56 protein-coding genes and 1 pseudogene (1 of these 57 only partly in view) are annotated in these 55,938 nt (G+C 59.9%); 25 read left to right on the top strand and 32 right to left on the bottom strand.

Annotated features, from left to right (window positions below; translation table 11 throughout):
- The 3 genes from bamC to ACRC0P_RS00560 all read left to right on the top strand — a co-directional run.
- Positions 1–1,041, top strand: the 3' portion of a protein-coding gene (gene bamC / locus ACRC0P_RS00570; protein ID WP_438627463.1) for an outer membrane protein assembly factor BamC. The gene continues 135 nt to the left of window position 1, outside the view; only the last 1,041 of its 1,176 coding nucleotides appear in the window; its start codon lies beyond the left edge, outside the window; its stop codon occupies positions 1,039–1,041.
- Entirely contained in the window at positions 1,041–1,808 is a 768-nt protein-coding gene (locus ACRC0P_RS00565; RefSeq protein WP_438627461.1) for an MBL fold metallo-hydrolase, read from the top strand. The genes bamC and ACRC0P_RS00565 overlap by 1 nt, the downstream gene beginning before the upstream one ends.
- A 277-nt stretch (positions 1,809–2,085) precedes the next feature.
- Positions 2,086–2,910 carry a sulfite exporter TauE/SafE family protein gene (locus ACRC0P_RS00560; protein WP_438627459.1) on the top strand — a complete coding sequence of 275 codons (825 nt, stop codon included), beginning with the start codon at positions 2,086–2,088 and terminating at the stop codon, positions 2,908–2,910.
- 195 nt (positions 2,911–3,105) lie between these two features.
- Here ACRC0P_RS00560 and ACRC0P_RS00555 read toward each other — a convergent pair whose 3' ends face one another.
- Entirely contained in the window at positions 3,106–4,638 is a 1,533-nt protein-coding gene (locus ACRC0P_RS00555) for a peptide MFS transporter (protein ID WP_438627457.1), read from the bottom strand.
- Positions 4,639–5,006: 368 nt separating this feature from the next.
- Between ACRC0P_RS00555 and ACRC0P_RS00550 the strand changes: the two genes are divergently transcribed.
- Positions 5,007–6,083, top strand: coding sequence for a tetratricopeptide repeat protein (locus ACRC0P_RS00550; protein WP_438627455.1), 1,077 nt, complete (start codon positions 5,007–5,009; stop codon positions 6,081–6,083).
- A 127-nt stretch (positions 6,084–6,210) separates the two neighbouring features.
- Here ACRC0P_RS00550 and ACRC0P_RS00545 read toward each other — a convergent pair whose 3' ends face one another.
- Together ACRC0P_RS00545 and ACRC0P_RS00540 are read right to left on the bottom strand one after the other, a co-directional pair.
- The gene (locus ACRC0P_RS00545) at positions 6,211–8,883 is read right to left on the bottom strand and encodes a TonB-dependent receptor domain-containing protein (RefSeq protein ID WP_438627453.1); all 2,673 of its coding nucleotides are present in this window, start codon (positions 8,881–8,883) and stop codon (positions 6,211–6,213) included.
- Between the two features lie 522 nt (positions 8,884–9,405).
- Positions 9,406–9,699: a ComEA family DNA-binding protein gene (locus ACRC0P_RS00540; RefSeq protein ID WP_438627451.1), complete on the bottom strand. Its 294-nt coding sequence runs from the start codon at positions 9,697–9,699 to the stop codon at positions 9,406–9,408.
- A 592-nt stretch (positions 9,700–10,291) separates the two neighbouring features.
- Between ACRC0P_RS00540 and ACRC0P_RS00535 the strand changes: the two genes are divergently transcribed.
- On the top strand, positions 10,292–10,846 hold the full coding sequence (locus ACRC0P_RS00535) for a hypothetical protein (RefSeq protein ID WP_438627449.1): 555 nt from the start codon (positions 10,292–10,294) through the stop codon (positions 10,844–10,846).
- A gap of 297 nt (positions 10,847–11,143) precedes the next feature.
- Here the strand turns inward: ACRC0P_RS00535 and ACRC0P_RS00530 are convergent, their stop codons facing one another.
- The 4 genes from ACRC0P_RS00530 to ACRC0P_RS00515 all read right to left on the bottom strand — a co-directional run bounded on the left by ACRC0P_RS00530 (position 11,144) and on the right by ACRC0P_RS00515 (position 12,500).
- Positions 11,144–11,431, bottom strand: a complete 288-nt coding sequence (locus tag ACRC0P_RS00530; protein ID WP_438627447.1) for a hypothetical protein — start codon at positions 11,429–11,431, stop codon at positions 11,144–11,146.
- A gap of 267 nt (positions 11,432–11,698) precedes the next feature.
- A complete protein-coding gene (locus ACRC0P_RS00525; protein ID WP_438627445.1) occupies positions 11,699–12,016 on the bottom strand; it encodes a HigA family addiction module antitoxin in 318 nt (105 codons plus the stop codon).
- Positions 12,017–12,025: 9 nt separating this feature from the next.
- A complete protein-coding gene (locus tag ACRC0P_RS00520) occupies positions 12,026–12,202 on the bottom strand; it encodes a type II toxin-antitoxin system RelE/ParE family toxin (protein ID WP_438627487.1) in 177 nt (58 codons plus the stop codon).
- Between the two features lie 16 nt (positions 12,203–12,218).
- Positions 12,219–12,500 (bottom strand): type II toxin-antitoxin system ParD family antitoxin, encoded by a 282-nt coding sequence (locus tag ACRC0P_RS00515; protein WP_438627443.1) that lies wholly within the window; start codon positions 12,498–12,500, stop codon positions 12,219–12,221.
- A 1,077-nt stretch (positions 12,501–13,577) separates the two neighbouring features.
- Between ACRC0P_RS00515 and ACRC0P_RS00510 the strand changes: the two genes are divergently transcribed.
- Together ACRC0P_RS00510 and ACRC0P_RS00505 are read left to right on the top strand one after the other, a co-directional pair.
- Positions 13,578–13,745, top strand: coding sequence for a hypothetical protein (locus ACRC0P_RS00510; protein WP_438627441.1), 168 nt, complete (start codon positions 13,578–13,580; stop codon positions 13,743–13,745).
- A gap of 12 nt (positions 13,746–13,757) precedes the next feature.
- Entirely contained in the window at positions 13,758–14,177 is a 420-nt protein-coding gene (locus tag ACRC0P_RS00505) for a type II toxin-antitoxin system death-on-curing family toxin (protein ID WP_438627439.1), read from the top strand.
- Between the two features lie 89 nt (positions 14,178–14,266).
- Here the strand turns inward: ACRC0P_RS00505 and ACRC0P_RS00500 are convergent, their stop codons facing one another.
- A complete protein-coding gene (locus ACRC0P_RS00500) occupies positions 14,267–14,743 on the bottom strand; it encodes an RAQPRD family integrative conjugative element protein (RefSeq protein ID WP_438627437.1) in 477 nt (158 codons plus the stop codon).
- Positions 14,744–14,943: 200 nt separating this feature from the next.
- On the opposite strand from ACRC0P_RS00500, the gene ACRC0P_RS00495 reads away from it, so the two are divergent.
- Positions 14,944–15,933: a transposase gene (locus tag ACRC0P_RS00495; protein ID WP_438627485.1), complete on the top strand. Its 990-nt coding sequence runs from the start codon at positions 14,944–14,946 to the stop codon at positions 15,931–15,933.
- 286 nt (positions 15,934–16,219) lie between these two features.
- On the opposite strand, the gene ACRC0P_RS00490 is transcribed toward ACRC0P_RS00495, so the two are convergent.
- The 21 genes and pseudogenes from ACRC0P_RS00490 to ACRC0P_RS00390 all read right to left on the bottom strand — a co-directional run bounded on the left by ACRC0P_RS00490 (position 16,220) and on the right by ACRC0P_RS00390 (position 33,956).
- Positions 16,220–17,806, bottom strand: a complete 1,587-nt coding sequence (locus ACRC0P_RS00490) for a tetratricopeptide repeat-containing sulfotransferase family protein (protein ID WP_438627435.1) — start codon at positions 17,804–17,806, stop codon at positions 16,220–16,222.
- Positions 17,807–17,928: 122 nt separating this feature from the next.
- The gene (locus ACRC0P_RS00485; protein WP_438627433.1) at positions 17,929–20,784 is read right to left on the bottom strand and encodes a TonB-dependent receptor; all 2,856 of its coding nucleotides are present in this window, start codon (positions 20,782–20,784) and stop codon (positions 17,929–17,931) included.
- Positions 20,785–21,307: 523 nt separating this feature from the next.
- A complete protein-coding gene (locus tag ACRC0P_RS00480; protein ID WP_438627431.1) occupies positions 21,308–21,514 on the bottom strand; it encodes a HigA family addiction module antitoxin in 207 nt (68 codons plus the stop codon).
- A 258-nt stretch (positions 21,515–21,772) separates the two neighbouring features.
- Positions 21,773–21,991 (bottom strand): ERCC4 domain-containing protein, encoded by a 219-nt coding sequence (locus tag ACRC0P_RS00475; protein ID WP_438627429.1) that lies wholly within the window; start codon positions 21,989–21,991, stop codon positions 21,773–21,775.
- A gap of 141 nt (positions 21,992–22,132) precedes the next feature.
- Entirely contained in the window at positions 22,133–22,486 is a 354-nt protein-coding gene (locus ACRC0P_RS00470; protein ID WP_438627427.1) for a type II toxin-antitoxin system HicB family antitoxin, read from the bottom strand.
- The gene (locus ACRC0P_RS00465) at positions 22,486–22,668 is read right to left on the bottom strand and encodes a type II toxin-antitoxin system HicA family toxin (RefSeq protein ID WP_438627483.1); all 183 of its coding nucleotides are present in this window, start codon (positions 22,666–22,668) and stop codon (positions 22,486–22,488) included. Before ACRC0P_RS00465 ends, ACRC0P_RS00470 begins: the two co-directional genes overlap by 1 nt.
- Positions 22,669–22,868: 200 nt before the next feature.
- On the bottom strand, positions 22,869–23,024 hold the full coding sequence (locus ACRC0P_RS00460; RefSeq protein ID WP_438627425.1) for a hypothetical protein: 156 nt from the start codon (positions 23,022–23,024) through the stop codon (positions 22,869–22,871).
- Positions 23,025–23,424: 400 nt separating this feature from the next.
- On the bottom strand, positions 23,425–23,919 hold the full coding sequence (locus tag ACRC0P_RS00455) for a GNAT family N-acetyltransferase (RefSeq protein ID WP_438627423.1): 495 nt from the start codon (positions 23,917–23,919) through the stop codon (positions 23,425–23,427).
- The gene (locus ACRC0P_RS00450) at positions 23,916–24,188 is read right to left on the bottom strand and encodes a DUF1778 domain-containing protein (protein ID WP_438627421.1); all 273 of its coding nucleotides are present in this window, start codon (positions 24,186–24,188) and stop codon (positions 23,916–23,918) included. The genes ACRC0P_RS00455 and ACRC0P_RS00450 overlap by 4 nt, the downstream gene beginning before the upstream one ends.
- Positions 24,189–25,159: 971 nt before the next feature.
- Positions 25,160–25,561, bottom strand: coding sequence for a type II toxin-antitoxin system VapC family toxin (locus tag ACRC0P_RS00445; RefSeq protein WP_438627419.1), 402 nt, complete (start codon positions 25,559–25,561; stop codon positions 25,160–25,162).
- Complete coding sequence (locus ACRC0P_RS00440; protein ID WP_438627417.1) at positions 25,558–25,794, bottom strand: type II toxin-antitoxin system Phd/YefM family antitoxin; 237 nt, start codon at positions 25,792–25,794, stop codon at positions 25,558–25,560. The genes ACRC0P_RS00445 and ACRC0P_RS00440 overlap by 4 nt, the downstream gene beginning before the upstream one ends.
- A gap of 118 nt (positions 25,795–25,912) precedes the next feature.
- Positions 25,913–26,311 carry a type II toxin-antitoxin system VapC family toxin gene (locus ACRC0P_RS00435; protein WP_438627415.1) on the bottom strand — a complete coding sequence of 133 codons (399 nt, stop codon included), beginning with the start codon at positions 26,309–26,311 and terminating at the stop codon, positions 25,913–25,915.
- Between the two features lie 3 nt (positions 26,312–26,314).
- Positions 26,315–26,590, bottom strand: a complete 276-nt coding sequence (locus ACRC0P_RS00430; RefSeq protein WP_438627413.1) for an antitoxin — start codon at positions 26,588–26,590, stop codon at positions 26,315–26,317.
- 277 nt (positions 26,591–26,867) lie between these two features.
- A pseudogene (locus ACRC0P_RS00425) lies at positions 26,868–27,017 on the bottom strand (DUF1778 domain-containing protein); the annotation flags it as partial.
- A gap of 33 nt (positions 27,018–27,050) precedes the next feature.
- Complete coding sequence (locus ACRC0P_RS00420; RefSeq protein WP_438627411.1) at positions 27,051–27,581, bottom strand: ERCC4 domain-containing protein; 531 nt, start codon at positions 27,579–27,581, stop codon at positions 27,051–27,053.
- A gap of 366 nt (positions 27,582–27,947) precedes the next feature.
- On the bottom strand, positions 27,948–28,124 hold the full coding sequence (locus ACRC0P_RS00415; protein WP_438627409.1) for an AbrB/MazE/SpoVT family DNA-binding domain-containing protein: 177 nt from the start codon (positions 28,122–28,124) through the stop codon (positions 27,948–27,950).
- A 247-nt stretch (positions 28,125–28,371) separates the two neighbouring features.
- Positions 28,372–28,632 carry a DUF2442 domain-containing protein gene (locus ACRC0P_RS00410; protein WP_438627407.1) on the bottom strand — a complete coding sequence of 87 codons (261 nt, stop codon included), beginning with the start codon at positions 28,630–28,632 and terminating at the stop codon, positions 28,372–28,374.
- Positions 28,616–28,858, bottom strand: a complete 243-nt coding sequence (locus ACRC0P_RS00405) for a DUF4160 domain-containing protein (protein WP_438627405.1) — start codon at positions 28,856–28,858, stop codon at positions 28,616–28,618. The genes ACRC0P_RS00410 and ACRC0P_RS00405 overlap by 17 nt, the downstream gene beginning before the upstream one ends.
- Before the next feature lie 103 nt (positions 28,859–28,961).
- Positions 28,962–31,868, bottom strand: coding sequence for a TonB-dependent receptor (locus ACRC0P_RS00400; RefSeq protein ID WP_438627403.1), 2,907 nt, complete (start codon positions 31,866–31,868; stop codon positions 28,962–28,964).
- Between the two features lie 119 nt (positions 31,869–31,987).
- Entirely contained in the window at positions 31,988–33,007 is a 1,020-nt protein-coding gene (locus ACRC0P_RS00395) for a FecR family protein (RefSeq protein WP_438627401.1), read from the bottom strand.
- A 421-nt stretch (positions 33,008–33,428) separates the two neighbouring features.
- A complete protein-coding gene (locus ACRC0P_RS00390; RefSeq protein ID WP_438627400.1) occupies positions 33,429–33,956 on the bottom strand; it encodes an RNA polymerase sigma factor in 528 nt (175 codons plus the stop codon).
- A gap of 251 nt (positions 33,957–34,207) precedes the next feature.
- Between ACRC0P_RS00390 and dnaX the strand changes: the two genes are divergently transcribed.
- The 10 genes from dnaX to ACRC0P_RS00340 all read left to right on the top strand — a co-directional run bounded on the left by dnaX (position 34,208) and on the right by ACRC0P_RS00340 (position 42,912).
- On the top strand, positions 34,208–36,304 hold the full coding sequence (gene dnaX / locus ACRC0P_RS00385; protein WP_438627398.1) for a DNA polymerase III subunit gamma/tau: 2,097 nt from the start codon (positions 34,208–34,210) through the stop codon (positions 36,302–36,304).
- Between the two features lie 112 nt (positions 36,305–36,416).
- Entirely contained in the window at positions 36,417–36,761 is a 345-nt protein-coding gene (locus ACRC0P_RS00380; protein WP_308368430.1) for a YbaB/EbfC family nucleoid-associated protein, read from the top strand.
- A gap of 13 nt (positions 36,762–36,774) precedes the next feature.
- Positions 36,775–37,380, top strand: a complete 606-nt coding sequence (recR, locus tag ACRC0P_RS00375; RefSeq protein WP_438627395.1) for a recombination mediator RecR — start codon at positions 36,775–36,777, stop codon at positions 37,378–37,380.
- Between the two features lie 8 nt (positions 37,381–37,388).
- The gene (rnd, locus tag ACRC0P_RS00370; RefSeq protein ID WP_438627393.1) at positions 37,389–38,516 is read left to right on the top strand and encodes a ribonuclease D; all 1,128 of its coding nucleotides are present in this window, start codon (positions 37,389–37,391) and stop codon (positions 38,514–38,516) included.
- The gene (locus ACRC0P_RS00365) at positions 38,513–38,800 is read left to right on the top strand and encodes a YcgL domain-containing protein (protein ID WP_438627391.1); all 288 of its coding nucleotides are present in this window, start codon (positions 38,513–38,515) and stop codon (positions 38,798–38,800) included. Before rnd ends, ACRC0P_RS00365 begins: the two co-directional genes overlap by 4 nt.
- 34 nt (positions 38,801–38,834) lie before the next feature.
- The gene (locus ACRC0P_RS00360) at positions 38,835–39,302 is read left to right on the top strand and encodes a YcgN family cysteine cluster protein (protein ID WP_438627389.1); all 468 of its coding nucleotides are present in this window, start codon (positions 38,835–38,837) and stop codon (positions 39,300–39,302) included.
- A 23-nt stretch (positions 39,303–39,325) separates the two neighbouring features.
- On the top strand, positions 39,326–39,706 hold the full coding sequence (locus ACRC0P_RS00355; protein ID WP_438627387.1) for a hypothetical protein: 381 nt from the start codon (positions 39,326–39,328) through the stop codon (positions 39,704–39,706).
- A 216-nt stretch (positions 39,707–39,922) separates the two neighbouring features.
- The gene (locus ACRC0P_RS00350) at positions 39,923–40,603 is read left to right on the top strand and encodes a YEATS-associated helix-containing protein (RefSeq protein ID WP_438627385.1); all 681 of its coding nucleotides are present in this window, start codon (positions 39,923–39,925) and stop codon (positions 40,601–40,603) included.
- A 161-nt stretch (positions 40,604–40,764) separates the two neighbouring features.
- On the top strand, positions 40,765–41,610 hold the full coding sequence (locus ACRC0P_RS00345) for an AAA family ATPase (protein ID WP_438627383.1): 846 nt from the start codon (positions 40,765–40,767) through the stop codon (positions 41,608–41,610).
- A 120-nt stretch (positions 41,611–41,730) separates the two neighbouring features.
- Entirely contained in the window at positions 41,731–42,912 is a 1,182-nt protein-coding gene (locus ACRC0P_RS00340; protein ID WP_438627381.1) for a vWA domain-containing protein, read from the top strand.
- A gap of 187 nt (positions 42,913–43,099) precedes the next feature.
- Here ACRC0P_RS00340 and ACRC0P_RS00335 read toward each other — a convergent pair whose 3' ends face one another.
- On the bottom strand, positions 43,100–44,575 hold the full coding sequence (locus ACRC0P_RS00335; protein ID WP_438627379.1) for a peptide MFS transporter: 1,476 nt from the start codon (positions 44,573–44,575) through the stop codon (positions 43,100–43,102).
- Between the two features lie 322 nt (positions 44,576–44,897).
- Here ACRC0P_RS00335 and hrpA point away from each other — a divergent pair, with 322 nt between their 5' ends.
- The 7 genes from hrpA (at position 44,898) to ACRC0P_RS00300 (ending at position 54,184) form a co-directional block, all read left to right on the top strand.
- Positions 44,898–48,806, top strand: coding sequence for an ATP-dependent RNA helicase HrpA (gene hrpA, locus ACRC0P_RS00330; protein WP_438627377.1), 3,909 nt, complete (start codon positions 44,898–44,900; stop codon positions 48,804–48,806).
- Positions 48,807–49,019: 213 nt separating this feature from the next.
- Positions 49,020–49,334, top strand: a complete 315-nt coding sequence (locus ACRC0P_RS00325) for an HvfA family oxazolone/thioamide-modified RiPP metallophore (protein ID WP_438627375.1) — start codon at positions 49,020–49,022, stop codon at positions 49,332–49,334.
- 65 nt (positions 49,335–49,399) lie between these two features.
- Positions 49,400–50,254, top strand: coding sequence for an HvfB family MNIO-type RiPP peptide maturase (locus ACRC0P_RS00320; RefSeq protein ID WP_438627482.1), 855 nt, complete (start codon positions 49,400–49,402; stop codon positions 50,252–50,254).
- Positions 50,241–51,014, top strand: coding sequence for an HvfC family RiPP maturation protein (locus ACRC0P_RS00315; RefSeq protein ID WP_438627373.1), 774 nt, complete (start codon positions 50,241–50,243; stop codon positions 51,012–51,014). The genes ACRC0P_RS00320 and ACRC0P_RS00315 overlap by 14 nt, the downstream gene beginning before the upstream one ends.
- A 133-nt stretch (positions 51,015–51,147) precedes the next feature.
- On the top strand, positions 51,148–52,077 hold the full coding sequence (locus ACRC0P_RS00310) for an MlaA family lipoprotein (RefSeq protein WP_438627371.1): 930 nt from the start codon (positions 51,148–51,150) through the stop codon (positions 52,075–52,077).
- 192 nt (positions 52,078–52,269) lie between these two features.
- Positions 52,270–53,481: a PP2C family protein-serine/threonine phosphatase gene (locus tag ACRC0P_RS00305; RefSeq protein WP_438627369.1), complete on the top strand. Its 1,212-nt coding sequence runs from the start codon at positions 52,270–52,272 to the stop codon at positions 53,479–53,481.
- 187 nt (positions 53,482–53,668) lie between these two features.
- A complete protein-coding gene (locus ACRC0P_RS00300; RefSeq protein ID WP_438627367.1) occupies positions 53,669–54,184 on the top strand; it encodes an STAS domain-containing protein in 516 nt (171 codons plus the stop codon).
- A 242-nt stretch (positions 54,185–54,426) separates the two neighbouring features.
- Here ACRC0P_RS00300 and ACRC0P_RS00295 read toward each other — a convergent pair whose 3' ends face one another.
- Together ACRC0P_RS00295 and tal are read right to left on the bottom strand one after the other, a co-directional pair.
- Positions 54,427–54,891, bottom strand: a complete 465-nt coding sequence (locus tag ACRC0P_RS00295; protein ID WP_438627365.1) for a TerB family tellurite resistance protein — start codon at positions 54,889–54,891, stop codon at positions 54,427–54,429.
- Entirely contained in the window at positions 54,863–55,852 is a 990-nt protein-coding gene (gene tal, locus ACRC0P_RS00290) for a transaldolase (RefSeq protein WP_438627363.1), read from the bottom strand. The genes ACRC0P_RS00295 and tal overlap by 29 nt, the downstream gene beginning before the upstream one ends.
- Positions 55,853–55,938 lie beyond the last annotated feature (86 nt).

The following is a 55,938-nucleotide window of genomic DNA, read 5'->3' as shown; positions in this document are numbered from 1 at the left end:
CTGCAGTTGCCGCCCGGTGTCACCGCCAAGCACCAGGAAGAGCTGTACGAGATTCCCCAGGTCGGCGGCGGTGAACTGGAGCGCGGCGAGTTCGAAGTGCCGCGGCCCCAGCCTCTTTCCACCAATGTGGGCTTGGACCGGGTGAAGATCCAGAAGCTGGGCAACCGCCGCTGGGTGCTGGTGTCCCAGCCGCCGGACGAGGTGTGGCCACAACTGCACTATTTCCTGCGCAGTTCCGGGCTGCAGCTGGCCATGTCCGACGCCAGTTCCGGGATTATGGAAACCGTCTGGCTGACTTTTGGCGAAGATCCCAACACCAAAGACAAGTACCAGTTACGGGTGGAGTCCGGCGTGCAGCCGGATACCACGGAAGTTCATGTGCGCCACCTGTCGGTACCTCTCGACGCGCCGGTGGCCGGCCAGGTCAACTGGCCGGAGCGGTCCACCAGTCCGGAGCGCGAGGGCTGGATGATCGACGAGATGTCCACCTCACTGGCCGCTGAGTCCACCGGCGCGACTGCGTCGCTGGTGGCCCAGGCGATCGGCGGCGGCTCGGTGAAGGTGCAACTGGTGGAGCCGGCGGGCAAGGAACCCTATATCGCCATGGACCTGGCCATGGACCGCGCCCGGGCCACCGTGGCTCACGCGATCAACGTCGGTGCCTATCGGCTGCACCAGGAAGATGCGGACGTCGGCCTCTTCTATGTCACTTACGACGAAGACCGCGAGCTCTCCGAAGAGGATGACGACAGTTGGTTTTCCTGGAGATTGGGCAAGGGCGAGGACGAGCAGGTAAAGGCCGCGGATAAAGTGACTTTGCAACAGCTGCTGGCCAACATCGATCCCTCTGCCGACCCGGCGCTGTTCAGCGGTATCGAGGGCCTGGGCGGCGCTGCGGACCAGCAGATTCCCGGATACCTGGTGCTGGTGCGCGGCACCGGGGAGGCAGTCCAGGTTCGCATTCGCGACACCCGCGGGAAGCCCCTACCCCGCAACCGGGCGACGCAACTGTTGATGGCTGTTCGTCAGAATCTCATTTAATGTTGCGCTTTGCCTCGCTGGGAAGCGGCAGCAAGGGCAACGGCACCCTGGTGGCCAGCGGCGGCCACTGCCTCTTGGTGGACTGTGGCTTTACCATCAGGGAGACCGAGCGGCGCATGGCGCGGCTCGGTGTGTCGCCGGCGGACCTGTCCGCGATACTGGTGACCCATGAGCACAGTGACCACCTCTCCGGTGTGGCGCCGTTGGCCCGCAAGTACGGACTGCCTGTCTACCTGACCCCCGGAACCCTTCGTGCGCGCGATATCGGCAAGCTGCCGCGGGTCCACCTGATCGAGGGCCACCAGCCGTTTGCGGTGGCGGACATCGATGTGACGCCGGTGGCTGTCCCCCACGATGCGCGGGAGGCGGCGCAATTCGTATTCCGCAGCCGCGGCAGCAGCCTCGGCCTGCTCACCGACCTGGGTACCGTGACTCCCCATGTGGAGGCACATTTTGGCGATTGCGATGCCCTGGTACTCGAGGCCAACCACGATCCGCAGATGCTCGCCCAAGGCCCTTATCCGCCGTCGCTGAAGCGGCGCGTGGGGGGTGCCTACGGCCACCTGAGCAACCAGCAGGCGGCCGGCTTCCTGCAGCGGGTCGGCTGCGAGCGGTTGCAGCATTTGGTGGTGGCGCATATCAGCGAAAAGAACAATACCGTCGAACGGGCCCGCGAAGCCCTCGAGGATGCCGCCGGGCAGGTGGCCAACTGCATTTTTGCCTGCCAGCAGCAGGGATTCGACTGGCTCCATATCGACAAGGCTTGAAATAACGTAACTACTCTCCCCTCCCCCGCTTGCGGGGGAGGGGCCGGGGGAGGGGGCTTTGATCAGCGCCCCCTCTCCCTAACCCAGTGACTCGCGCCATCCATGGCGCTCGGCCTTCGGCCAGCTAAAGCTGCCCAAATCCGCTCCCGGCGGATTTGTCCCCAAAGGGGGAGAGGGGACTGTTGGGGTGAGTAGTTACGAAATAACTTTGTGGGAGCCTGCCCTGCAGGCGCCAGCAGACTGGCTCCCACGAAAAGGGCGTTGCAGGGGGAGGGGGATGGAAACACTGCTGATCTATCTGCTGCTCGGTGCCGCCGCCGGCACCATCGCCGGCCTGTTCGGCGTTGGCGGCGGCCTGATCATAGTGCCGGCGCTGGTGCTGGTGTTCACCGCCCGGGGCCTGGCACCGGAAATCCTTACCCATATGGCAGTGGCTACTTCCCTGGCCACCATTGTTATCACCTCCCTCAGTTCCATCCGCGCGCACCATCTGAAAGGCGCCGTGGACTGGTCGGTTTTTCTCGCCATGACGCCGGGCATCCTGCTCGGTTCCTGGCTCGGCGGAGTGACCGCCCACCTGCTCCCGGGTGCCTGGTTGCAGCTGTTGATCGGCGTTTTCGCCCTGGTGATCGCCGTCAAGATGTGGCTCGATGGCCTGCGCAGCGCGCAACTGCCCACTGACGGCAGCCGTCTGCCCGGAGCCGCGGCGCTGTCTGCCGGTGGGGGTGTTATCGGCTGGGCCTCCGCGATCTTCGGCATTGGTGGGGGCTCGCTCACCGTGCCCTTCCTGTCCCACTGCCGGGTGCAGATGCAGCGCGCCGTGGCCACCTCCGCCGCCTGCGGCCTGCCCATTGCGGTAGCCGGGGCGATCAGTTTTGCGGTACAGGGATGGGGAGAGGAGCAACTGCCGCCCTGGAGCAGCGGTTATATCTACTGGCCGGCGTTTCTCGGCATAGTGCTCGCCAGCACGCCCTTCGCCCGGCTCGGCGCCAACTTGGCCCACCGGCTCTCGCCGCAGGTGCTCAAGAACTGCTTTGCCGGCCTGCTGTGCGTGATCGGGTTGCGGTTTATCTGGCTGAATGCGGGGTTGGTACTCGGATAATTGGTCGGGACTCGGGACTCGGGACTCGGGACTCGGGAAGGCCGCGGAAGATGGGCACGTCGCCGCGCTCCTTTGCCCATCCTACAAGGTGAGCCGACTTATCTTAGTGCCATTCGGTTGGCTACTGCCGCAAACAAAAAAGGCCGCTGCTCACGCAGCGGCCCGCTAATGCGTACTTCAGGCACTGCCCATACCTCAGGCAGTGTTGGCTTCCGCCTCAGTCCCCGCTGGGGAGTTTCCCGGCTGCCCCTGCCCTTCCCAATACTTGGACTTCAGTCCAACCAGGATAAGGATGATGCCGATGCCGATGCTGAACAGGCTGATCTGCAGGTACAGATTCGGCAGCTCTTCAACGTTGTTCGGATCGAAGTTTCCTGCCAGTAAGCCAGAGATGATGTTACCGATTGAGTAGGTCAAAACGAACACACCCATCATCTGGCCTGCAAAGCGGCGTGGTGAAAGTTTGCTGACCGCACTTAATGCAACGGGGCTCAGGCAGAGTTCGCCCACAGTGTGCAAGAAGTAAGTTGTGATCAACCAGTAGGGAGCGACTTTTAAACCATCTGCAGCATACTGTGCGGCGAAAAACATCACGATAAAGCCGGAGGCCATAATGATCAGACCTATGGCACATTTGAGGCTATAGGACGGGGTGATCATGCGCTTGCCCAAGTTGATCCACAACGCGGCAAAGAAGGGCGACAAGATGATAATGAACATCGGGTTGGCGTTCTGGAACCAAGAGGCCGGAATCACAAATGACCCGATCAGGCGATCGGTGTAGTCGCGGCCAAACAGGTTCAGGGAGGAGCCCGCCTGTTCGAAACCGGCCCAGAAGCAGGCAGAGGCTATGCAAACCAGGAACAATGCCCATAGCCTTTTCTTCTCTACCTCGCTCAGATTACCGCCGAAGTATATGAATCCGTAATATGCGAAGAAGATCGAGGTGAACGCCACCGCTACATACTGGGCAAGCAGCACTGGATTGATGGTAATGATTTTTGCCAGTGCAAGGCCGGTGATGATGGCTACGGCGATAACAACCGCACCGATAACGCGCCACGCCATTTTCGAGCCCTTTGGTGTCAGCGGGCTTTCCGGCAGGAGGCTGGCGTCTCCCAAGTTGTGAATTGTCTTGCGATATTGGATCAGGCCAATGGCCATACCCACTGCCGCGGCGCCGAACCCCCAGTGCCAACCGATATCCTCGCCAAAGTAACCGCAGATGGTATAGCCGAGGACTGAGCCCATATTAATGCCCATATAATAGAGCGCGTAGCCACTGTCACGGCGGACGTCGTCGGAGGAATACAGGTGGCCTACCAGTGCGCTGATGTTCGGCTTGAGCAGGCCGGTGCCTGAGGCGACCAGAATAAGGCCAATAAAGAAGGTGTTGTCATTGGGAATGGCCAGGACAATGTGGCCACACATAATGATGATGCCACCGTACCAGACAGCCCGTTGACCACCCAGCAGGCGGTCCGCAATCCAGCCGCCGGGCAGGCCTAAAAAGTAAACTGCCCCGGTGTAAAGGCCGTAGATTGCTGTTGCGGCTGCCACGGTGAAGGCAAGCCCCTCTTCCTGCAAGCTCGCAGTCATAAACAGTACGAGCAGGGCCCGCATACCGTAATAACTCATGCGTTCCCACATTTCAGTGAAGAACAGGGTTGAGAGCCCTTTGGGATGGCCGAAAAAGCCATCACTGTTCTGATGTGTATTCGACGACATAATCTGAATTTCCAGTTGTTATAGCTTTAACCTGAATCCGTGACTTCAGGTCTAATTGAGGCTGGATACGGCAACGGTAAAAGCCGTAGTGGTGTCCGCGACATTAGAAGACATAGAAGTGCCTCTGCCTGTAGATAGTAAGGGAAACCTCTGGCGTACAGAGCTTCCAGTAAAAACCTGCGAAGTGTAACAGTTGGTTGTTATCTAGGCTAATGGTTACAGGTGAAACGAGCGTGAGGGGTTTACAGGCAGCCCGGTTAGTGGTAAAGCTCATAAGAGCCTGCCGCCAGGGAACTATAACGATGAAAATCTCCCTCACAGTGACCGGAATTCTCTTTGTTGTCGTATTTTTAGGTGCTTGCACCACTATGCCGCCGACAGCCACGGAGGTGAACACCGGTCATCTGCTCAGTGGCGAGCCGCTGCTGGGCTACCGGGTGACGCCACAGCAACTGCCGGAGGTCGATATCCTCGGCCTCAGCGACGAGATGCGTGAACTCCTCGACAGCACTGCCCCGGATGCCAGTTCTTCGCAGAGGCTGGTGGTTCTGCTAAAGGCCTTCGGTGAGCAGTTTCATGTGGAATACGACGCGGACAGCACCCTCACTGCCGCGGAGACCTTCCGCAAGCAGCGCGGCAACTGCATGGCCTTTACGGTAATGATGGTGGCCATGACGCGGGCCCTGGGGGCCGAGGCCTATTTCAACCAGGTGGAAGTGCCGCAGACCTGGGACTATGCGGACGCGGACACCTTCGTCGTTTACCGCCACATCAACATGGTCTCCAGTACCCCGCGCGGTCGCCGCATTGTGGATTTCAACCTCGAAGCCTACGACCCGGTGTACGATCAGTTCCGCCTGTCCGACTCCGCCGCTTTCGCCCAGTTCTACAGCAACCGCGCGGTGGAGCTGCTGAAGGAAGGGGACTCTCGCGCCGCCTTCCTGTACATGCGCAAGGCTCTGGAACTGCAGCCGCAGGGCAGCGAACTCTGGGCAAATCTCGGGGTGATCTACGGGCGCGCGGGATTTGCCACCGAGGCAGAGCAGAGCTACCTACAGGCCATCCGCTTGAAACCGGCCAACCTGACCGCCATCAGCAACCTGGAACGCCTCTACCGCAACAGCGGCCGCGAGGTACTGGCGGAACACTACGAACGCCAGGCCCGCTACTACCGCGAGCGCAATCCCTACTACCTCTATTTCCAGGCTCGCAATGCCTACGAACACGGCGAATTCGAACTGGCACACAAGCGGCTCCGCCGCGCGCTGTGGAAGTACAGCGACGATCACCGTTTTCACTTTTTGATGGGGCTGACCAATTACCGCCTGGGGGATATGAAGGAGTCGCGGGAACATTTTACCGAGGCGTTTTCCCTGGCGGAAAACCCGGGTACCAAGAACGCCTATATGCGCAAGCTGGAATATTTGCAGCAGGGGCAGGAGTAATTCGCCTGCAGGGCAGGCTCCCACGGGAATATGGAGCCAATTCTGTGGGAGCCTGCCCTGCAGGCGAAAATCGAAAAAAAGGGGCGCCGATCGGCGCCCCTTCTCTTGTTTGCTTGCCAGGTCCTTTTTAGAACTGATAGCTGACTCCGGCCCAGGCGTAGCGACCTTTATAGTCCAGGGTGCTGTTCCAGTCGCCGGAACCTGAGCCATCAGTGGGCTCGCGGTCGGCCAGGTTGTCGACACCGGCGGTCAGCCGCAGTGCGTCGCTTACGTCCCAGCCCGCGTGCAGGTCCAGGTAGGTGTGCGAGGGCACTTCGCGATAGGAGGTCTCGCCGTCGCTCAGATGGCGAACATCCAGGCCCAGGCTCCAGCTGTCCGCGAACCAAGTGGCACCAGCGAGGCCGCGCCATTTCACGTACATTTCACTGGAGGTACCCACATAGCCCAGCTTGTCCCAGGTCTGGTCAGTCTGCTCGTTGTATTCGTCATACTCCAGCAGGCGGGACGCCTGCAGGCGCAAGGCCAGCTGTCCGGCATTGAAATGCAGGTTGTTGACGATATCGAGGTCCACACCGCGGGTGCTGATTTCACCGATATTCATCCGGGGGCCTTCCAGGTTGGTGACCTCGCCTCCGGCACCGCGGGTGATCGCGGCGCAAGCAGTCTCGATGCCATCGCGGTAGCAGTCGTCCAGCATACGCTGCAGGTCCGGAGAGGTGATGGCGTTCTCCACCTGAATATCGAAGTAGTCCAGGGTGATGGACAGGTCTTCGACGAAAGCCGGGGTCCAGACGATGCCGAAGGTGTAGGACTCGGCCTCTTCCGCATCCAGGTTCGGGTTGCCGCCGATATTGGTGGGAACCTGGCTGCCGCCCTGGGTAAAGCCCGGACCTACCATGGCGCAGTTTGCGCCCTGGCCTTCCTCGTTGCTCTCACTGGTGTCACAGGGATCGATCAGGTACTCGTAGCTCTGAGCGGTGCCGCTGTAAAGTTCGTAAATACCCGGAGCCCGGAAGGAGGTGGAAGCACTGGCGCGGAAACGAAGGTCTTCGATTGGCGCGTAGACAAAGCCCACTTTACCGGTGGTTTCGCCGCCGAAGGTGTCGAAGTCGGAATAGCGAACCGCGAGGTCAGCGGACAATTCTTCCGCATACTTGGCGCCGGCCAGAATGGGCAGGTTGAATTCGGCAAACACTTCAGTTACCGAGTAGTCCCCTTCGGTGGCTTCCTGCTGGTTGCCGAAGGTGTCGCCACTTTGGGTTTCCACGCTGGGATTGAACTCACCGGACTCCTTGCGGTATTCCACGCCCGCGGCAAAACCCAGGGCGCCGCCCTGGAACTGGACAGCATCTAGGTCTCCGGTAAGAGAGAGGCCGTAGTTTTCCAGTTCGTACTCGTTGTCTTCCCTGTCGGTGTAACGCATGTAGTCGATCACTTCGGAACTCATGCCGCCGGCAAATACCGGCTCGATGCCCGCTGTGCCGTTCAGGATTTCCTGCAGCTTGCTCTTGCTGTAGGAATTGGCGATCACGTTTTCGCCTTCGTTCTTGCCGTAGCTGGCGAATGCGTCCCAACTCCAGCCGTTGGCCAAGTCGCCGCGAAGGCCGGCCAGGAAGCGGTAGGTGTCGGTTTCCTGCTCGTAGTCGCGGGTACCGCCGACCACCGGGCGGATGCGCATATCGTTAAAGCCCTTCTGCCAGCTTTCGCCGGGGAAGGGGAACTCTTCGTCTTCCGGATCGCGGCCATTGGCGACCCAGGCGTCGTGGGCTTCCTGCCAGGCACTCTGCAGTTGTGCCTGAATTTCGGCGGGCAGATGCTCTTCTGGGTCTATTGTCTCTTCCGGGTCTCTTGCAAAACCGTTGGCGGAGTACATCGGCTGTGCGGCCAACTGTTGGTTGGTGGTTTTGTTGGTATAGCTGGCCTCTCCGTAGAGTTCTACGCTGTTGCTCAGCGAGTAGTTGCCGGACAGGTTGACGCTGGTGCGCTCCATGCTGCCCGCAAGCCACATGTGTTGGCCGATATCGTAGGAGGTGGCACCGTCGGTCAGGTTTTGGCCGTCCTCGCCAACGGTAAAGTTGCCATAGTCGGTGTAGAGGTTGCCGTTGGGGGTCAGTGAGCTGTTCAGCCCTGCCCAGTCGCGATCGTTGTAGGCAATTTCGTCGCGCTGGGTGTGGGAGATATTGCCCACAAAACTGCCGCGCTCGCCTTCATTGCCGAAGGTGAAGGACAGCTCGCCGTTTTCACCGCCGCCGTCTTCGGTGGCACCGCCGCGGACACTGATCTTTACGCCGTCAAAGGAATCTTTCATTACTACGTTGATAACACCGGCGACGGCATCGGAACCGTATACGGCCGAGGCGCCATCGGTCAGCACCTCGATGCGGTCGATCATATCGACGGGGATATTATTCATATCCACCGCGGAACTCACCCCGGAGCTGGAAGATACAAAACGGCGACCGTTTACCAGAACCAGGGTGCGGGAGGAGCCCAGATTGCGCAGGTCGACAAAAGCCAGACCGCCGCCCCCGTTGTTGTCGTTGGCGTTGATGCCCGCGGTGCCCATAGACGGCAGTTCGCGCAACAGTTCGTCGATGGTGCCCACCCCGGAGCGCTCGATGGCTTCTGAGCCAACCAGAGTGATGGGGCCGGTAGTTGACAGCGGATCGCGGGCAATACGCGAACCGGTAACGATCACTTCTTCGACTTGCGGGCCGGGTACCGCGTCCTGAGCCACTACGCCGGTTGTAGCGAGAGTACTCAATGTCGCGATAGCAGCGCTCAATTTAGTCTTGATCATAGGTAGTGCATCCTTACTTATGTACTTATGGTACTTACAGTGCGGTTAGAAACTTGTAGCATTTAATGCGTAAACTGACTTTAATGTATTAAATCTAAATATGGAACTATCGTGACTAAGCGAAGTATTTCTGAAATCAATACATAGTGCATGAAATATAATCGATAAGGTTGTTTTTTGATCTGCAAATGGCAGAACTATTCGCGTAGATAAGGTTTCATAGTGATAATTTTTCTTATTGGAAATAAATGTGAGCAGGCATGCTTTAAGTGTAAAGATGACAGGAAGGCATAAGGTTTGATCGAAAATTAATCAAATCAACCTGGCTGGTGGTTCAGTGAGAGGTGCTATTCAATAGATGATCGGTTTTCTTTTGTTGCTGAGTAAGCCGGCTGTGGAGAGAGAGGAGCATTGAGCCTGGGGGTGGCCGAGGGAGTCGGCTGGGCGAAGTGAGGTTGGGGTGTGGATTACAGCGACTCGGGCGGACGAGCGCCGTAGCGCTCTTCCGTCCGAGTTTGGCTGCTAGAGCTGGATCTTTTCTCGATTCTTCTCCAGCGTAGCTGTGCCCACCCCCTTGACTTCCAGCAACTGCTCCACCGAAGTGAAGGGTCCCTGCTCCTCGCGGAATTTGACGATCAACTCCGCACGGGCTTCGCCCACGCCATCCAACACTGTTGCCAGCTCCTCGGCCGAGGCAGTGTTAATATTGACCACGGCCAATTCCGCATCCGCCTCTGCGGCGATGGTGGAAACAGAAGCGCACACCAGAAACAGTGCGGCAAATGCAGCAGATAACCACTTTTGTGCTTCCTTCATAAAAAGTTCTCCTTGTGGGCTTGTCATGCGTGCGCTGGAACTGTCCAATTTCTCCAGCCCGATTACTTTACCAACTTATTTAGTGTTTGTGTGTGGGATTTTATTACACGCCATTACAGGTTTGGGCGCCTTCTGATCAAATATGGACGGGAGTGCTACTCCCTGTATGCGGTAACAACAGTGTCCGGCTAAAAAAGCCAAGGTAAGAAATTTATGCTCAATCAGTGGCGTAATTCGTGTCTGAACAGAATGCCGCTAAGTTAAGGGGGCCGGGCATTTTTGTAGGGTGGATAAGCGAAGCGCATCCACCAGAAGCCGGCTGCTGGAGTGGTGGATGCGCTTCGCTTATCCACCCTACATCGGGCCAATTGCGCTTAACTTAGTGCCATTGGTGTCTGAACACACGAGACAGTCAAAAATCTTGAATTTCTCTCCAGGTGCTTTACGTCATTCAGAAACCGCCACACCGCTCTCATAGAAATACTAAATTCGACAGCCGTGTGGCAGCTCCGCAGAGCCTAGGACTGCGGGGGGGGTTGACCTTAAGGGGCTGGTTCTGGCCCGGCTCGCGGATGTCAGCTGGTTTATGCGCATGCTGAACGAATCCATCTCCCGGGAGGACCAGTGCACCGGCCGTTTCTGGGAAGGCCGTTTCAAGTCCCAGGCGTTGCTGGACGAGCGGGCGCTGGCGGCTTGTCTGGCCTATGTGGACCTGAACCCGATTCGTGCGCAAATGGCGGAGACTCCGGAAGAATCCGCGCACACCTCGGTCAAGCGGCGCATCGCAGCGGCCAAGCAAGGTGAGCAACCACAGTCACTCTTCCCTTTCGTCGGTAATCCGCGAGAGCCCATGTCCGCGGGCATTCCCCTGCGGCTCGAGGACTATCTGGCGCTGGTAGACTGGACCGGACGCGCTCTTCGCGGGGACAAACGTGGAGCCATTTCTGACCGCCTACCGCCCATTCTGGAGCGGTTGCAAATCGACCCGAGAAACTGGCTCTACCTGAGCCGGAACTTCGAAAGCCGCTTTAGGTCTCTGGTTGGCTCCGCCCAATCGATACGCACCGCCTGCGAACAGCTCGGTAAACGCTGGGCACAAGGAGTTCGCGAGTGTGAGCGATTTTTCTCTCCGTCGCCCACGTCCTGATTCTTTGCCTTCCTTTTAAAGAGTACCGTCGCGACTCAACTGCGAGGGGTGCTTTGGCCTTAAAGCGGCTGATTGGGGCTCACTTCAACCCTAGATTGCCAGTAAACGTTCCGCTAACGTTCGAAAGATTTTTCAATACTAAACATCACCGGAATATACCTTCCGATTTTTCTATTTATGGCTGTCCTTTTTTGTCCGCCCGGTTGGGGAATATAGGTGGTAGTCCCCCAAGCCCGGCCATTGCTGGCCGGGCTTGGGGGTCTTTCCGGTCACCGGCAGGTGGCCGATACTTGCACTCTAGCCGCTGGTCAGAGCCCGGAACAGGTCGTAGCCGTCGGATAGCAACAGGTAGGCGGCTTCGGATACCACGCTGAGCGCGCGGCTATCGGCACTCTGTACGTCGTCAGAGGCGGTGAGTTCCAGCAGCCTTTGGGCAGCGCCCAGACGGTGATTGGCCGTATCCAGTATATCGAGGGGCTTGGCAGACCGGTCAAAGAAGATGACCGGGTCAGCGGTGGGGTGGGCTGTCAGCGCCTGAAGGCTGTGACAGGGGGAGGGGTTTTGAGTAAACTTCGCGTCAGCCATTGTCGACTCCTCATGCAGTCGGTGATGGTTAGCTGGTCTTGGGTGTTGGTACCACCCAGGGCCAGCGCCTTTTTTAAAAGAGACCGGTATTTGGCCTTCTTTCTTTCCTTTTTTACTTCCTTCTTTCCTTACATCCTTTGCTCTCCATCCTCTTTGGAAAATTGTAGAAGCTGGATGCATGTACAGTATAAATGGTCTCTGGTGCTAAATAAAGTATTGGCTGCAAGAATATTTGGATAAGGTCGCGGCTGCGCGTGACTTGATTCGTTAAGCCATCTTTCGCCAGTGGGCGACATCTTGAATATCGGCCAAGTCCTTCTGTTCGGCTTGTTGTTTCTTGTAAAGATCCCACCGGATTTGCAGATTGAGCCAGAAATCGGCCGAGACGCCGAAAAAACGAGCCAAACGAAGGGCTGTGCTGGGTGTAATGCCACGCTTTTGATTAACCAGCTCATTAACACGTTGGTAAGGAACATGAATGGCGTCTGCCAGTTCACGCTGTGTAATGTTCATCGGGCGCAGAAACTCTTCCACCACCATTTCGCCGGGATGAGTCGGTTGCCTATGCGTAGGAATGCGGACCATACTTCACCCTCAGTACACCACGTGGTTCCGATGAGGGAATGAGCGATACCCTTCGCCTATGTCATCCCGGCGCGCCCCTGCACCGGGAAAGTTCGCGAGCCATTGAAAGCGTTCGTACAAGTCCACCGTGTACGATTGCGCCTTCTCGACTCCCCAGTTCTTACGCCCGTAACGGGCGATACTCATCACATCTTCAGATGTGTTATTCGTCAGTTGATAGTGACCTTCCATTCGAACTCTGATCCTCTGTTTCGAGTTGCCGTTTAATGCCCTCCGGCGTCAGATCAGAAAACTCACCACGTTGGGCCTGAGCCATTCCTTCGGATAGGTGCTCACGCAATGCCTCCAGCTTGCTTTGCCTTTCTTCCATCTGCCTTAAGGCGTCTCTTACCACTTCGCTCGCAGAACCGTAACGGCCTGACTCCAACTGGTTTCGAATGAACGTTTCCCAGTGCGAACCTAGAGTCATGCTGGTACTAGCCATAACTGCTCCTCTTAATTAATGGTTAATGTAACTACTCTCCCTTCTCCCGCTTGCGGGGGAGGGGGGCTGTTGGGGTGAGTAGTTACTGGTGAATAATGTTTGGTAATCTCACAGGATGGTGAATATTCAAAAGTACTCAATAATATTCAATATGAATAGTATCATCCCGAGTGGGGTTGTCCATTATTTTTGTCCGAAATGCTGTCTTTTCTACTTGTTTTGGCCAAAAAGCCGCTTTGGCCAAAGTGGATGAAAGTTGGCCTGCCCAGAGGGTAGAGACGGGGCTTTGGACAGCGCAGTTGGTGAAGAGATATTTTGGCCGATATGCCAGCCTTAATGCCATTTTGGCAAGAGGTGAGGCAGGATTCAGGGTGCTTTCTGGGTCGATAAATAGGCAACTTTTGGTCTGGTCTAAATCTGACCTGAAAGTCCAAAATCGTGCCGCAGACTGGCGTTGTAAATGCAAGGTAACCCGGCCGCGCAACTTATGCCACCACCGGCACCAGCCAGACTTCACTGCAGTGGTCCACCAGCAGGGTTCCGGTACCACTCTGGGCCACTGGAGTAGTCTATGAGCTTGGGTTCGGGTAACCCCTCGGCGCTGGCCCTCTGGAGCCCGCATTCTGCTGTGCCTTGATCGGCCACGCGCAGGGGGGGGCTATGGACAAGTGTTATCCGAACCCCTAGATCCCGGGAAAGGTACTATATGGGGAATCGGCCCGGCGCCGGATTTCTCCGTTAAGGCTTCCGCCAAATTTTTCACCTGCCCCCCAGACTCAAAACCATGCCTCCCTTCGGTCGGTTGGTGGCTCGTGCTGTGGGCACCATTCCCGGGAAGCGTCCGGTATCCCCAAAACTGCCAAGTTAAAAGTAAGCGCCCGACGATCACGCCTTGCCAGTACTCTCCCTTGTAGGAGCGGGCCTGTGGCCCTCATCTGCAAGTCATTGAGCTGGTTAACTTTTGTCCGCCTGCTCTCTTTACCAAAAGACACCGATTTCTGCATAAATAGACCAGTTCTTGAGCAAGTCAGGGCCATTTAGGTATACAATCAGCACATTGCAAGAGAGGTTACAAAAATGTCTATTCGCCCAATCCCCACTGCGCCAAGAGCAGATAAAGCCCCAAAGGTAGAGATTATCAATGGTCGCCGTGTCAAGGTAGTTAACCACGAACAAGCCAAAGAGATCGGCAAGTCCGTGATCGCTGAATACCGTGAGTCTTTGGAAATCCTTAAAGATCGGTAACGGGAGTATGAGATGGTCAATTTGGACGACCTCGCGCACCTTACCGCTGAGGATGTGCATGGATACCATGACGCAATTCTAGAAGAGCTTCCCGGTCTACCGGGGACGAAACCCGGGATGAGCGTTGAAGCGCTTGTCGGTAGAATCCACCAAAACCTTTACTACACCCACTTCAAGGGCATCGAGGAAGTCGCTGGGCTGTACGCGGAAGTTATCGCTCGGGGGCATGTTTTCAATGATGGTAACAAGCGCACCTCATTAGTCTCGATGATCTCATTTTTAAGAGCAAACGGGTACGCAGTGGATGCAAATCGAAGTGAAATTGCTGAATGGATCATCAAGCTGGCAGATGGGCAAGTGACCTATCGGGAGTTCGGCCCTTGGCTAAAGATTCGCCTGCGGGGTAGTCTCCCCGCAGGAGAGCCAGCTTAAGTACACGGTCTTTTTTGATATGGGGAGGCTTAGTACCAACTCGCACGGCTGCCGGCCTGCTCAGTCAACCGCACCCGGAAGTGGATTTGTCATCGAAACTGGCGACCAATTGCTCCCCATTTTGAGGTCAAGAGTGGCGCCAGGCTGTCGCACCGGGAGGCGAGGAATTTGAAAGTCTTTCGCGAAGAATATTCCGACCTTGCCAGTGGCGGGTTGATTTCGTACGACGGGGAGGAACTTTCTGGGTGGCGGAAGGGGTGCTGGCCGCGCCCTGTGTTGATTCGATTTTCGGCCCAGCCGACGTAGGCCGTGCGGATGGCCAAACACCACGCCCACCAGCCGCGGTACTCGCCAATCAACGCATCGGGATCCCTGGGTTGGGCGTGGGACGGCTCCAGGTAGTCCTGGATGCCGGCGCGCACGCGCGCCAGATCGGCGAGCAGGCGAGGGTAGTCGAAGTGGTAGCGCTTGCCGGTCACGACGGGGTTGGAAGTCGCGCTCTGTTTGACGAAGCGCTCAAGGGCGTTGAGTTGGTGCAGCGTGGCGGCTAGTTCCTGGCGCTGCAAGGGGGAACTCTGGGGACACCCACCACGCCACGGGTGGCGAACTCTGGGGACACCCACCACGCCACGGGAACTCTGGGGACACCCACGGGAACTCTGGGGACACCCACCAAACAAAAAGTTTCCCGCGCCACTGCTATTGCATCGTGCCGCCACCTGCGCAAAATACTGGTTATACATCCAGATCCATGAGCCAGCAGAAAATGACTGTGCCGCGCAAAGCTCTTATCTGCCCAGACACCACACCCTACTACCACTGCGTCTCCCGCTGTGTGCGCCGTGCCTTCCTGTGTGGGCGGGATGAGCGTACAGGACAGAGTTTCGAGCATCGCCGCCAGTGGATTGAGGACCGGTTGCTGACACTGGCCGAGGTGTTCGCCCTGGATGTCTGTGGATATGCGGTGATGAGCAACCACTACCATGTTGTGCTGCATATCGATCGACAGCGGGCAGCAGGCTGGGATTTGCGCGAGCTGACTGAGCGCTGGCACCAGCTGTGCAAAGGTTCTGCGCTCTCCCAACGCTTTGTTCGCGGTGAAGCCCTGGATTCCGCAGAACTGGCCCGGCTTGCGGAGGTTGCGGAGACCTGGCGCTCAAGGCTTGCGGATGTCAGCTGGTTTATGCGCATGCTGAACGAATCCATCGCCCGGGAGGCCAACCGGGAGGACCAGTGCACCGGCCGGTTCTGGGAAGGCCGCTTCAAGTCCCAGGCGCTGCTGGACGAGCGGGCGCTGGCGGCTTGTCTGGCTTATGTGGACCTGAACCCGATTCGTGCGCAAATGGCGGAAACTCCGGAAGAATCCGCGCATACCTCGGTCAAGCGGCGCATCGCAGCGGCCAAGCAAGGTGAGCAACCACAGTCACTCTTCCCTTTCTCCGGTAATCCGCGAGAGCCCATGTCCGCGGGCATTCCCCTGCGGCTCGAGGACTATCTGGCGCTGGTAGACTGGACCGGACGCGCTCTTCGCGAGGACAAACGTGGCACCATTTCCGACCGCCTACCGCCCATCCTGGAGCGGTTGCAAATCGACCCGAGAAGCTGGCTCTACCTGAGCCGGAACTTCGAAAGCCGCTTTAGGTCTCTGGTTGGCTCCGCCCAATCGCTGCGTACCGCCTGCGAACAGCTCGGTAAACGCTGGGCACAGGGAGTTCGCGAGTGTGAGCGATTTTTCTCTCCGTTGCCCACGTCCTGATTCTTTGCCTTCCTTTTAAAGAGTACCGGCGCAGCTCAACTGCGAGGGGTTCTTTGGCCTTAAGCGGCTAATTGGGACTCACTTCAACCCTATATTGTCAATAAACTTCCGCTAACGTTCGAAAGATTTTTCAACAAGCTTCGATGCTGCTGGTAGGACGCTGGTTTTTGGCGGGATTATCGATTTGTGGGTGTCCAGTTGTTAGTTATCCAGTTGTTAGTTATATGGGTGTCCAGTTGTAGTTATTTCCAGTTGTAGTTATTCTCCAGTTGTTATTCTGGGCGAGTTAATTTAATTTTATTCCTGCTTGATTCAAGGTGTCTAAAATAGGAGTTAAAAATTTTTGATATGCTTTCCATTTTTCTATTGATGAGTGATAAATGGGTTGCCTTACTTGCATTGCACTCGCTGTTGCTACTTGGTCCTTAATATTTGTATGATTTAAGCACGCGTCTTCCCATGGGAGCTCGCAAAAATTCAGAATTCTTTCTAACTCGTGTTTTGGGTTCTCTACTAGGTTTTCGTATGAAGCTCTTATGATGTGACTTGGAAACTGTTGTTCCCAGCATTCGATTAAGCTTCGATACAGCAAGTAATACTCGGCTACTTCCTCTAGATTATATGAATAAAAGGCAACGGCAGAGAATAGTTGTTTGTAGTTGCTGAAGCAGGTGTCTGCTGCGCCGCGGGTCATATGAATTATTTTGGCGTTGGGTAAGGATTTTACGATTAGTGGTATATATAGGAAGTTGAAAGGATTCTTGTCAATGATGTATCTATTGTAGGTGTCCCGTCTCGGGATGCTTCTAAGGTAGGTTTCGCCGAGTTCATGCATCGGCAGTCTTGCCGATGCATGAATTGTGTCCGCGTCAAAATCTAGGTTTAGCGGATTTTTGCATAGCTTTTTCAAGGCTATTCCGAAGTTCCTCAGCTCCCCATAGGAGTTGGTCGCTGAATGCGATGAAAGCAGTTTTTCAATTAAAGTTGTCCCGGTTCTCGGTAGTCCGACAACAAAGATGATTGGGTCTGATTGTTTTCCGGGTTCCTTATTTGATGCCCACTCTTCGTTGAAGATTTGTTTTATCTTTGAGAACCTGTCTTTCTCTTGAGAGATGGAGAATTTTATTTGGCTGCGCTTCAGCTTATTTCCTATTTCGTAATATTCAAAGGATTTATCAAAGTTTTCACTTTTCTCTAGAAGAGATCCCAGTGAAAAACTTGCGAAAATTTTTTCTTCGTTGGGTGACCTTTCAGAGTGTAGTATTTGAGTGAGACTTTTTAAGTCTGAGAAATTGCAGCGGTTTATCAGATTTAGACCCCAGTACGCCTTTCCAGATAGCGGGGAGGTTTTGATTATATTTCTAAAGTTTTTTTCTGCTTCGTTTGTGCGGCCTTGAGCTATTTGTGATATGGCAAGGTTATGCCTGAACCTCAGGGTGGAAGGTGCAATCGCCGCTGCTTTTTTGTAGAAGTGGATGGCTAGTTTGTGTTCATCTATAGAGGCGGAAGACATACCTAAAATGTCGAGAGACCAAGTGTCGTGAATGTCGAGCTCTCCCGCGCGTTTTAGCGCCGAGATAAGACCAGAAAAATTTCCGCTAGACAGTAGGCAGAAAGCTTGCTGTGCCACGTAGTGTGGGTGGTTCGGCTGTAGTTCTAAGCCCTTATTGATGGCATCTAATGCATCCTCGATTCTCTTTGTTCGCCGATACACTTCACTTAGAAGAAGCCACGCTTTGGCGTCAAGCCCTGGGATTTCTGCGAGCAGCTTACTGATATGTATACAGGCTTGTATGTCGTTGCGGCTTAGCGACAATTCTAACTGTCTTGTGAACCGATCCTTGCGGTCTTTTTGAGATTGATGCGTAACCATTGTTTTCCAAATTCAATTTGTAAATGCATAAATAATGCCATGGATTTAGGGGGGACAAAAACTCAAAAAGCCACAGGTGGAGTCCACCGGTGGCTTTGAAAGACAACTTTTAAGCTTAAAGCTTAGAAGTTGAAGTTTACGCGACCGTAATAATAGCGACCTTGGGTCTCATAGGTGCGTACGTCGGTATTGTCGTTGAAGCCGGTGTAAGCAAACGGAGGTTGCTCATCGGTGACATTGTCAATGCCGAAAGTCAGGCGAGTCTTGTAATCGGACAGGTTGTAAGACAGTTGGATGTCATGAATAACCTGGCTATCAACTTCGTGAGGCTCGTTAGTCTGCTCTCCAGTTACTGGGTCTATGTTATACCAACCGTTGAGGGTTTCCATAACGGAATGGATATAGCGGGAGCTGAAACTGGCATCCCAGTTCTCGTAGCTCCAGTTGGTGGTAAAGTTGGTTTTCCAGCGGGGGAAGTTGCCATCCTGGTTATCTTCGAGGCGGCCGGCATGACTTACTACATCTCCGTTGGAGAGGGTTTTGTCATACTCGGTCACATATGCGGCATCGAAACCAAAGCCGAACAGGCCTATGCTGGTTCCCGGCATCTGATAGCGAAGTGACAAGTCTACACCCGAGGCGTTCAGGCCACCGACGTTGGTATTGAGATCGTGGATAAATATAATGCTACCCACTTCAGCACCGCTGCCTGGACCCCAACGGTCGATCTTGTCACAATCCAGACCTCCCTTATTCGGATTGTGGCAGTTATCGAGGATGACCTGGGGACCGGTAGTGGAAATCATGTTTTCAATTTCCGTTTCCCAGTAGTCCACAGTTAAGGAGGCACCGTCGAGCCAGGAGGGCTGATAAACCAGGCCTACGGTGAATATATCGGCTGTTTCCGGCTGCAGATCCGGGTTGCCGCCGATCTTGGACGGGATTTGAATAATTCCCTCATCGTCGTAGCCGCCGTCTTCGTCGTCTGTCCGTGGGGGCACGCCATCCGCGACACAGGTGTCGGTCGGGTCGCTGGCGCACTTGTCCTTCGCGTTGGGGAAGGTGCTGGCAATACCCTGGTAGAGTTCGGGGATGGACGGCGCGCGGAAAGCCTCGGACACCGTGGTGCGAACTGTCAGGTCATCGGTGATGGACCAGCGCAGACCTACTTTAGAGTTGGTGGTATCACCAAACGTGCTGTAGTCGGAGTAGCGCGAAGCCACACTCAGCTCCAGGAAGTTGATTGCGGGCAGGCCTTCCAGCAGAGGAACGGCAAACTCCACATAGGCTTCGTTCAGATGGTAGGAGCCTCCAGTTGCAAGCGACGAACCTGCAGTTGAAGTGCCCAGCAGTTGCAGAGAATCGGGCTGGGAGAATCCGCTAACCTTACGATGCTCAAGACCGAACGCCATGCCCAGAGGTCCAGCAGGCATATCGATGATGCCACCACTAATGTTGAATTGCACAGCCGACATGTCGTTACCACCTTCCGTAATGGAAACGTAGTTGCCGCTAATGTACTCCAGCATTTCTGCAGTAATTTCGGTATCGGTTCCCGGAACACCGAAAACGTTGAGGGGCACACAGCCATCAATTACCCCTTCTGCAGTACCGTCTGAACTACACAGTACGTTGCCTGCAGAGTCTACAAAAGTGGGGCCAACTGCCTCGGCTACTCTCTCCAGGTTGAAGTAGCCTTTATCGATGATATTGGCGTCGTTTTCACCATAGAGTGCAGAGAGATCCCAGTTCCAATCGCCTAATTCACCTGCAATGGCCAGAGTGATTTGGTGTGTGTTGGTTTCGTGGACTTGGTCTCGACCCCCGGTCTCCACCATGCGACGACGCCAGTCGTTCAAGACCATGGTTTCGCCGTCAGCATTCTTCGGGCCAAACTGCTGGTTATAGTAGTTCAGGTCGGAATACGGTGCCGCGTGACCAAAGAATGCCAAGGGAGCGAGAGGTTCCGGGGCAATCAGACGCTGGGAACCGCGGTGCGTGTACATGAATTCAGCACTGGCCTCGACGTTCTTCAGGGCGCCGAGGTCGCCGAGATTATAGTTGCCGAAGGCGCTAACGCCCCAACGCTCGTTAGGAGTTTGAGTATAGTTGGCGGGCGCGTAGTTATATGCATCGGTAGCGCCGTTATACTCTCCCCATTCGCCAAACTCTGGGCCTCGAGAGTAACGAATTCCATCAGACCCGCCGTGGTTGCCCCAAGGTGTGGCGGATGAGCCGCCAGGTTCTTGACCCGTTGGGTTCCAGTAGGGGTGGAACCAGATCTCTTCTTGCGAGTACTCGCGGTCACCGGCCCATATAGGTTCCTGGTTTGCGTAGTATCCAGAGACAACAAAGTTGCCATTATCGCTGGATGTACCGAAAGTAAAGCTGGCTTCCTCTTCTCTGCCATCCCCCTCGCTGGTTTCGCCGAAAGAGGTGGAGAATTCCGCACCCTCGAAATTGTCACGGGTAATGATGTTGACTACGCCCGCAATAGCGTCCGAGCCATATACGGCAGAAGCACCGTCTTTCAGTACTTCTACGCGCTCGATCATCGCTACCGGAATGTTGTTCAGGTCGACAGAAGAGTTAGCGCCCAAGCCGGAAGCAACAGCGCGGCGGCCGTTTATCAGCACCAGAGTGCGCTCTTCACCGAGGCCGCGCAGAGAGAAACGCACAGCACCGGACCCGCCATTGTTAACGCCAGTGTTGGTTGCGGCACCTGCGGAAGACGGCAGGTTTTGCAAAATATCACCGACGCTTAGTTCGCCACTTCCTACAAGATCTTCCCTGGAGAGTACGGTTACAGGGTTGGCACCTTCCAGGTCAGCGCGCTGAATACGCGAACCGGTGACTAGTACTTCTTCCACGACCTGCGCATCTTCCTGCGCAAAGGCGGGCATGGCCGGAACCATTACTGCGGCTGCGGTAAGCCCCAAGGCCCCTTTCACAGCAACAGACAGAATGTTCTTTTTCATTGTAAATCCTCTCTTGATCGTTGGATTTATAGTGTTTGCCACAAATGGCGATGATTAGAAGTGGCAACCCCCAAGTGGCCACTTCCCTCCCAACACTGCTATTGACGGCTGGGAGGATGGTTCCCTCAAAAAAATCGCATTTTTTTTCCTTAACTTCGCAATGTCAGGTTTGGGAGGTTTGTTTTGTGTGTTTTTTGATCAGTTTGGAGGTGTAAAGGAGTGAAGAGACGCCCCGTTCGGGGTGGGAAGGGCCGGAGGGGGTTGGAACTGGAGAGTCACGCTGCCAGCAGAGGGGGTCGATGACGTCGTAGTTCAGAGCCTGGCTTGCAGGCGGTTGAATTGGTTCTATCTGCCCGCTATTCGCCAGCAAGGCTGGCTCCCACAGGGGAGGGAAGTTTTGACTCGATAGTATCGGATTTAGGGAGCTGTCGGTTCCGGGCGTCGGTTGCCACCGGAGGTCTCCATCTTCTCTCAGCAGAAATGGCTGGCGCGCAGATCTACCTCGGCGGCCTCGAAACCGGGGTCAGGCCATCTGGCGAGGGGCCACTTCCCTCGCGATTTGATCCGCCCGCTCGATCTGTGCGACCCGCAGGTCGACTATGTCGTTGATGCGTGGCGCCGGCACATGCAGCGCCTTTGCCAGTGCATTGGCGCTCATGCCCAGCGGGACCAGGTAGTCCTCGCGCAGGACTTCACCCGGGTGGATGGGGCGCATGCCGCTGTTGAACATATTTACCTCCTCAGTGGTAATCCTCGATGGCCACATCTGCCGGGCCATCCGGAAGTATATCGAATAACGTTAAGCGTCAAATTGGAGGCTGCTGGTTCCGGACGTTGCGGATACCGCCGGAAATCTCCACATCGTCCCGGCAGAAGCAGCTGGCGCGGATGTCTTGGTGCCAGGTGGAGTCTACGTGGATGTCCAGAACGGCGTCCCGGGAGGGCGAATCCGTCCCTCGATGATGAAGGCGGAGCGCCTACCAGGTTGTCAGGCACGCCAGTGGTAGAGCTGGCGTGCTTGGCGGAACAGGCGGCCGTCGGTCAGCGAGGCCAGGAGGTCTGGGATGGTTTTGCGCTTGAATAGCAGATGCTCCTTGATCAGGTAGTCCCCGAGGGGCAGCCGGGCGCGCTGGATGGCAAGGCCCCGTCTGTGGAGTTCTGCGAGAAGAGGCGGTGCCTTTTCGCGGTGGCCGACAGCAATCTGCATGGGGCGTTTATCAGGTGGGAGCGGTTTCCGTTCTGGTGGGAGCCAGCCTTGCTGGCGAATCTGGGGGCGGCTCCTTTATCGCCAGCGGGGCTGGCTTCCACACTGGGGGCGGCCGCATATAGTCGAATCAATTCCATTGACTCAGGCTTCCAACCTTTCCAGTTCGTGGTCAATGGCTTTTACTACCAGGTCGTTGATGGATTTCGCCGGGCGCCCCTTGCCCACATACATGGCCATACGCAGGTGTCGCTGCTGCCCGACGCGCACATTGAAGCTGCCTTTACAGGGCTTTTCCGGTTCCTCTCCCCGCTTTTCACAATCCGCCAGGTAGTCATTCACCGCCTCCTCGAAGGCTTGGCGTAGCTCGGCCACTGTCTCTCCCTCGTAGTTCACCAGCGGGCGGATATACTCCAGTTTCCCGAACAGGCAGTTGTCCTCCTCGCTGGCTTCGATGGAGCCGTAGTAACCCTTGTATTTCATCAGGTTGCTGCTCATCAGATCATGCCTCCCAGTTTCAATTTCTCGATAATCTGCCGCCGCACGTAGGCCTTCACCTCGTTGCCCGGGTGCGGCTTGTGTAGGTTGATCAGCTGCTCCGGGTTACCGTTGGTGAACTTCACTCGGGAGCCGCTTCCCTCTTCCAGTTCGTAGCCGAGCCCGGCCAGCAGGGTCTTCAGTTCATGCCAGGTGAAGGGCCCTTTCGAGTTGTTTAGTTTGGCGACCAGTTTCTCTGTTTTGCTCGTCCCGGCTCCTGCGGTGTATGCGCATTAGAATAGCGCCTTTGCCTTCTTTTTGTAACTAATTTTAGTTGCATTTGGCGGGGCAGAGTTGGATTTTGTCGCGAATCCCATACTCCCGGCCGCTTCAAGGGCCGGATTCATGTAGTCGAGGAAATCGACGGCAAACGAGCCCGCCCAGCTTTGTAATCTCCCGCAGCCTCGTTCACCAGCCAGCGGGGACTCCCGGCCAGTTCGCGGCCCAGGTTTTCCGTGGCGGCCAGTTCCCGTCCATCGGCGTTCGCTATGGTGGCCATGCTGCCGACCGGGGGTGCACTTCGCGGGCAATCTGTTCTTGTCGCACTCTCTGCACGACTCTCAGGTCATATTCGGTCTGCAGGGACATCCAGAACTGCGGCGTGGTGTCGAAGTAGCGCGCCAGGCGCATGGCAGTGTCGGCAGTACGCCGCGCCTCTCCCTGACTATTTCGTTGATGCGCGGTGCTGGGACGTGCAGCGCCTTTGCCTGTGCATTGGCGCTCATGCCTAGCGGGACCAGGTAGTCCTGGCGTCCAGAATAGCTCCACTATTTAGTTTCCAGGCGGCAAGTCGCAGCATGGCGGGCTGCAAATTTGGCCTTGACCTCATTGAAAAGGGGCCGAGCCCTTTAATATGAGTATCCATAGTTTGTCCTCGGCTTGAACGCAAAACTTCCGTTTCATAGCTTGGCTGGATTCAGCCGCAGCATCAACGTCATAGGGTGAAGCGGCGACGCCCGAAAACCGTAGTGCTCATAGAACTCTTTGGCGCGGTCGTGCAGTGCGTGCACCAGGAGTGCGCGAACACCGGCGTTTTGCGAAACAGCCACCGCCCGATTAACCGCGTCCTGCAGTAGTGCTCCACCCAGTTTGAGTCCTTGTGCGCGGTGATCGACGGCCAGACGGGCGAGAACCATCACCGGAATCGGGTCCGGCATATTGCGGCGCACGGCGCCGGTGGCGGCCTGGTGCGAGACGGCGCCCGCTGCCATCGCGTAGTAGCCTAACACCCGCTGATCCGGATCTACCACGACGAAGGTGCGGCTGGCTCCGGTCAACTGGTTGGCCCCTGCGCGGCGTTTGAGCCATTCATAGAGAAGGGCCTCGCCGCAATCAAAATCCTCCAGCGAATGGGCCGTGCTCAACGGCTGCGGTGAACTGAGCTGCAGGCTCATGCTGCATCGGTGTCCCAAGGAGGTTTGACCGCCATGAGGCGCTCAAGCCCAGGGTTGGGACTCGGCGGCGCATCAAGCATCTCTGTGAATTGCTTGAACCTGTCGACATCCAGATCGAAGAACACCTGGTCAAGCACAACCGCTTGTGCCCTTTCGCAAGCGGCCTCCAGCATGAAATCAGAACGGTTCTTTCCCAGCAGGCTGGCGGCGTGGTCGATCAAGTCCCGCTGCTCGGGCAGCGCCCGCAGATTGATGGCGGCATCACGCATTGGCTTCTCCTACTTGTGCATACACAACAGATACACGTATTTTGGTGTGGTGTGTAGCTGTTGTCAATACGGATCGTGGTAGAGACCACAGGTTAATGGGGCGGACTGAAAAAGGGGTCGAAAAAGGGGGCGGAGCCGAATGGCACTAAGTTAAGCCCCGAGCTGCTCCCGCCCCTGAGGGTTGCGCTGTAGGAGCCTGCTTGCAGGCGAACATTTCCGGTGCCTTGCCGCGACTTCAATTCGCCTGCAAGCAGGCTCCTACAGGGAGATTCCGCTTAACTTAGTGCCATTCGGGTCGGAGCCCTTTAAGATGCCCTTGTAGCCGCGTGTTTTTTGAACGGGTGGCGGGCCAGGGCGACGATCAGCCGGTCCGCGGGATCGGCGTGAAAGTCGCCCGGAAGGTGGACAGACTGCACGGCGAGATGTTGTCCACTGGGGCGAATGTCAGTGCATCTACCCCCGATACAGTATCGAGCCAATCCTGAACGTCCATGGCCTGAGGTGAAAGTGATCAGGGCGAATCGTTTGGCTGGGGCGAGGGCGGGGGAGTCCGCTGCGAAGAGAATGCGAGTCTTCTGCCCGCTGCACCCTGGCGCTCTCTTCGTGTGAAAGGGCTCTGCCCCCTTTCTGCTGACCCTTTTCTGTGACCTGACCCCTTTCTGTGACCCCTTTCTGGACCCGACCCTTTCTGTGCCTTTCTGTGTGGACCCCTTTCTGTGGCTGCCCCCCTTTCTGTGGCTGGTGCCATGGTACCTCATACGGTCTGCAGGGTCGGCCAGTGCTATGCGGTGGGAGGTGCCCTCCTGGTGAAGGGGGGGGCGCAGCAGCGCTGGCTCCCACAGGGCTTCCAGGTGTTGGGGGCGGGGGGCTTTGGGCCGAGCGCTATGAATTGTGTCGCGTGGCGTCATCGCTCCGCTACTGAGAAGAACGTTGGGCATCCACACCGGAAAATCCACGCCGACCTGAATTCTTCACCAGATGGTCTTCACGTGCTTGTAACCGCGTATTTTTTGATCGGCGGTTACCAGGCTTGCGGAATGGTGGCGGGCCAGGGCGACGATCAGCCGGTCCGCGGGATCTGCGTGAAACTCGCCCGGAAGGTGAACCGACTGCACGGCGAGATGGTTGTCCACCGGTGCGAATGTCAGTGCTTCTACCTCCGATACCGTATCGAGCCAATCCTGAACGTCCATGGCCAGGGCCAGGCGGCCGCGTTCCACCAGCAGTGCGATTTCCCAGGCACTGATGCTGGATACGAGGATCAGCCCATCGGCGCTGTTCATTTCCGCATCAATGCACTTTTTAGCCTTGAGGGACAGGGCCGGGTCACTGGCTGCCCACCACACCAGCGCGTGAGTATCGAGGACTATCACCCCAGGATTTCCCAGTCCGTGGCACCCACCGGTTCGGTGGGCTCCCGGTAGTCCAGCAGGGTCCCAGCCAGGCGCTCCAGCGGGGAGCGCCGGTCGGTGCGTGCGGGGCGCACTTCTATTTTCGGCTTGCCGTGGTCGGTAACGATCAGCGGGCGGCCCGTGGTCTCAACCCGGCGCAGCAGTTCCAGTGCATGGGCCTTGAATTGGGTCTTGGATATCTGGTCAGAGTGCATCTGTGGGCTCCCGGGAAGTGGTGACCTCGCTGCATTCTATGGGGTGAATGTGACCATGGCAAGTGGTCAGTTCTGGGCTGCGTCGGTTGGGCATGCCCGCCCGAGCCGTGCGCAGATGTCACAGAGTCCAGTCTTCGAGCCTGAGACCTGGTACCTGGTGGAAAGCCCGGTCGTTGGTTACCAGAATGGCGCTGGTGGCCAGCGCGTGGGCGGCAATCAGCAGGTCCAGCGGGGCGAGGGTCTTGCCTTTGCTTTCCAGTTCGGCACGTGTGGCGCCGTAGTAATCCGCGCTGCCGCTGTCCCAGGGGAGGGTGTCTACCCGTTTCAGGAATTCCCGGACTGCCTGGTGAAGGCGTTTGGCCTGGGGGCGCCTGGCGAGGCCAAATAGGAGTTCAGCTTCGGTTATGGATGAAATGCTCAGGGAGTTCATTGGAACTGACTGGATTTTGTTGCTGATGCCGCGCTCTCCCCTGAGCAGGTGGCTGACGGCGTTGGTGTCGAGCATGTAGAGTTTCACGGACTATTCTTTCCAGTCCTTGAAGGGGTCCCGATCGTGAGGTCCCTGGTTCCGCTCCTCGTCGCCCAGGAAGTCATCGGGTACGGAGAGGCCTTTGAGTGCCTCGAAAAAACCCTCCCAGTCCGTTGGCTTGGCCGACAGGATGACATCTCCTGTTTCAGGGTCCCTATGGATATAGACCTCCTTCCCTTTGAAACGGTAGGAAGCGGGGAGGCGTACGGCCTGGCTTCGGCCGTTGGTGAAAAGTTTGGCGGTCTGGCTCACGGAGTGTCCTTCCATATCAGGATCTTCGGGAAGTTTATGGTTGAATGAGGTATATATCAAGGTATATTCCGCGCTTGAGGTTCCCTGAAAGACATAGGGACCCCTCCGGCCCAGTTCGCGGCCGAGGCTCCTACAAATTCGGCGTAACTAAACAGTATTGGGCCTAGGTGCCCGTTTTCCGTAGTGAGAGCCGGCCTTGCTGTGCAGGCGGAGATGGAGGATTTTCTGAGCGGGAAGGAATATGAGGTCACATCTCTGGACGTACTGTCTCGGGGGGCCGGTGCACACAGGGTCATCGGGCTTCCCAGGGTGATCGATGTGAAAAGAGATCTCCTAACCCCGGATTTTCCTGCGCAGGCTTTTCGAGCAGATCCAGCAAGGCTTGATATTGATTCCCCGAGACTATGAATGGGCGTTGGTCAAGCAAGGTCTGCTCCGCTGCCCGGCAGGCGCTACCCGATAGATCCCCGGCGCTTCACTCACCAGCCAGCGGATTCGTTGCGCCAGTTGCCGGCCGAGGTTTTCCGTGGCGGCCAGCTCGCTTTCCTCCGCGTTCATTATTGCGGCTATGCTGCCGAAGCGGGCGAGCAGGTGCCTGCAATTTGCCTCGCTCGCGCTGGCGGGCCGCGTAGAGCATCACCCTGGCGCTCTCTTCCGGCAAAAGTGTGCGCAGCAGCGGAATGTCCCAGAGAAGGGCGATCTTTACCAGCGCACCTTGGAGTATGCGCCTTTCGCGTTCACCAACGCCCGGCGGCTGCACGCGCCCTTCGATAATGAGCGCGACGCGGCGGTCAGGCTGCTGTGCGCGCCAGTGGGCCTGATCGAACAGGCGGCCGTCCGCCAGGGACAGGCGCAGGTCGGCGACGGTTTTGCGTTCGAACAGCAGCTGATCGGCCACGCGGTAATCCCCGAGGGGCAGCGGTGCGCGCTCTATACCGGTGTTTTGTCTGCGCAGTTCGTCCAAGAGGGCCGGTGACTGCTCGCGGTGGTCGACGATGATCAGCATGGCGGGTCCTTTCGATATCGCCGAAGGAGTTTGTGTCGGGAGCCAAACTGCCCGCAGTCGGTTGGGTTATGGTAAAAGTGGCGCAGTTTGCCAAACTGCGCCATCCTATCAGGCCTTCCGCGCCAACCGATATCATGTCATCCCCAGAAGATCTGCTGCAAAGTATCCAGGAGTCGCCGCCCCGGGCTGACGCTCGCGGAGCTGCTTCACGAGGGAGTGTTGGCCCGGTATGGGCTGCGTCCATCGGAGTTTTTCCACTTGGCACTGACTTAAGCGCAAATGGCCTTATTTGTAGGGAGCCGGAAACCGCTTAAGTCAGTGCCATTCGGGTCAGGTATCTCGCGACAACGCTGGTGTCCAGGCCGATCATCGGCCGCTCGCCCGTTTCCTGATCGCCCGGTTCATTGCCTCCACGGAGACCGGCTTACGCCCATCACCCACACGTACAAATTCGACGCGATCTCCCGGCCCTATGTGGAGGTCGGAGCGGATCGCGGCCGGAATGGTGATTTGGCCTTTGCTGGTCACTGTTGCTGTGCTCATTGGACGGTTCCGCGGATAGATGAAAATCCATACCAAGTGTAAGAGCTTGTATCGGAAGTCAACCGGCCCGCGGCTTCGGTTGGGGGGCAACTGTAGGGTGCGCCGTGCGCACCGCTCCAGGTTGGTGAGGCCCGGGGCTTTCGGTGCGCACGGCGCACCCTACGGCTGTCCCGGAAGCGCTCCCCGAGTTCTGCCTTGGGCGGAAGATTGCTGGGCTGGTACCAGTGTGGCTCGCCGGTGTCTTGGATCAGGCCACTTTGCCGTGATGTCGGGTCATATCGCCGCGCCCGGCCAGCAGGCCTTCGACGGAAATGTCTTCATCCAGTTGGTCCCAGTGAAGGCCGTTGCCGGAGTAGCTGATACGGTAATCCGCGAGTTGCTCGGGGGTGGCGTGCAGGAGGCGGGGAAACCAGGCGAGGGGGACGCCCAGGGAGCGACCGTCATCGAGTTCGACCCACATGGTGTGTTCGTCGAAAGTGAGGGATTTGGCTTTAACTGAAGTGCTCATTCCAGGCTCTCTCGATCTCGTCACGGTGGTCTGTTGTCGCTTCTGCCAGTTGCGACAGCTGTTTGCGGTTGTATCCCGCACTTCTAGCGAGTGCAACTTCCGGATATAGCCAAAACTTTGCTTCGCCGTCGCTGCTTTCTACATGGATGTGCACGGGTTCCCGAGGGCTTCCTTCATTGGAGAAGAAAAAGAATCGAAAGCCTCGATAGCGGAAGACAACGGGCATTTCCCGCTCACTGGTTGTTATGGCTGAGCTGAACAAGGGTAGCGCAAGCCCCGCTTTTCCACAAATGGTCGTGGCCGTTCTCGTGCGCACGGCGCACCCTGCATTAAAAAAGGCTATAGGCGAGAGTGGTGTACCAGTAACGGCCACTGAGGTCGTAGGTGCGACCGTCGTAGTTGTCGTTGAAGGCAGTTGCGGCAAAAGGGGGCGCCTGGTCGAGCAGGTTGTCGATGCCCACTGCGAGGCGGAGCCCTGCGGGTAGCAGGGAGTAGGCCAACTGCAGGTCGTGGCTGGACCAGCTGTCGATGCGGCGGGTGACCCGCTGCTCATCGGCAGTGAAGGATTCCTCCAGGGCGCCCACGTGGTGAATGGTGTAGCCGCCCTCCCAGCGTCCCTTGCTCCAGTAAATGCCGGTGTTGGCCTTCCACTGCGGCAGAGAGCCGGCGCCGCCGCTGGCGGGGTCGACGAAGGTGCCGGCCAGATCCTCGGCGGGGCTGCCCGGCGCCGGCTGGTCCAGGTAGCGCTGTATATGGCTGGCGTTGAGGGACCAGCGGAGCTGGCCGATATCCTCGGAGAGGTATTGATAACGCAGGGCCAGGTCCAGGCCGCGCACTTCGCGGGCGCCGATATTCAGCCGCCTGGCCACTACCTTGGTGATGTCGCCGCGCTCGTCCCGCAGTACCCGGTTGGCGAACAGCGCCTCCCTGGCGTTCTGGTCGATCAGGTACTGAGGGCTGGTATCGATCACGTCGTTCTGGCGGATATCGAATATGTCCAGGGTTGCGCTGAAGCCTTTGAGCTGTGCCGGCGTCCACACCAGTCCCAGGGAGCGGTTGTCGGAGGTCTCCGGCTGCAGTTCCGCATTGCCGCCGAACTCGGTGAGATACTGGATGCGCGCACCGTCCGCCTGGCCGCGGCAGCCGGGCAGGGTGTTGGCGTCGCTGCCGGTACAGGGATCGAAAAGGAACTCCTGGCTCTGGTAGCCGGTCTGGTTCATGTCGATCAGGGTGGGTGCCTTGAAGCCGGTGGCGTAGCTGGCACGGACCATCAGCGAGGGCCAGGGACGCCAGCGCAGGGCGAGCTTGGGGTTGGCGGTGTTGCCGAAATCGCTGTAGTCGGAATAGCGGATGGCGCCGTCGAGCCACAGTTTGTCCGCCGCCAGCGGCAGGGAGATCTCCGCGAACACCTCGCCGATCATGCGCTCCCCCTCCGCCGATCCGGAGATGTTGCTGCCGATAAAGGACAGGCCCATGGCGTCGGTGGACTGGAAGTCGATCGCCTCGCGGCGAAGCTCCACGCCGGCCGCGCCGAGGATCTCGCCGGCGTCGGAACTGCCTACGACCCCGTCCACCACATAGGTCAGCGAGACCATGCGGCTGGCGCCATCCACCTCGCCCTCGGCGCGGATATAGTCCAGTTGCGCATCGTCTATGCTGCCGCTCGGGCCCAGCAGGTTCACCGCTACGCAACCGCTCTCCGCGTCGCATTGGCCGGGCCCCTTTAGCCCCCTGGAGAGTCTGTAGGGGTCGATCAGGTTACCGGTGCTCTCGGAGGCGCGTGTGTAGTGCAGCGCCGCAGCAAGCTCCCATTGCCAACTATCCCAGCCGCCCTTGAGGCCGGAGTTGAAGCGCCAGGTTTCGGTGCGGTTTTCCTGGGTGCGCGGGCCCAGCTCCAACACCCGCTTGCGCACGTCGGCAATTTCCTCACCGAAGGGGTTGTGGGGACTGTCCGCGGCGATGGTCAGGTCGCCGTTGTCGAAGCGGGTGAATACCGGCGTTGGAGCCATGGTGGTTTCCGCAAGGGTGCGGATACCCATGGCCTCCACGAAGAGTTCCACTTGGTCGTCCAGGTCCAGGCTGCCTGCCAGGTAGGCGGCGTCGCGCCGGGAGGGGACCACCGCCGAGGTGTACCCGCGGTAGTCGTAGCGGTCCTCCTGGGTCCAGGTGCGGTAGCCGCCGGCCCCGTCGTTGGTGACCTCTTCGCCGCTGTTGAGGGCGATATAGCCCGCCGGGGACGCCGCCGAGCGCAGGTCGGTGCCGCCGCGGGCGCGGTTGTCCGCCGATTCCGAGAGTGCGCGGTCGCGGCTCATCAGCGCCCCCTGGCGGTAGCGCGAGAGACTCAGCATCAGGTGGCCGCGATCGCCGGCCTTGCCCCAGGTCACAGAGTGGGAGCCGGTCTGCTGGTCGCCGCGCTCGGCCTCGCCGAAATAACTGTTCACCGACAGGCCGTCGAAGTTGCGCCGCAGAATGATGTTGACCACCCCGGCAATGGCATCGGAGCCGTAAACCGCCGAGGCGCCGTCCTTGAGGATCTCTATGCGATCAACCGCGGAGAGTGGAATGGTATTCAGGTCAGCCGCTTCGCCGCCGAAACCGTTGCTGACGATGCGCCGGCCGTTGATCAGCACCAGGGTGTTGCTGGCGGGCAGGCCGCGCAGGGTGACGGTGGCGGTGCCGTTTCCGCCGTTGCTCACCGACGTGCTGGTGGAATTGCCGGAGACCGCCGGCAGGAACTTGAGAAGTTGGGCCACCGTCTGTGCCCCGGTGATTTCCAGTTCCGGCTGGGCGAGCACGTCGATAGGGGCATAGCTGTCCAGTTGCAGATGGCGCAGGTGGCTGCCGGTGAAGCTGCTGCCGGTGACGGTGATCTCCTCGGTCTGGGCGGCCAGATCGCCGCCTCCGGTCTCTACTGGAGCGGTATCCCGCGGCACCACGGCAACGGCCGCGGACCCATGGCGGCGATAGGTAAACGGAGAATCCCGCAGCAGTGTTTGCAGTGCCGGCTCGAAATCGCCGGCGGCGGTTTCCAGGGTCTGTTCCGGGAGGTTGAAGCTGGTTGCCGAAGAAGCCTGTACCAGCACCGAGATCCGGCATTCGCGGCCCAGTGCGATCAGCGCCTGCTCAAGGCTGCCCGCTGGCAGATGGACGCCGGACTTCGGGCAGCCGGCGAGGGCCCCATTGGAAAACCCCATGGCGGTTGCCAGCGACAGTATGGCCCAGTGCCGGATATTCAAGTGGACGCCTATATTATCTGCGGTTGCCCACCCCAGGGGGAGGGCACGTTTTGTTCTGGTCTGCGTGGTTGTGATGCGGGGGGGTGTATAAGAAATGACCGCCCAAGCGGGTTTATAACTCAGTTACGCTTGGGTGACAAGAGAGTCAGGTTAGGATCACTGCAATCCTGCTGCAGATCCAGTGCCGCGGCGATGGCCGTGAGGGTGCTGTCCGGATCGGACAGTTCGAAAGTGCCGGACAGCGGGCGCTCCCGCACGCTGGCATCGGCGACGGCGGGAACCGTCAGATAGCGGTTGAGTTCTTCGAGTGCCTCTGCCAGTGGGGTGCGGTCGAATACCAGGACACCCCGGGTCCAGTCCAGCGCCTCGTCGGCGGAGGTCTTGGCGACCTGGCCGATCCCGGTGGCGGAAACGCTGACTTTCTGGTTCCTTTTCAGCTTGACCGACTCCGGCTGCAGGCCCCTGGCGGCCTGCGCCTCGCTGACCGCTACGGTGCCACCGGTGACGGAGACCCGGGTATTGCCGGGATTGCGCTCTACGTTGAACTTGGTGCCGAGCACACGAATATTGGCGCTGCCTGCGGCGACGCTGAAGGGGCGCGCGGTCTGCCGCGCTACCTTGAAGTAGGCTTCGCCCCGCAGCAACTGGGCGCGGCGCTCTTCGCGGCTGAAGGAGACGCGCAATTCGCTGTTGGTATTGAGCTGGACCTGGGAGCCATCGGCAAGGACCACGGTGCGGGTCTCGCCCACGGCTGTGGCGTAGGTCTGCTGGTGGAAACTGTCGCCACCCAGCCACTGGTTGCCGACCCACAGGGCGACCGCCAGGCAAGCGGCCGCCAGGCCGCCGCCCATCAGCCACTGGGGGAGATTCCAGACCGCCGTGCCGTCGGCGGCAGCGCCGTTGTCACTGTGGCCTGCACGGGGGCGGTGAATGCTCCCGGGAAAGAGCTCATCGACAGGCAGATGGGCGAGGGCGCCCAGATCCCCCCACAGCTCGGACATCTCGTCGAAGGCGCGGCGGTTGCCGGAGGACTGTGCCATCCAGGCGGTAAACTCGCGCCTGTCGGCGGTGCTCAGGGCATCCGAGCGCAGGCGGGCGATCCAGGCACACGCCTGATCCAGCCTGTCTTCATTTGGCACCTTATGTACGCCCGTTGAGTCCACCGCTCTTACCTACATTCAAATTAATTGTTGGTTGTTCAAAGCCTTGCGGCTGAGCCCCAATTTGGGGCATTCTGGCAAAATGGCGTATTTGGCGCGATTCTTTTCGTGCGGTGCCACCCGTGCGCAATAATTGTTGACTATACACCAAAATTTGATTTTTTATCTTTTGTCCGGCTCTGTTTTTGTGCTTGAATGTCCGGTCTCTGAGATGAGACGGGCAACCGGCTCTTCCCCTCAAGTAAATTCAAGTAAATTCGCGAAAAATCAGCACCGGCGTGCACAAAGCCTGTGCGCTTCTTCCCATTCCTGCAAATCTTTTGCGGTGAGAGGGAGAAAAGCTGCGTCGGCGGCCATGGGCTGCCGCTCTTTTGTGCAAGAATTGAACAGTTTCATTGAATCAGTGCTCCCTCGCCACGCGGCGACGGCAGACCTTGAGTGCCTGCAGGATATATTTTTCCACGCTGCTCACCGAAGTGTTCATTTCCTGGGCAATCTCGCTGTAGGAGAGGCCGCGGGTGCGGTGTAGCAGGAAAGCCTGGCGGCACTTGAGGGGCAGGCTGTCCATGGCGTCGTAGATGGACTGCAACTGCTGCCTGGCGGCCAGTACCCGCTCTGGGGATTGGTGATCGGCGTGGTCGTCGCCGATGGTCTCGCCCTCCGCGGGCTGCTGTTGGCTGACGTACTCCATATGCAGCTTGCCGCGGCGCAGTTGGTCGACGGCGAGATTGTTGGCGATCTGGTAGAGGTAGGCGCGGGGGTTGTCCAGTTCTTTTTCGTCGCTGAGTTTCTGCAGGCGGAGGTAGGCGTGCTGGGCGATGTCCTCGGCATCCTCTGTGCTGCGGACGATGCGCGCCACAAAGCGCACCAGCGCCTGGCCGTGTTCGGCGAACAGCCTTTCCAGAAGCGTTTTCCGCGCTTTATTCATCGATCAATGGAACCCCGTACTGCGCTCGCTATGTTTGTTATGTTGCGGGCTGGCGCACAGTTATAACACAGCCCCGAACCCGACGACGAGGGTGCGCCATTAAGCTGGTCGGCTTTTGGGCCGGGTTAATAGTGCGGCACAGGGTGTGCCGGGCTGATAGACTCGCGCGCTATGCCTCGACGGCGATGCCGTTATAATGTGGCTCGCCTTTCAACGATGGGACTTGGCGCCGGCGGGGCGCTGGAGATTGGATGAGTTATCAAGTACTGGCGCGCAAGTGGCGGCCGCGATTATTCCGGGAGATGGTGGGGCAGGAGCATGTGCTCCGGGCGCTGATCAATGCCCTGGACAACGGCCGCCTGCACCACGCCTACCTGTTCGCCGGTACCCGCGGTGTGGGCAAGACCACCATCGCCCGTATCCTGGCCAAGTGCCTCAACTGCGAGAGCGGTGTCAGCTCCGAGCCCTGCGGCCAGTGCGCCGCGTGCCGCGAAATTGCCGAGGGCCGCTTCGTCGATCTGATCGAGGTGGACGCGGCCTCGCGCACCAAGGTGGAGGACACCCGTGAACTGCTGGAGAACGTTCAGTACGCGCCCACGAGAGGCCGCTATAAGGTCTACCTGATCGACGAAGTGCACATGCTCTCCAACAGCTCCTTCAACGCGCTGCTGAAGACCCTGGAGGAGCCGCCGCCTCACGTCAAATTCCTGCTCGCCACCACCGATCCGCAGAAGCTGCCGGTGACCGTGCTGTCCCGCTGCCTGCAATTCAACCTCAAGAACATGAGCCCGGAGCGGGTGGCGGAACACCTGCGCTTCGTGCTGGAACAGGAGATGGTACCCTTCGAAGAGGGCGCCCTGTGGCACCTGGGGCGCGCCGCCGACGGCAGCATGCGCGACGCCATGAGTCTCGCCGACCAGGCCATCGCCTTCGGCGGCGGCGTGATCGCCGAGGCGGAGGTGCGCGCCATGCTCGGCAGCATCGACACCGGACTGGTGTGGAAACTGCTGCAGGCGCTGACGGAGGAGAGCGCCCCGGCGCTGTTCGCTGCGGTGGAGGAACTGGCCCAGCAGGCACCGGACTACAGCGCCGCGCTGGCGGAACTGGCCAACAGCCTGCACCGCATCGCGGTGGCCCAGGTGCTGCCGGAATCCGTGGATAACGCGCTGGGCGACGGCGAGCGACTGCGCCGGCACGCTGCCGGCATGGCGCCGGAGAACGTGCAGCTGTACTACCAGATGGCACTGCTCGCCCGCCGGGATCTGCCCCTGGCACCGGACCCCAGGAGCGGCTTCGAGATGGCGCTGTTGCGGATGTTGGCATTTCGGCCGCAGGGGGTGGCGGATATCCCTCGGGCTCAGCTCGGGCCCCCGGATGTCGGGACTCGGGACTCGGGACAGGAGGTCGGGACTCGGGACTCGGGACTCGGGACGCGGGGCATGACTGCCGGGACTCCGGGTGATCTCGGGACCCGGGACCCGGGACCCGGGACCCGGGAGGAGGCGGTGCCGGCTGAGACCGGGGAGCAAGAGATTGCCGCCGAAGAGGCGCCTGAACCCGATCCCGAGCCGGTGCAACACCGCGGGGAAGATCGGGCCGCTTTATACGAACAACCGGGCCGACAGATGGAAGAGGTGGAGGCAGCCCCCGCGCCGCCCTCCCCGGGTCCCGGGTCCCGGGTCCCGGGTCCCGACAACCGAGTTCCGATCCCCGACCCCAAAGCCGCCCTGCGCGAACAGCTGCGCCGTCAGGTGGAGGAAGTAGAGGCTGCCCCGAGTCCCGAGTCCCGAGTCCCGAGTCCCGGCAGTCATGCCCCGAGTCCCGAGTCCCGAGTCCCGAGTCCCGGCAGTCATGCCCCGAGTCCCGAGTCCCGAGTCCCGAGTCCCGGCAGTTCTGCCCCGGGTCCCGACAATCAAGCGCCGAACCCCGACAAACCGCCGGCCCGCCTCGACGCCCTCACCCCCGGCAGCTGGCCGGCCCTATACAGCCAGCTGGGCGTCAGCGGCATTCTCCACTCCATCGCCTTCCACCTGGAACTGGTGGGGCGGCAGGACAATAACCTGTCTTTCACCCTGGACCAGGCCTACAGCAGCCTGTACGACGAAAATCACCAGCGCCGTCTGGCGGACCTGCTGGGGGATTTCTTCGGGCAGCCGGTATCGGTGCAGATCCAGGTGGGCGAAGTGCAGGGCGGCACGCCTGCCCGCCTGGCGGCCGCCACCCGCGAAGCCCGCGACGCCGCGGCGCGCGACGCGCTGGCCCGCGATCCGCTGGTGGGGGAACTGCAGGCCGAACTGGGTGCCGAACTGGTGCCGGACTCGGTGGAATATCTGGCGGACCCCGAATAGCTTGGCCCGAGGCTGCCGTAGGGTGCGCCGTGCGCACCTGTGTGCGCAGCCGCAATATCTGGTGCGCACGGCGCACCTACTGATTGGACTGATCAATGAGGTTTAGCAAGCAATGAAAGGTTTGGGCGATTTGATGCAGCAGGCCCAGAAGATGCAGGCCGAAATGCAGGAAAAGATGCAGAAGGTGCAGCAGCAGCTCGAGGAGCTGCGGGTCTGCGGCGAGGCCGGTGCCGGCATGGTCAAGGTCACCATGAACGGCCGCCACGATGTCACCGGGGTGGAAATCGACCCCAGCCTGCTCGGCGAAGACAAGGAAATGCTGGAGGATCTGCTCGCTGCCGCGGTCAACGACGCGGTGCGCCGTGTCGAGGAGGAAACCCGGCAGCTGCAAAAAGAGCAGTTGGGGGGCCTGGCCTCCGGAATCAATCTGCCGGAAGGCTTCAAGTTCCCTTTTTGATTGTTGTTCCGATATGTTTAGCCCCCTGATCGAAGACCTGATACGCGCGCTGCGCTGCCTGCCCGGCGTGGGCCCCAAGTCGGCGCAGCGCATGGCGATGTACCTGCTGGAGAAAGACCGCGATGCCGCCGGGCTGCTGGCCGCCACCCTGGAGCTGGCGGTGCAGAAAATCGGCCGCTGCGGCCTGTGCCGGACCCTGACCGAAGAGGAGGTCTGCAGCCTCTGCAACAACAGTCGGCGCGACGGGAAATCCCTGTGCGTGGTGGAAACACCGGCGGACGTGCTCGCCATCGAGCAGGCGGGCAACTACCACGGACGCTATTTTGTGCTGCACGGCCACCTGTCGCCTATCGATGGTGTGGGCCCCGCGGATCTCGGTATCGACCTTCTGGAGCGGCGCCTGGCGGACGAGCCTGTCGGGGAACTGATTATCGCCACCAATCCCACGGTTGAGGGAGAGGCCACCGCCCAGTTTATCGCCGAGCGCGCCCGTGCCTGCGGTGTGGCAGTGAGCCGTATCGCCCACGGTGTGCCTATCGGCGGTGAACTGGAATACATCGACGGCGGCACCCTGGCCCACGCTTTCAATAGCCGCACTGCTTTTTATACGGGCGGCTGAGGACTTTGATGGAAATCGATACGACCCCCGTCTGGATCGACAGCAGCGAGCGGCTGGCGGAGCTCTGTGTCCGCTGGCGCGGCCAGAATGCCGTGGCCCTGGACACCGAATTTATGCGCAGCCGCACTTTCTATCCGCAGCCGGCGCTGGTGCAGGTGGGTGACGGCGAGCACTGTTACCTGATCGACAACCTCGCCATCGACGATCTTCAGCCGCTGCGCGAACTGTTGCTGGATACCTCGGTAACCAAGATCATGCACTCCTGCAGCGAGGACCTGGAAACCCTTGAACGGCTTCTGGGTGCGGTGCCGGAGCCGATCTTCGATACCCAGATCGCCGCCGCTCTCACCGGCATGAAGGCCGGGCTCGGCTACGCGGCAACGGTGAGCCAGCTGCTCAACATCGAACTGCCCAAAAGCGAGACCCGCTCCGACTGGTTGCAGCGCCCGCTCAGCGAGGCCCAGAAAACCTACGCCGCCCTGGACGTGGCCTGGCTGCCGCTGGTGTACGGCGTGCTGCTCAAACGCCTCCGTGAGCAGGGGCGTATGGATTGGCTGCTGGAGGACTGCGCTGCCCTGGTGACCGCCGCGCGCAACCCGCCGCCGCCGGAACTCTATTATCAAAAGGTCAAGGGCGCCTGGCGCCTGCGCGGCTCACAGCTGTCCGCACTGCAGGATATCTGTGCCTGGCGCGAGCGCGAGGCGCGCCTGCAGGACCTGCCGCGCAACCACCTGTTGAAGGAGCACGTCTGCCTGAACCTGGCACAGAGGCTGCCGGGCAACACCATCGGCCTGACCCAGGCCGGGCTGGAAGGGCGCGCCCTGCGCCAGTTGGGCGACACACTGTCACAGATAATCGACCGCGCTGCCGGGCGCGAAGATCCGCCGCCCGCACTGTCGCAGCCTCTCAGCCGCAGCGAGGGCGAGCACCTGAAACTGCTGCGCCAACGGGTGAGTGAAATTGCCGAAGAAAAATCGCTGCCGGTGGAAATACTGGTGCGCAAGAAAGAGCTGGAACAGCTGGTACAGTCGCCGCAACCGGAACTGCAGGGTCGCCTGCGCGGCTGGCGCGGGCAGGTGATCGGCCGGGCCCTGCTCGACACCCTGCACACCGCGCGAGAGGAAGCCGTGAAATGAAAACTCTGTGCGATATCTACCGCAGCGCGCGCGAAGAGGAAATGTATCTCTACGTGGACAAGCGCGAGGGAACCCGGCGGGTGCCGGAAAAACTGCTGGAGCTCTTTGGCGAGCTCAAACACCTGGTGACCCTGGTGCTCACTCCGGAGAGAAAGCTGGCCCGCGCCGAGGCCGCCAGGGTGCTCAGTGAAATCCGCGAGCGGGGCTATTATTTGCAGATGCCACCCGCCGCCGATAGTGAAATGAGCGCTGTCGCCGCACAGAACAGCAAGCTGCAGCGTTGAAGACTTTAAGCTGCAGCGTTGAGGACTTTAAGTTGTGGTTGAGGACTCTGTGAGCGGGCAACCTTTCTGGCAGCGCAAAGCCCTTGCGCAGATGAGCGAGGCGGAGTGGGAATCCCTCTGCGACCGCTGTGGCCGCTGCTGCCTGCACCGTCTGGAGGACGAGGATACCGGCGAGATCCACACCACCAGCATCGCCTGCCGGCTGCTGGACACGGACTCCTGCCGCTGTAGCGATTACCCGCGACGAAAGCGCCGGGTGCCGGACTGCATTCAATTGCGCGCGCGGGATGTAACCGACTTCCACTGGCTGCCCGCCACCTGTGCCTACCGCACCCTGGCCGAGGGGCGGCCGCTGGCGGACTGGCACCCGCTGGTCTCCGGGCGCGCGGAGTCGGTGCATGAGGCGGGCATCTCCGTGCGCGGTCGCGCCATCAGCGAAGAGCTGGTGCACCCGGACGATTTCGAGGAGCATATCGTCACCTGGATAGGCGACACCGATTAACCACTGGATAAGAAAACAAGAGAATGGCGGAAGAGTATCGAATTGCCTGGGTGATCTACGGCGGGGGGACCCTGGTGCTGCTGGCGGCCGGCTGGTGGTTTATGCGCAACTGGAGTTGGACCTGGCTGCGCTACTCGCTGCTGTTGCTGACTGCGACGGTGCTGCTGGTGCCGGCGCGAACCGGCGCGCCGGAGACCCCATCGATACCGGTATTGCCGCTGTTTGTCTTCCAAACCCTGTTCGAAGAGGCGGGTGCCGCGCCGGAGGTGACGGCAACCCTGGTCTTCGCCGGCGGCGGTGCCCTCGCCCTGCTGGCGATCTGGGGGCTGACAGCCCTCTATCTGGGCCACCGCCGCGAGCAGCGGCGGCAGCTTGAAGACGACCCTTTTTTCAATGAACAGTGAGATGCTGGCCACTGTGGGTGACTATTGGTCCATGACCATTCACTGATGGCTGGGCACTGATCGCTGGGCCAAAGGCGCCCCTTCCCCCTTTCCGCCCGCACTTGATTCCCCGCCAACTGCTATATCTATAGAGCTGGCCCCGGCACCAGTCCGGGGTCAATCGCATTAGAAAAAGTGCCAGCAGATGCGTTGGCAGTGCATGGCAGAGGAACACGGATGCTCGACCATCTGCTTATTTTGACCGCGGTCATGCTGGTTTCCGGGATTCTCGGCGGCCTGGTGAACTATTACCAGATGCTGTTTACCGAGGAGGACCCGGCCGGGCTTGCGCGCTGCCTGATCCTGGGGCTGTGCGGCGCATTGATGGTGCCTATTTTTCTCAAGTTCACCCAGAGCGACCTGCTGATCGAGATCCAGGGGGACCCCTCGCGACTGCTGATCTTTACCGGCTACTGCCTGCTGGCGGCCATCGCCTCGCGCATGTTCGTGTTCAACGCCGCGCGCCGCCAGCTGCGCGATGCCAGTATCGCCCGCGCGCGGGTGGAGAACCTGGAGCAGGAACTGCGCACCATGCAGTTGGAGATGATGCCGCTGCTGGAGCACGAGATAGAGGGCGATCCGGAGCAGGGACCCGCCCTGGACTTCAACCAGATCCGCAAACTGGATGACAACGCCCTGCAGGTGCTGGCCCTGCTCAACGGCGGTGGCTGCGTATTCCGCTCCCTGGCGGGCATGGTGCAGGAGAGCGGTATGCAGACCAACTCGGTGGCGCGGGCGCTCAACAGCCTGGTGGTGCTGGAAATGGTGGGCAAGATCCACAGCCACCTGGGCATCCGCTGGTATATCACCGACAAGGGCCGCCAAGTGGTGCGCCGGCGCAGCACGGCGGCGGCCTGACGACCCGGTCGTTGTCGGGAACGCGGAGCTCCAGCTCCGCCTGCGGGCCGCAGGCCCGCTCAAGCAGTTCACCTGTGTCACTCAGTCTGACCGATTCCGCCTTTGGCTCCTCTCCCTCCATCCCTTAGTATTTGCCCCAGGGCAAATACTGGGGATCGACGATGAAATTTACCGGCACCGACAGCTATGTGGCCACCGAAGACCTGCAGATGGCGGTGAACGCGGCGGTGGCGCTGCAGCGGCCGCTGCTGATCAAGGGCGAGCCGGGCACCGGCAAGACGCTGCTGGCACAGGAGGTGGCGCAGAGCCTGGGGCTCCAGCTGATCCAGTGGCATATCAAATCCACCACCAAGGCCCAGCAGGGGCTCTACGAGTACGACGCGGTGTCGCGCCTGCGGGATTCCCAACTGGGGGTGGACAAGGTCCACGATATCCGCAACTACATCAAGCGCGGCAAGTTGTGGGACGCCTTCGCCGCGGAGGAGCGCGCGGTGCTGTTGATCGACGAGATCGACAAGGCGGATATCGAGTTCCCCAACGACCTGCTGGTGGAACTGGACCGCATGGAGTTCTTCGTCTACGAGACCGGCGAGACGGTAAAAGCCAAACACCGCCCTGTGGTGATCATCACCTCCAACAACGAGAAGGAACTGCCGGACGCCTTCCTGCGCCGCTGCTTCTTCCACTACATCAGCTTCCCGGACCGCGACACCATGCACAAGATCGTCGACGTGCACTACCCGGGAATCAAACGGCAGCTGGTGGCGGAGGCGATGGATATCTTCTTCCAGCTGCGCGAAGTGCCGGGTCTGAAGAAAAAACCCTCCACCTCCGAACTGATCGACTGGTTGAAACTCCTGCTCGCCGATGATATTCCCGAGGAAGTACTGAAAAACCGCGATGGCAGCAGCGCGATTCCGCCGCTCTACGGCGCCCTGCTCAAGAACGAGCAGGATGTGCATATGCTGGAACGGCTGGCCTTTATGGCGCGCCGCGAGAACCGTTAACTTCCTAAGCTCCCTGTAGGAGCCTGCTTGCAGGCGAAAGACTACAGGGCTCCGAACTTTTCGCCTGCAAGCAGGCTCCTACAGGGCACCAGTATTTAACCGGCTGTATCGAAAATCACTATGCTGATTGGCTTTTTCCTGAATCTACGCCGCTACAAACTCCCGGTCTCCACCACCGAACTGCTGGCACTGCTGGAAGCGCTGCAGCAGCGGCTGGCATTCGCGGACCTCGAGGAATTCTACTTTCTCTCCCGCACCTGCCTGGTCAAGGACGAAAAGCACTTCGACAAGTTCGACCGCGCCTTCGACGCCTACTTCAAGGACCTGGAAACCCTCGACGACCTTCTCGAGCAGATGATCCCCGAGGAGTGGGTTCGCGCGGAGTTTCTCAAGCAGCTGAGCGAGGAGGAAAAGGCCAGAATCGAAAGCCTGGGCGGTCTGGAAAAGCTGCTGGAGGAATTCCGCAAACGTCTGGAAGAACAGAAAGAACGCCACAGTGGCGGCAACCGCTGGATCGGCACCGGCGGCACCAGCCCCTTCGGCAACAGCGGCTATAATCCCGAGGGCATTCGCGTGGGCGGCAACAGCCGCAACCGTTCGGCGGCGAAGGTGTGGCAGAAACGCCAGTTCCGCAACCTGGACGACGGTATTTCCCTGGGCACGCGCAATATTCAGGTGGCGCTGCGCAAACTGCGCAAGTTCGCGCGCACCGGTGCGGCGGAGGAGCTGGACCTGGACGACACTATTTCCTCGACCGCACGCAATGCCGGCCTGCTGGATATCAGGATGGTGCCGGAGCGGCACAACGCGGTGAAGGTGCTGATTTTCTTCGACGTGGGCGGCTCCATGGACCCCTATGTGCGGGTGTGCGAGGAACTCTTCTCCGCCTGCCGCTCCGAGTTCAAACACCTGGAGTATTTTTACTTCCACAATTTCATCTACGAGCATGTGTGGAAGGACAACCGGCGCCGCTATAGCGAAACCACCCCGCTGCTGGAAGTACTGCGCACCTACGGTAAGGATTACAGGGTGATTTTCGTCGGCGACGCCTCCATGGCGCCCTACGAGATCACCAGCCCCTACGGCAGCGTGGAGCATATGAACGAAGAGCCGGGGGCCGCCTGGATGGAAAGGGTGGCGGACACCTACGGCAAGCTGGTATGGCTCAACCCGGTGGGTGAGGAGTACTGGCAGTATACGCCTACCATCGGGCTCACCCGGCAGCTGGTGGACGGGCAGATGTACCCGATGACCCTGGAGGGGCTGGATAGGGCCATCGCCTATCTGGTGAAGGGGAGGTGATTTTTTAATGCGGAATGCGGAATGCGGAATGCGGAATGCGGAATGCGGAATGCGGAATGCGGAATGCGGAATGCGGAATACGCGATTTAACTCCACGCATGCGGCCGGGAATCTGGTCCGCGCCCGAACTTCCCCAAATTAAGGTTTGACAATAAAGTGCGAGCGGCAGCACCCTGTTCCGCGTTCATCATTCAGAGAAGTGCCTCGGCGGTGCTCCCTCGTGATCCGCAGTAATACCCACTTCCTCCTTCGTGGAATCCCCCACCTTCAGGTGCGCCGACTCCACACCGTGCATCCAGTCCACCAATCTGTCGCGCAGGAAATACAGCAGAATCCCTGCACCTATGGCCGCCACGGCCACGCCGCCGAAAGTGGCCAGGGGCCCGGTTTCCCCCACTAGCTTGCCGATTTCCGCCGCGCCTTTGTTGGCGATGCCGATAAAGGCGAACCATAACCCCATCATCAGCGACAGGTAGCGCAGCGGCGACAGTTTGGTGACCATGGACAGGCCGATGGGCGACAGGCACAGCTCGCCCACGGTGTGGAAGATATAGGCAAACACCAGCCACCAGATACTGGCTTTGACGGTCAGCGAGTCGCCGATCTGCAGTGCGGCGCCCACCATGGAGATGAAACCCAACCCGAGAAAGACCAGTCCCAGGCTGAACTTGGCCGGCGAGCTGGGCTCCCGGTCCCCCAGCCCCACCCAGATGCTGGCGATCACCGGGGCGAGGATAATGATAAACAGCGGGTTGACCATCTGTAGCCAGCTGGCGGGCATCTCCCAGCCGCCGATCATCAGGTCGGTATTGTGCTTCGCGAACAGGTTCATGGAGCCGGCGGCCTGCTCGAAACCGGCCCAGAAGACCACCGTGAACAGCCCCAGGACCAGGATCACCTTGATGCGGTCGCGCTCCTCCAGGGATAGCGGCTTGTGTCTGTCGGCATTGTCTTTTTTCAGTCCCAGCCTGGCGGAGGGCTGCCGGCCCACTTCCCCCAGGTATTTGTCGGCCCGGGAAATCTGCAGCAGCAGGCCCAGCAGCATACCGATACCGGCAATGAAAAATGCCAGTTGGTAATTGATCTTCTCGCCGATCCAGCCGATCACCAAGTAGCCCAGGATCGAGCCCAGGTTGATGCCCATATAGAAAATGGTAAAGGCGGTGTCGCGGCGCCTGTCGCCCTCGTAGTAGAGGTCCCCCACCATGGTGGAGATGTTGGGCTTGAAAAAGCCGTTGCCGAGAATCATCAGCCCCAATCCCAGCCACAGGAAATAAATCTCGCTGCCGTCCGGCAGCCAGGCGTGGGGAAATCCCAGGGTGAACTGACCCAGCATCATCAGGGTGCCGCCGAGCAGGATGCAGCGGCGCTGGCCCCAGAGATTGTCAGCCATCCAGCCGCCGAGAATCGGCGTCAGGTACACCAGCATCATGTACCAGCCGAGGTAGCTCAGGGCCCTGGATTGAAGCTCGGTATCGGACAGTTGGCCCCAGCCGAAGGCTGCCGCGCCGGCGGCCGAAGTGAGGTAGAAGACGAAGATGCCGCGCATGCCATAGTAGCTGAGCCGCTCCCACATCTCGGTGCCGAACAGCAGAAAGAGACCCTTCGGGTGTCCGAGCATTTCTCCGGCAGCGGCCGGAGGCCTGGGTTTGAGCTCTTGCATACCACAGCTCGCAAGTTACGGCTCGACCTCCCTGTAGGAACGGCCCCCTGGGAACGCCGAGCTCCAGCTCGGCTTGCGGGCCGAAGGCCCGCCCTGCCTTGCTACGTCTCTGTGGCTCGCAGGGCTGTGCAAATTTTCCCGTGGCAGATTTGTCGCGGCCATGGGCAGATTTTTGCTCCTGCAAAATCTGCATTTCCGCTGGGCGGCACCCCGCCATCCCTGGCGGTCGCCGCTCCTACAGGGAAAATAGACATCTGCTCAAGTATAGTTCAGCGCCAAGCGGCTGTTATAATCCGCCGTTTTCGATGATTTTCGGTGCCCGATGAGTGAAGTCGATTCCCTGGCCGAGCAGATCCCCCAATGTATGGGGCGGGACCGCCAGCGCCTGCGCAAAACCCTCGACGCCGCACGCGGGCGCTTGGAAGAGGGCAAGCCGGCGGACCGGATGCTCGCCCAGTTGGAGGAGCAGCTGCAGGCCTCGCGGTCGCTGGCGGAGGAGCGGCGGCGGAAACTGCCGGAGGCGCGCTGGCCGGAAGACCTGCCGGTGGTGGCGCGGCGGGCCGAGATCGCCGAACTGATCGCCGATCACCAGGTGGTGGTGGTGGCCGGTGAGACCGGCTCCGGCAAGACCACCCAACTGCCGAAGATTTGCCTGGAGCTGGGCCGTGGCATTTTCGGCCAGGTAGGCCACACCCAGCCGCGCCGCATCGCCGCGCGCACCGTGGCCAACCGCATCGCCGAGGAACTGGGACAGCCACTGGGACAGTCGGTGGGCTACCAGGTGCGCTTTACCGATCAGAGCACCGAGCACACCCATATCAAGCTGATGACCGACGGCATACTGCTGGCGGAAATCCAGCGCGATCCGCTGTTGAACAAATACGATACGCTGATCATCGACGAGGCCCACGAGCGCAGCCTCAATATCGACTTCCTGCTCGGCTACCTGAAAACCGTACTGCCGAAGCGGCCGGACCTGAAATTGATCATCACCTCCGCCACCATCGACCTGGAGAAATTCTCCCGGCACTTCGACGATGCGCCGATTATCGAGGTATCAGGCCGCACCTATCCGGTGGATATCCACTACCGCCCGCCGTTCGACAGCGATCAGGACCTGAACGAACAGGTGATCGCCGCGGTGGAGGAGCTGCTGCGGGAGGAGAAAGCCAGCGGCCGGCGCGGCGGGGATATCCTGGTATTTATGAGCGGCGAGCGCGAGATCCGCGAGTGCCACAAGGCGCTGAGGGACGCCCAGCTTCCGCAACTGGAAGTGCTGCCCCTCTACGCGCGATTGAGCCTGGCGGAGCAGGCCAAAGTGTTCCATGGTCACAGGGGCCGCAGAATAGTTCTGGCCACCAACGTGGCCGAGACCTCGATCACCGTGCCCGGTATCCGCTACGTAATAGATCCGGGCACAGCGCGTATCAGCCGCTATAGCTACCGCAGCAAGATCCAGCGGCTGCCAGTGGAGGCTATCTCCCAGGCCAGCGCCAACCAGCGCGCCGGCCGTTGCGGCCGCGTCAGCGCCGGCGTCTGCGTTCGCCTCTACGACGAAAAGGATTTCGAGCAGCGCCCCCAGTTCACCGACGCGGAGATACTGCGCACCAATTTGGCCGCGGTGATACTGCAGATGCTGCAGCTCCGCATCGGCGATATCCGCGATTTCCCCTTTGTCGATCCGCCGGACGAGCGCTTGATCAACGACGGCTACAAGCTGCTGCAGGAACTGCAGGCGGTGGATGGCAACGGCAATGTAACCCCGTTGGGCCGCGCCCTGTCGCGCCTGCCCCTGGACCCGCGCCTGGGGCGCATGCTGATGGCCGCTGCCGACAATGGCAGCCTGCGCGAAATGCTGATCATCGTCAGCGCGCTGGCGGTGCAGGACCCCCGCGAGCGCCCGGCGGAAAAGCGCCAGGCAGCGGACGAAAAGCACAAACAGTGGCAGCACGAGCAGTCGGATTTTCTCTCCCTGGTGCAGTTGTGGGATGCATTTGAAGCCCAGCGCCAGGAATTGAGCCAGAACCAGCTGCGCAAGTGGTGCCAGAAAAATTTCCTGTCCTGGCAGCGCATGCGCGAGTGGCGGGACATCCACCACCAACTGCGCGTCGCCTGCCGGGAGCTGAAACTGCGCGAAAACCGCGAGCCCGCCCAGTCCCCGGAACAGTACCAATCGATACACAGTGCGATACTGCCCGGCCTGCTGGGCAATATCGGCGTGCGCGACGAAAACAAGGAATTCCTCGGCTGCCGCAACCGCCGCTTCCACATCTTTCCCGGCTCCGGCCAGTTCAAGAAACCGCCGCGCTGGGTGGTGGCGGCGCAGTTGCTGGAGACCAGCCGCCTGTTCGCGCACACGGTGGCGAAGATAGAACCGGAGTGGGTGCTGGCGGTCGCGGAACACCTGGTGAAGCGCAATTACTCTGAGCCCCACTACGACGCGCGCAAGGGCCAGGTGATGGCCTACGAGAAGATATCCCTCTACGGCCTGGTGCTGGTGGAGAAACGCCGCATTCACTACGGCAAGCTGGATCCGCAGACCGCGCGCGAGGTTTTTGTCCGCGAAGCGCTGGTGGAACAGAAATATCGGGGCAAAGGAAAGTTCTTTCACCACTACAGCGAGTTATTGCGGGAGCTGGAAGACCTGGAGGCCAAATCGCGCCGCCGGGATATCCTGGTGGATGACCAGGTGGTCTACCAGTTCTTCGACGAGCGGCTCCCACAGGATATCGTCAACCTGGCGGGCTTCGAGCGCTGGCGTAAACAGGCGGAGGAGAAAGATCCGCAGCTGTTGTTCGTCCCCCGGGAGCTGCTGATGCAGCACACCGCGGCCCATGTGGGCGAGGCGCAGTTTCCCGATACGCTGCTGGCGGGCGGTATCGAATACCCGCTCAGCTATCACTTCGAACCGGGCAGCGCCGCCGACGGGGTGAGTATCCATGTGCCGGTGGGCGCGCTGCACCAGGTGCCCGCGGCGCGACTGTCCTGGCTGGTGCCGGGGCTGCTGCGGGACAAGTGCATCGCCCTGGTCAAGGCGCTGCCCAAGCAGTGGCGCAAAGTTTTCGTGCCGGTGCCGGCGGCGGTGGACCGGGCGCTGCCGAAGCTGCAGCCGGACAACACGCCACTGTGGCAGAGCCTGGCGAAGGAATTGCATCGGCAGACCGCGCAGCAACTGCCGGACTCCGCCTGGGAATCCGCCGAGCAGTCACTGGAGGATTTCTACCGTTTCAATATCCGGGTATTGGACGAGGAGGGCGAGCTGCTCGACCAGGGCCGCAACCTGGGTGAACTGCAGGCCCGCTATAAGGATCGGGTACAAAAGGAACTGGCCAGTGCCGGCGACGATTTCGAGCGCGACGGCATTACCTGCTGGGATTTCGGTGACCTGCCGCAGACTCACACCCTGCAACAGGGGGCGCTCAAGGTGCGCGCCTACCCGGCCCTGGTGGAAGGTAAGGACAGCGTATCGCTGAAACTCCTCGACAACCCGGGGGAGGCGCGGCGCCTTTCCCGCGCCGGTATCTGCCGCCTGGCCCTGCTGCACCTGCCGGAACCGGTGAAATACCTGCGCAAGGAACTGCTGCGCGGCAAAGAGCTGGGGCTCTCCGCCGCGGACCTGGGCCGCCGCGAGGAGGTGGCGGACGATATCCTGCTGGCCGCCGCGCGGGAGCTGTTCTGGGCGGATGAAAACTGGCCGCGCAGCGAGGAGGAGTTCCTGCGCGCGCTGGAGAAAAGTGCCGATCTGATATCCGTGGCCCAGGAGATTGCGGAGCTGCTGACCAAGGCCCTGGCGCAGCTGGTCCCCCTGCGCAAACAGATCAAGCAGCAGAAGAACCTCGCCGTCGCCATGGCAGTGGGGGATATCCAGCAGCAGTTGAATGGCCTTTTCTACCGCGGTTGCCTGTTCGATACCCCGCTGGAATGGCTGCGCCAGTACGGCCGCTACCTCAAGGGTATCGACCTGCGCCTGGAAAAGGCCGCGCTGGACCCCAACCGCGACCGCCGTCTGCAGGTGGAATACCACAAATCCGCGGAGCCCTACCTGGCCCAGCTTGAGCGCCACTCCCACCGGGCGCTGGCGGCGGAACCGCAACTGGTGCAGTACCGGTGGATGCTGGAGGAGTTCCGCATCTCCCTCTTCGCCCAATCCCTGAAGACCCTGATGCCGGTCTCCGGCAAACGCCTGGGCAAACTGTGGTGGGAAATCGAGCAGGCGGCGCCCCTCGGCTGAAAATATTGTGCCTTCCTGTAAGAATCCGTTTATTCCGGCGACTAACGACAAGACAGAGTTCACAGAACCGGGCAGGCGGCTGAAACCCTCCGGCCGTGGCTCTGTCGGATTCGCAACTGTCGTCTTCGCAAAGTCGGTATACTGCGCGGGACGGCGACTTTCAGCGCCGTCGGGCGTGTTTTTCGATAGGGTTACTACCTCAGGAGAATCGTTATGAGCAATAAGAAGAATCTTTCCCCCCTGGCGGCGGCCGTCGGTGCGGCTTTCCTCGCATCCGCTTCCGTAAGTGTTTCCGCCGACAGCGCCAACCCCTTTGCCGCGGAGGAGCTGTCCTCCGGCTACAACCTCGCCATGGCGGACGATAAGGGCCAAGAGGGTAAGTGTGGCGAAGGCAAATGCGGGGAAGGTAAGAAGAAAGAAGGCAAGTGCGGCGAAGGGAAATGCGGCGAAGGCAAGAAGAAGGAAGGCAAGTGCGGCGAGGGTAAATGCGGCGAAGGCAAGAAGAAGGAAGGCAAGTGCGGCGGCTGAGCCCCGCGCTTTCCTTTGAAGCGGCAGAATAGGCAGGGTGTGCTGTGCGCACCCTGTTCGACGCTATGTTGACTACCGACAACGAACAGTATCCGGTGCAGGGCGCCGGCCTGGGGCTGCGCCGCTCCATGATGGGCGAGGAGCTGTCGCCCGGGGCGGTGGATTTCCTGGAAGTGGCACCGGAAAACTGGATCGGCGTGGGCGGGCGTTTTGGGCGCTGGTTTCGCGGGTACACCGAGCGCTTCCCCTTCGTGATTCACGGCCTGTCCCTTTCCATCGGCTCGCCGGCGCCGCTGGACCTGGAGCTGGTGAAATCGATCAAGCAGTTTATGCGGCGGCACAATATCCGCTGTTACAGTGAGCACTTGAGCTACTGCTCCGATCACGGCCATCTCTACGACCTTCTGCCCATTCCGTTCACTTCCGAGGCGGTCCGCTACGTGGCCGGGCGTATCCGTCAGGTGCAGGATGTGCTGGAGCAGCGCATCGCCATGGAAAACGTTTCCTACTACGCCGCGCCGGGCCGGGAAATGAGCGAGCTGGAATTTCTCAATGCGGTGCTGGAGGAGGCGGACTGCGATCTGTTGCTGGACGTGAACAATATCTATGTCAACGCTATCAACCATCGCTATGACCCGCTGGACTTCCTGTACGGCCTGCCGGCGGAGCGCATCCGCTACGCCCATGTGGCCGGCCACTTCGACGAGGCGGATGATTTGAAAGTGGACACCCACGGCGCGCCGGTGATCGATCCCGTGTGGCAGCTGCTGGAGCGGGCCTACGAGCACTTTGGCCCCATACCCACCCTGTTGGAGCGGGATTTCAACATCCCCCCGTTGCCGGAACTGCTCGAAGAAGTGAGCCTCATCAGACAGCGGCAGGCGAATACCGTTGCGGAGCCCCTCCATGTCTGCCGGTGATCGAACCGCTGAGCCGGATTTCGGGGAGCTGCAGCGCTGTTTCGCCGCCCATCTGCGTGCACCAGACCAGTGCGCCGCGCCGTCGTCTGTGGAAGACCGGCGCATGGGGGTCTACCGCGAACTGATCTACAACAATATCGAATCCTTTATCAGCGGCGGCTTTCCGGTGCTGCGCAGTCTCTATGCGGAGGAGCCCTGGCACCGGATGGTGCGGGATTTCGTGCACCGCCACGCCTCCCGGAGCCCCTATTTCCTGCAGATCAGCGAGGAGTTTTTGCACTACCTGCAGAACGAGCGGGGACACAGGGAAGGGGACCCTCCCTTTCTGCTGGAACTGGCCCACTACGAGTGGGTGGAGCTGGCGCTGGATGTGAGTGAAGAGGAGTTCCCCGCTGGGCTCACCCGCAGCGGGGACGTGCTGGCGTCGATTCCTGTGGTCTCGCCCCTGGTATGGAGCCTCAGCTACCGCTTTCCCGTGCACCGTATCGGTCCCGTTTATCAACCCCAGGAGCCGCCGCAAACCCCCACATTCCTCCTGGTTTATCGCGATCGCGCCGACGAGGTGGGCTTTATGGAGGCCAACGGCGTCACCGCGCGGCTGCTGCAATTGGCGGGAGAGGGAGAACACAGCGGACGGCAACTGCTCGAGACCCTGGCGGCGGAAATGCGCCACCCGGATACCGCCGCGCTGCTGGAGTTCGGGCGGGAACTGCTGGAAAAACTGTTGCGTCTGGATATTCTCGCCGGGCTGAAGGTCTGAAAATATCGCCACTGCTTCGATCAACCCGATCGGATTTTTCCATCGAATGCTATGCTGGCGAGGGTAGTTTATGCCCCCCAGGGGCGTTAGAATCCCTCCCCGGATAAAGGCTGAGAAAGAGAGGAGCTGGGTTTTGCTAGGACGCATAGTTATTTCACCCTGGTTTTTCGCCGCTGCCCTGGCTGGAATGCCCGTGTTGGCACCGGCGGCGGAGGACCCGTTTGCGGAGGTGGAGCCGGAGGCTGCCGCCACCGCGCCGGCGTCCACCGGTGCCGGTGACGGCGGGGATCCTTTTGCCGAGGGAGCCGCAGAGGCTTCCGATGGCGACGGCGGCAGTGAGGGCGGATCTTCCAGTCTGGAAGATGAGTACGGCTTCGATCCCGCCGAGGAATTCGCCGACGGCGACGGGAAGGAGGCTGCGGACAGGGACCCCTGGGAGGGCTTCAACCGCGCGGTATTCCGCTTCAATGACACCGCCGATCGCTGGGTGCTCAAGCCGGTGTCCGTCTCCTATCGCCAGATCACACCGATCTTCGTGCAGAGCGGGGTCAGCAACTTTTTCGGCAACCTGCGCGAGGTCACCAATACCACCAACAGCATCCTGCAGTGGAAATGGGGACAGGCGGGCAACGACGCCGGCCGCTTTCTGATCAATACCACCGTCGGTATCGTCGGCCTGTTCGACGTGGCCCAGCACGTGGGGCTGGAGCCCAGTGATGGAGAGGATTTCGGCCAGACCCTCGCCACCTGGGGGATGCCGTCCGGCCCCTACCTGGTGATGCCGCTGTTAGGGCCCTCCACCCTGCGGGACGGGCCGGCGAGCGTGGTGGATTACTATACAGATCCGATCAGTTACGTGGACCACACCGCCACCCGCAACAGCCTCTATTTTACCGATATGATCCAGCAGCGTGCCGGCCTGCTCAAGGCCGAGATGCTGCTGAACGGCGACCGCTATGTACTGCTGCGCGATGCCTACCTGCAGCGGCGCGAATACCTGATCAACGACGGCGAGTTGGAGGACGACTTCGGCGGCGATCTCGATGACGACTTTGCATTCTGACCCGAATGGCACTGACTTAAGCGTTGCAACCTCCGTAGGATGGGCAAAGGAGCGTAGCGACGTGCCCATCATCTGCGGCTTTGATGGGCACGCGGCGCTTTGCCCATCCTACAAAAATAGCGAATCCCGGCTTAAGTCAGTGCCATTCCATTCTGATCCCACTCCGCCGGCAATGCCTTCCCGAGCCGCCCCATGGCCGGCCGCAGGACTCTTCTACTAATCGACGCCGACGAGGCGTCGCGCGATTTCGTGCGGCGCGCGCTGGCGCGTCTGGGATTTGCGGTGACTATGGTGCAGAGTGGTGGTGAAGCCCTCGGCCAGTTTGCCCCGCGCCTGTTCGAACTGGTGATCACCGACCTGCACCTGCCGGATATGAGCGGCCTGGAAGTCTTGCGCCGGATCAAGCAGCTGTCCCCGGAGACGCCGGTGGTCGTGCTGGCGTCCAACAGCGAGGTGAGCGACGTGGTGCAGGCCCTGCGCCTGGGGGCCAGCGACTACCTGCTCAAGCCCTTGGAGAACGTGGGAGCGCTTGACCACGCGGTCTGCCGCATCACCCATGCGGATACCCTGGCGCAGCAGAACGTCGAATATCGGGAAGAATTGGAGCGGCGCAATCGCGAACTGCGCGAGCATGTGGAAGTGCTGCAGCGGGACCAGCAGGCGGGGCGCCTGCTACAGCAGCACCTGCTGCCGCGCACCCCCTATCGCTACCCGGGGAATATCGAGGCCGCCTTCCGGCTGTTTCCCTCCCTCTACCTGAGCGGAGATTTCGTCGACTACGGGCTGTTCGGCGAGCGTTTCGTGGCCTTTTACCTGGTGGATGTCTCCGGCCACGGGGTCTCTTCCGCGCTGGTCACCGCATTGATCAAGCACAGCATCATGCACCTACTGCGGGAGCGCCCGCTGTTCTCCCATCTGGATACCCTGGATCAGGACCTGCTGGATGTTCTCAGCATGATCAACAGGGAGCTGCTGTCCACCCGCCTGGACAAGCACGCCAGCATGTTCGTGGGGGCGATCGACTGCCGCGCGCGGCAGTTGCACTATGCGGTGGCCGGCCAGGTGCCCATGCCGGTGATGGTGACTGCCGCAGGCGCCGAATGGTTGCCCGGTAAGGGCCGCCCGCTCGGGTTGTTCGAACACGGCAACTGGCAGGTGCTGCGCGCCAGCCTGCCCGAGAGCTGGCGCCTGGTGGCCTGTTCCGATGGTGTACTGGAGTTGATCGAAGGTGCCGACCTTATCGAGCGGGAGGACAAGCTTTTGCAGGCGATCGACCGCAGCCGCGGCGACCTGGACAGCCTGTGTACCGCTCTGCAAGTGAGCACTTTCGAGGCGCTGCCGGACGATATCACTCTGCTTACCCTGGGGCAGGGTGGGCCGATCGAAACCGAGTGGGACTCCTGACCGTTCAGTCCGTTTTATGCCGTGGTCGTTACCTCTTGCCTGCCCTTCCGGTGAGGAGTAAGCTCTGCTTACTTTATGCACTAATTTAAATGTTTCCCGCATTTGAAGTGGTGGTTCTCCAAAAGTGAACTTTCGCCATCCATGCCAGCGGTGCACTTGCCGCTCATCGGGTGTGCCAGAGGTTGTTATGCAGTCTGGGCAAATAATGGTTGGAGCCCACAAAGGCATCTACGTCATCAAGCTGACGGGTGATGTGCGCCTCAACCTGTGCACTTCTTTCGATAATTTCATCAACGACATGTTCGCGCACAACGATTTCAAGGATGTGATCTTCGATCTGCACGATGCCGAGGGTGTGGACAGCACCACCCTGGGATTGGTGGCGAAAATCGCCATTCGCGCGCTGGAGCGCGGCTGCCGTAAACCCCTCGCCCTGAGTACCGACAAGGGTATCCGCCACCTGCTGGATGCCATGGGCTTCGACGCGCTGATCGAGATCAGTGGCGAACACCGCAACTACCGTACCCAGCCCAAGCCTCTGCAATGTAAAACCCCGGACGAATGTGCCGCGCGAGATAAGGTGCTGGAAGCGCACCGGGTGTTGATGAGCATGAACGAATACAACGCCGAGACCTTTCGCGACCTGGTGCACAGCCTGGAGTGCGAGAGCGAACCCGCCAAGCCCACCGCGCGTATGCACTGATTTTTAATGATGAATGCGGAATGCGGAATGCGGAATGATGAACATGCGGTCTGAAGCCGTGTGTGTCGGCGGGAATCTGGGCCGCGCCTAGACCCAATACTGTTGAGTTAAGGCCCAGGTAGGGTGCGCCGTGCGCACCAAAAAGGCTGAAACCCGCGCGAGTCCTGGGGCGGTGCGCATGGCGCACCCTACGAATTTACGGGCCGCGTAGTTTGCATATCCTGTTCCTCATTCCTCATTCCTCATTCCTCATTCCCCTTCATCTCCCTCGCCTCCGCCCGCGCCCGTGTAAACAGCCCGTGGGGCAGATAGATCAGCTCCGCGACGCGGCGGATCAGGTGTTCCTCGAAGGTCTCGATCACGTCGTCCGCCAGTGCCACCTGCCACATCTGCCGCACCAGCAGATACTTGTTGCGCTCGTCGAACCGGTCATTGACCGTCTGGGTGAATTCATACAGGGAGGTGGCCTGGTCGCGGCGTGCCAGGGCGTCGTACACCAGCTGTTCGGCACCGTCCGCATCCAGGTGATAGTGCTCCTGTAGCAACCGGATCAGGGTGTCCTGTTCCCGCTGGTCCAGGTTCTGGTCCACTGTCGCCACTTCCGCGAGCAGCGCGGCGCTGATCACTCGCACATCCTGTTCATCGCGCACCTCTACATCGGTGCCGCTGCCGATCTGTTCAAAAAGTTTGCGAATTTGCTGCAGCATTGTTTTCGGCCGCTCCCTCTATCTGTTGCCGGAGCAGGGATTCCAGCCGCTCCTGGTCCTGCACGAAGTTGCGGATGCCCTCCGCCAGCTTCTCGGTGGCCATGGCATCGTTGTTCAACTGGTAGCGGAATTCCGCCTCACTCAACGGGCGTGGCGGGCGGGACTCCCGTTCCACGTCGGTCTCCAGGCCCGCCGCCAGAGCCGCGGAATCCTCCTCCAGGGCCTGCAGCAACTGGGGGCTGATGGTAAGGCGGTCGCAGCCGGCCAGGGCTTCGATCTCCCCCGTATTGCGGAAGCTGGCGCCCATCACGATGGTCGGGTAGTCGCGGGACTTGTAGTAATGATAGATGTTGCGCACCGATACCACCCCGGGGTCCTCCTCCGGGCTGTAGTGATCGCGGCCGCTGTTGGCCTTGTGCCAGTCGAGAATCCGGCCCACGAATGGGGAGATCAGTGTCACCCCGGCCTCCGCGCAGGCCACCGCCTGGCAGAAACTGAACAGCAGGGTCAGGTTGCAGTGAATGCCCTCGCGCTCCAGTACCGCCGCCGCGGCGATGCCCTCCCAGGTGGAGGCGACCTTGATCAGCACCCGCTCGCGCTCGATACCTGCCTGCTCGTAGAGGGCGATCAGACGGCGGGCGTAGTCGATGCTGGCGCGGGTGTCGAAGGACAGGCGCGCATCCACTTCGGTGGACACCACCCCCGGCACCAGTTGCAGTATCTCGCCGCCGATGGCCACCGCCAGCTTTATCGCCGCGAGCTTCGCCCTGTCGCCGGAATGGTTTTGCGCCCAGGCCAGGGATTCGGCGATATGTTCCCGGTACTGGGGCAGCTGTGCGGCCTTGAACAGCAGCGAAGGGTTGGTGGTGGCGTCGTGGGGGCGGTAGCGGCGGATGGCCTCGATATCCCCGGTATCCGCAACCACCTGGCTGCGCTGCTTGAGTTGTTCCAGTTTGTTCATATCTCCCTCGAATTTTCTCTCTCTGCCGTGGGTAAGCTCCCTTGTAGGAGCGGGCCATGCCCGCGATCGGCTATGGCTACGAAGAA

It is taken from the genome of Microbulbifer sp., from assembly GCF_051659245.1.
Taxonomy (GTDB): domain Bacteria; phylum Pseudomonadota; class Gammaproteobacteria; order Pseudomonadales; family Cellvibrionaceae; genus Microbulbifer.
Note: the sequence above shows the minus strand (reverse complement) of the source record. Positions and strands in the feature narration are given on the sequence as shown.

Bases quoted from the DNA above. Each gene is read 5' to 3' on its own strand.
- ACRC0P_RS00565 (WP_438627461.1), top strand. From the start codon at position 1,041: ATGTTGCGCTTTGCCTCGCTGGGAAGCGGCAGCAAGGGCAACGGCACC.
- ACRC0P_RS00560 (WP_438627459.1), top strand. From the start codon at position 2,086: ATGGAAACACTGCTGATCTATCTGCTGCTCGGTGCCGCCGCCGGCACC.
- ACRC0P_RS00555 (WP_438627457.1), bottom strand. From the start codon at position 4,638: ATGTCGTCGAATACACATCAGAACAGTGATGGCTTTTTCGGCCATCCC.
- ACRC0P_RS00550 (WP_438627455.1), top strand. From the start codon at position 5,007: ATGCCGCCGACAGCCACGGAGGTGAACACCGGTCATCTGCTCAGTGGC.
- ACRC0P_RS00545 (WP_438627453.1), bottom strand. From the start codon at position 8,883: ATGATCAAGACTAAATTGAGCGCTGCTATCGCGACATTGAGTACTCTC.
- ACRC0P_RS00540 (WP_438627451.1), bottom strand. From the start codon at position 9,699: ATGAAGGAAGCACAAAAGTGGTTATCTGCTGCATTTGCCGCACTGTTT.
- ACRC0P_RS00535 (WP_438627449.1), top strand. From the start codon at position 10,292: ATGCTGAACGAATCCATCTCCCGGGAGGACCAGTGCACCGGCCGTTTC.
- ACRC0P_RS00530 (WP_438627447.1), bottom strand. From the start codon at position 11,431: ATGGCTGACGCGAAGTTTACTCAAAACCCCTCCCCCTGTCACAGCCTT.
- ACRC0P_RS00525 (WP_438627445.1), bottom strand. From the start codon at position 12,016: ATGGTCCGCATTCCTACGCATAGGCAACCGACTCATCCCGGCGAAATG.
- ACRC0P_RS00520 (WP_438627487.1), bottom strand. From the start codon at position 12,202: ATGAGTATCGCCCGTTACGGGCGTAAGAACTGGGGAGTCGAGAAGGCG.
- ACRC0P_RS00515 (WP_438627443.1), bottom strand. From the start codon at position 12,500: ATGGCTAGTACCAGCATGACTCTAGGTTCGCACTGGGAAACGTTCATT.
- ACRC0P_RS00510 (WP_438627441.1), top strand. From the start codon at position 13,578: ATGTCTATTCGCCCAATCCCCACTGCGCCAAGAGCAGATAAAGCCCCA.
- ACRC0P_RS00505 (WP_438627439.1), top strand. From the start codon at position 13,758: ATGGTCAATTTGGACGACCTCGCGCACCTTACCGCTGAGGATGTGCAT.
- ACRC0P_RS00495 (WP_438627485.1), top strand. From the start codon at position 14,944: ATGACTGTGCCGCGCAAAGCTCTTATCTGCCCAGACACCACACCCTAC.
- ACRC0P_RS00490 (WP_438627435.1), bottom strand. From the start codon at position 17,806: ATGGTTACGCATCAATCTCAAAAAGACCGCAAGGATCGGTTCACAAGA.
- ACRC0P_RS00485 (WP_438627433.1), bottom strand. From the start codon at position 20,784: ATGAAAAAGAACATTCTGTCTGTTGCTGTGAAAGGGGCCTTGGGGCTT.
- ACRC0P_RS00480 (WP_438627431.1), bottom strand. From the start codon at position 21,514: ATGTTCAACAGCGGCATGCGCCCCATCCACCCGGGTGAAGTCCTGCGC.
- ACRC0P_RS00475 (WP_438627429.1), bottom strand. From the start codon at position 21,991: ATGCAGATTGCTGTCGGCCACCGCGAAAAGGCACCGCCTCTTCTCGCA.
- ACRC0P_RS00470 (WP_438627427.1), bottom strand. From the start codon at position 22,486: ATGAGCAGCAACCTGATGAAATACAAGGGTTACTACGGCTCCATCGAA.
- ACRC0P_RS00460 (WP_438627425.1), bottom strand. From the start codon at position 23,024: ATGGCCACCATAGCGAACGCCGATGGACGGGAACTGGCCGCCACGGAA.
- ACRC0P_RS00455 (WP_438627423.1), bottom strand. From the start codon at position 23,919: ATGAGCCTGCAGCTCAGTTCACCGCAGCCGTTGAGCACGGCCCATTCG.
- ACRC0P_RS00450 (WP_438627421.1), bottom strand. From the start codon at position 24,188: ATGCGTGATGCCGCCATCAATCTGCGGGCGCTGCCCGAGCAGCGGGAC.
- ACRC0P_RS00440 (WP_438627417.1), bottom strand. From the start codon at position 25,794: ATGCACTCTGACCAGATATCCAAGACCCAATTCAAGGCCCATGCACTG.
- ACRC0P_RS00430 (WP_438627413.1), bottom strand. From the start codon at position 26,590: ATGGAAGGACACTCCGTGAGCCAGACCGCCAAACTTTTCACCAACGGC.
- ACRC0P_RS00420 (WP_438627411.1), bottom strand. From the start codon at position 27,581: ATGCTGATCATCGTCGACCACCGCGAGCAGTCACCGGCCCTCTTGGAC.
- ACRC0P_RS00415 (WP_438627409.1), bottom strand. From the start codon at position 28,124: ATGAGCACAGCAACAGTGACCAGCAAAGGCCAAATCACCATTCCGGCC.
- ACRC0P_RS00410 (WP_438627407.1), bottom strand. From the start codon at position 28,632: ATGAGCACTTCAGTTAAAGCCAAATCCCTCACTTTCGACGAACACACC.
- ACRC0P_RS00405 (WP_438627405.1), bottom strand. From the start codon at position 28,858: ATGCCCGTTGTCTTCCGCTATCGAGGCTTTCGATTCTTTTTCTTCTCC.
- ACRC0P_RS00390 (WP_438627400.1), bottom strand. From the start codon at position 33,956: ATGAATAAAGCGCGGAAAACGCTTCTGGAAAGGCTGTTCGCCGAACAC.
- dnaX (WP_438627398.1), top strand. From the start codon at position 34,208: ATGAGTTATCAAGTACTGGCGCGCAAGTGGCGGCCGCGATTATTCCGG.
- ACRC0P_RS00380 (WP_308368430.1), top strand. From the start codon at position 36,417: ATGAAAGGTTTGGGCGATTTGATGCAGCAGGCCCAGAAGATGCAGGCC.
- recR (WP_438627395.1), top strand. From the start codon at position 36,775: ATGTTTAGCCCCCTGATCGAAGACCTGATACGCGCGCTGCGCTGCCTG.
- rnd (WP_438627393.1), top strand. From the start codon at position 37,389: ATGGAAATCGATACGACCCCCGTCTGGATCGACAGCAGCGAGCGGCTG.
- ACRC0P_RS00365 (WP_438627391.1), top strand. From the start codon at position 38,513: ATGAAAACTCTGTGCGATATCTACCGCAGCGCGCGCGAAGAGGAAATG.
- ACRC0P_RS00355 (WP_438627387.1), top strand. From the start codon at position 39,326: ATGGCGGAAGAGTATCGAATTGCCTGGGTGATCTACGGCGGGGGGACC.
- ACRC0P_RS00350 (WP_438627385.1), top strand. From the start codon at position 39,923: ATGCTCGACCATCTGCTTATTTTGACCGCGGTCATGCTGGTTTCCGGG.
- ACRC0P_RS00345 (WP_438627383.1), top strand. From the start codon at position 40,765: ATGAAATTTACCGGCACCGACAGCTATGTGGCCACCGAAGACCTGCAG.
- ACRC0P_RS00340 (WP_438627381.1), top strand. From the start codon at position 41,731: ATGCTGATTGGCTTTTTCCTGAATCTACGCCGCTACAAACTCCCGGTC.
- ACRC0P_RS00335 (WP_438627379.1), bottom strand. From the start codon at position 44,575: ATGCAAGAGCTCAAACCCAGGCCTCCGGCCGCTGCCGGAGAAATGCTC.
- hrpA (WP_438627377.1), top strand. From the start codon at position 44,898: ATGAGTGAAGTCGATTCCCTGGCCGAGCAGATCCCCCAATGTATGGGG.
- ACRC0P_RS00325 (WP_438627375.1), top strand. From the start codon at position 49,020: ATGAGCAATAAGAAGAATCTTTCCCCCCTGGCGGCGGCCGTCGGTGCG.
- ACRC0P_RS00320 (WP_438627482.1), top strand. From the start codon at position 49,400: ATGTTGACTACCGACAACGAACAGTATCCGGTGCAGGGCGCCGGCCTG.
- ACRC0P_RS00315 (WP_438627373.1), top strand. From the start codon at position 50,241: ATGTCTGCCGGTGATCGAACCGCTGAGCCGGATTTCGGGGAGCTGCAG.
- ACRC0P_RS00305 (WP_438627369.1), top strand. From the start codon at position 52,270: ATGGCCGGCCGCAGGACTCTTCTACTAATCGACGCCGACGAGGCGTCG.
- ACRC0P_RS00300 (WP_438627367.1), top strand. From the start codon at position 53,669: ATGCAGTCTGGGCAAATAATGGTTGGAGCCCACAAAGGCATCTACGTC.
- ACRC0P_RS00295 (WP_438627365.1), bottom strand. From the start codon at position 54,891: ATGCTGCAGCAAATTCGCAAACTTTTTGAACAGATCGGCAGCGGCACC.
- tal (WP_438627363.1), bottom strand. From the start codon at position 55,852: ATGAACAAACTGGAACAACTCAAGCAGCGCAGCCAGGTGGTTGCGGAT.